At 59.7% G+C, this 56,926-nt stretch carries 55 protein-coding genes (1 of these 55 cut by a window edge); 21 read left to right on the top strand and 34 right to left on the bottom strand.

Annotated elements, in window-relative coordinates; all coding sequences use genetic code 11:
- Positions 1–757: the 5' portion of an ABC transporter substrate-binding protein gene (locus tag ACR0NF_RS17385; protein ID WP_480471562.1), read on the bottom strand. The gene continues 488 nt to the left of window position 1, outside the view; the window shows 757 of its 1,245 coding nt (coding positions 1–757); it begins with the start codon at positions 755–757; its stop codon lies beyond the left edge, outside the window.
- A 220-nt stretch (positions 758–977) separates the two neighbouring features.
- Here ACR0NF_RS17385 and ACR0NF_RS17380 point away from each other — a divergent pair, with 220 nt between their 5' ends.
- Together ACR0NF_RS17380 and ACR0NF_RS17375 are read left to right on the top strand one after the other, a co-directional pair.
- A complete protein-coding gene (locus ACR0NF_RS17380; protein ID WP_480659948.1) occupies positions 978–1,715 on the top strand; it encodes a response regulator transcription factor in 738 nt (245 codons plus the stop codon).
- Positions 1,712–3,154, top strand: coding sequence for a sensor histidine kinase (locus ACR0NF_RS17375; RefSeq protein WP_480778675.1), 1,443 nt, complete (start codon positions 1,712–1,714; stop codon positions 3,152–3,154). The genes ACR0NF_RS17380 and ACR0NF_RS17375 overlap by 4 nt, the downstream gene beginning before the upstream one ends.
- Before the next feature lie 2 nt (positions 3,155–3,156).
- On the opposite strand, the gene fliP is transcribed toward ACR0NF_RS17375, so the two are convergent.
- The 4 genes from fliP to fliF are packed head-to-tail and all read right to left on the bottom strand — an operon-like array spanning position 3,157 to position 6,347.
- A complete protein-coding gene (gene fliP, locus ACR0NF_RS17370) occupies positions 3,157–3,879 on the bottom strand; it encodes a flagellar type III secretion system pore protein FliP (RefSeq protein ID WP_480659950.1) in 723 nt (240 codons plus the stop codon).
- Positions 3,879–4,166: a FliM/FliN family flagellar motor switch protein gene (locus tag ACR0NF_RS17365; protein ID WP_480471558.1), complete on the bottom strand. Its 288-nt coding sequence runs from the start codon at positions 4,164–4,166 to the stop codon at positions 3,879–3,881. The genes fliP and ACR0NF_RS17365 overlap by 1 nt, the downstream gene beginning before the upstream one ends.
- Positions 4,159–4,755 carry a FliH/SctL family protein gene (locus ACR0NF_RS17360; protein ID WP_480471557.1) on the bottom strand — a complete coding sequence of 199 codons (597 nt, stop codon included), beginning with the start codon at positions 4,753–4,755 and terminating at the stop codon, positions 4,159–4,161. Before ACR0NF_RS17360 ends, ACR0NF_RS17365 begins: the two co-directional genes overlap by 8 nt.
- Positions 4,755–6,347, bottom strand: a complete 1,593-nt coding sequence (gene fliF, locus ACR0NF_RS17355) for a flagellar basal-body MS-ring/collar protein FliF (RefSeq protein WP_480778674.1) — start codon at positions 6,345–6,347, stop codon at positions 4,755–4,757. The genes ACR0NF_RS17360 and fliF overlap by 1 nt, the downstream gene beginning before the upstream one ends.
- Positions 6,348–6,433: 86 nt before the next feature.
- Here fliF and ACR0NF_RS17350 point away from each other — a divergent pair, with 86 nt between their 5' ends.
- From ACR0NF_RS17350 to ACR0NF_RS17325, 6 genes are all read left to right on the top strand, one after another.
- On the top strand, positions 6,434–6,964 hold the full coding sequence (locus ACR0NF_RS17350; RefSeq protein ID WP_480667980.1) for a flagellar basal body-associated FliL family protein: 531 nt from the start codon (positions 6,434–6,436) through the stop codon (positions 6,962–6,964).
- 9 nt (positions 6,965–6,973) lie between these two features.
- Complete coding sequence (locus ACR0NF_RS17345) at positions 6,974–7,459, top strand: hypothetical protein (protein WP_480471555.1); 486 nt, start codon at positions 6,974–6,976, stop codon at positions 7,457–7,459.
- A complete protein-coding gene (locus ACR0NF_RS17340) occupies positions 7,456–8,049 on the top strand; it encodes a MotE family protein (protein ID WP_480471554.1) in 594 nt (197 codons plus the stop codon). Before ACR0NF_RS17345 ends, ACR0NF_RS17340 begins: the two co-directional genes overlap by 4 nt.
- Positions 8,050–8,089: 40 nt before the next feature.
- Positions 8,090–8,959 carry a flagellar motor stator protein MotA gene (motA, locus tag ACR0NF_RS17335; protein ID WP_480659953.1) on the top strand — a complete coding sequence of 290 codons (870 nt, stop codon included), beginning with the start codon at positions 8,090–8,092 and terminating at the stop codon, positions 8,957–8,959.
- Positions 8,959–11,094: a hypothetical protein gene (locus tag ACR0NF_RS17330; protein ID WP_480471552.1), complete on the top strand. Its 2,136-nt coding sequence runs from the start codon at positions 8,959–8,961 to the stop codon at positions 11,092–11,094. Before motA ends, ACR0NF_RS17330 begins: the two co-directional genes overlap by 1 nt.
- A gap of 615 nt (positions 11,095–11,709) precedes the next feature.
- Positions 11,710–12,039 carry a hypothetical protein gene (locus tag ACR0NF_RS17325; RefSeq protein WP_480471550.1) on the top strand — a complete coding sequence of 110 codons (330 nt, stop codon included), beginning with the start codon at positions 11,710–11,712 and terminating at the stop codon, positions 12,037–12,039.
- Between the two features lie 7 nt (positions 12,040–12,046).
- Here the strand turns inward: ACR0NF_RS17325 and ACR0NF_RS17320 are convergent, their stop codons facing one another.
- Positions 12,047–12,547 carry a potassium channel family protein gene (locus tag ACR0NF_RS17320; protein ID WP_480471549.1) on the bottom strand — a complete coding sequence of 167 codons (501 nt, stop codon included), beginning with the start codon at positions 12,545–12,547 and terminating at the stop codon, positions 12,047–12,049.
- A gap of 64 nt (positions 12,548–12,611) precedes the next feature.
- Positions 12,612–13,517, bottom strand: a complete 906-nt coding sequence (gene trhO, locus ACR0NF_RS17315; RefSeq protein ID WP_480471548.1) for an oxygen-dependent tRNA uridine(34) hydroxylase TrhO — start codon at positions 13,515–13,517, stop codon at positions 12,612–12,614.
- A 96-nt stretch (positions 13,518–13,613) separates the two neighbouring features.
- Between trhO and pncA the strand changes: the two genes are divergently transcribed.
- Positions 13,614–14,207, top strand: a complete 594-nt coding sequence (gene pncA / locus ACR0NF_RS17310) for a bifunctional nicotinamidase/pyrazinamidase (RefSeq protein WP_480471547.1) — start codon at positions 13,614–13,616, stop codon at positions 14,205–14,207.
- On the opposite strand, the gene ACR0NF_RS17305 is transcribed toward pncA, so the two are convergent.
- Positions 14,204–14,734 (bottom strand): hypothetical protein, encoded by a 531-nt coding sequence (locus ACR0NF_RS17305; RefSeq protein ID WP_480471546.1) that lies wholly within the window; start codon positions 14,732–14,734, stop codon positions 14,204–14,206. The genes pncA and ACR0NF_RS17305 overlap by 4 nt on opposite strands.
- A gap of 165 nt (positions 14,735–14,899) precedes the next feature.
- Between ACR0NF_RS17305 and pncB the strand changes: the two genes are divergently transcribed.
- Positions 14,900–16,192 carry a nicotinate phosphoribosyltransferase gene (pncB, locus tag ACR0NF_RS17300; RefSeq protein WP_480471545.1) on the top strand — a complete coding sequence of 431 codons (1,293 nt, stop codon included), beginning with the start codon at positions 14,900–14,902 and terminating at the stop codon, positions 16,190–16,192.
- Here pncB and ACR0NF_RS17295 read toward each other — a convergent pair.
- The 6 genes from ACR0NF_RS17295 to ACR0NF_RS17270 are packed head-to-tail and all read right to left on the bottom strand — an operon-like array spanning position 16,189 to position 23,595.
- Positions 16,189–17,640 (bottom strand): aldehyde dehydrogenase family protein, encoded by a 1,452-nt coding sequence (locus ACR0NF_RS17295; RefSeq protein ID WP_480471544.1) that lies wholly within the window; start codon positions 17,638–17,640, stop codon positions 16,189–16,191. The two genes, pncB and ACR0NF_RS17295, sit on opposite strands and share 4 nt — an antisense overlap.
- A gap of 32 nt (positions 17,641–17,672) precedes the next feature.
- Entirely contained in the window at positions 17,673–19,271 is a 1,599-nt protein-coding gene (locus ACR0NF_RS17290) for an ABC transporter ATP-binding protein (RefSeq protein WP_480778673.1), read from the bottom strand.
- Positions 19,268–20,083 (bottom strand): ABC transporter permease, encoded by an 816-nt coding sequence (locus ACR0NF_RS17285; protein ID WP_480471542.1) that lies wholly within the window; start codon positions 20,081–20,083, stop codon positions 19,268–19,270. Before ACR0NF_RS17285 ends, ACR0NF_RS17290 begins: the two co-directional genes overlap by 4 nt.
- Complete coding sequence (locus tag ACR0NF_RS17280; RefSeq protein ID WP_480471541.1) at positions 20,080–21,027, bottom strand: ABC transporter permease; 948 nt, start codon at positions 21,025–21,027, stop codon at positions 20,080–20,082. Before ACR0NF_RS17280 ends, ACR0NF_RS17285 begins: the two co-directional genes overlap by 4 nt.
- A 40-nt stretch (positions 21,028–21,067) precedes the next feature.
- A complete protein-coding gene (locus ACR0NF_RS17275) occupies positions 21,068–22,087 on the bottom strand; it encodes a hypothetical protein (RefSeq protein ID WP_480471540.1) in 1,020 nt (339 codons plus the stop codon).
- Between the two features lie 26 nt (positions 22,088–22,113).
- Positions 22,114–23,595, bottom strand: coding sequence for an ABC transporter substrate-binding protein (locus tag ACR0NF_RS17270; protein WP_480660001.1), 1,482 nt, complete (start codon positions 23,593–23,595; stop codon positions 22,114–22,116).
- Between the two features lie 176 nt (positions 23,596–23,771).
- Here ACR0NF_RS17270 and panB point away from each other — a divergent pair, with 176 nt between their 5' ends.
- The 3 genes from panB to glpK all read left to right on the top strand — a co-directional run bounded on the left by panB (position 23,772) and on the right by glpK (position 27,007).
- Positions 23,772–24,611: a 3-methyl-2-oxobutanoate hydroxymethyltransferase gene (gene panB, locus ACR0NF_RS17265; protein WP_480471539.1), complete on the top strand. Its 840-nt coding sequence runs from the start codon at positions 23,772–23,774 to the stop codon at positions 24,609–24,611.
- Positions 24,608–25,459 (top strand): pantoate--beta-alanine ligase, encoded by an 852-nt coding sequence (gene panC, locus ACR0NF_RS17260; protein ID WP_480778672.1) that lies wholly within the window; start codon positions 24,608–24,610, stop codon positions 25,457–25,459. The genes panB and panC overlap by 4 nt, the downstream gene beginning before the upstream one ends.
- Positions 25,460–25,528: 69 nt before the next feature.
- The gene (gene glpK / locus ACR0NF_RS17255; protein WP_480471537.1) at positions 25,529–27,007 is read left to right on the top strand and encodes a glycerol kinase GlpK; all 1,479 of its coding nucleotides are present in this window, start codon (positions 25,529–25,531) and stop codon (positions 27,005–27,007) included.
- On the opposite strand, the gene smpB is transcribed toward glpK, so the two are convergent.
- From smpB to ACR0NF_RS17205, 10 genes are all read right to left on the bottom strand, one after another.
- Positions 27,004–27,480, bottom strand: coding sequence for an SsrA-binding protein SmpB (gene smpB, locus ACR0NF_RS17250; protein WP_480471536.1), 477 nt, complete (start codon positions 27,478–27,480; stop codon positions 27,004–27,006). The two genes, glpK and smpB, sit on opposite strands and share 4 nt — an antisense overlap.
- 44 nt (positions 27,481–27,524) lie before the next feature.
- The gene (gene idi, locus ACR0NF_RS17245) at positions 27,525–28,067 is read right to left on the bottom strand and encodes an isopentenyl-diphosphate Delta-isomerase (protein WP_480471535.1); all 543 of its coding nucleotides are present in this window, start codon (positions 28,065–28,067) and stop codon (positions 27,525–27,527) included.
- A gap of 145 nt (positions 28,068–28,212) precedes the next feature.
- Positions 28,213–28,626, bottom strand: coding sequence for a c-type cytochrome (locus ACR0NF_RS17240; RefSeq protein ID WP_480471534.1), 414 nt, complete (start codon positions 28,624–28,626; stop codon positions 28,213–28,215).
- A gap of 113 nt (positions 28,627–28,739) precedes the next feature.
- Positions 28,740–29,753, bottom strand: coding sequence for a P1 family peptidase (locus ACR0NF_RS17235; RefSeq protein WP_480471533.1), 1,014 nt, complete (start codon positions 29,751–29,753; stop codon positions 28,740–28,742).
- Positions 29,754–29,835: 82 nt separating this feature from the next.
- Complete coding sequence (locus ACR0NF_RS17230; protein WP_480471532.1) at positions 29,836–30,582, bottom strand: SDR family oxidoreductase; 747 nt, start codon at positions 30,580–30,582, stop codon at positions 29,836–29,838.
- Between the two features lie 54 nt (positions 30,583–30,636).
- Complete coding sequence (gene arfB / locus ACR0NF_RS17225; RefSeq protein ID WP_480778671.1) at positions 30,637–31,056, bottom strand: alternative ribosome rescue aminoacyl-tRNA hydrolase ArfB; 420 nt, start codon at positions 31,054–31,056, stop codon at positions 30,637–30,639.
- A gap of 263 nt (positions 31,057–31,319) precedes the next feature.
- A complete protein-coding gene (locus tag ACR0NF_RS17220) occupies positions 31,320–31,967 on the bottom strand; it encodes a queuosine precursor transporter (protein ID WP_480471530.1) in 648 nt (215 codons plus the stop codon).
- Positions 31,968–32,058: 91 nt separating this feature from the next.
- A complete protein-coding gene (locus ACR0NF_RS17215) occupies positions 32,059–32,943 on the bottom strand; it encodes an esterase-like activity of phytase family protein (protein WP_480471529.1) in 885 nt (294 codons plus the stop codon).
- A complete protein-coding gene (gene mepA / locus ACR0NF_RS17210; protein WP_480471528.1) occupies positions 32,916–33,779 on the bottom strand; it encodes a penicillin-insensitive murein endopeptidase in 864 nt (287 codons plus the stop codon). Before mepA ends, ACR0NF_RS17215 begins: the two co-directional genes overlap by 28 nt.
- On the bottom strand, positions 33,776–35,143 hold the full coding sequence (locus tag ACR0NF_RS17205; RefSeq protein ID WP_480471527.1) for an MFS transporter: 1,368 nt from the start codon (positions 35,141–35,143) through the stop codon (positions 33,776–33,778). Before ACR0NF_RS17205 ends, mepA begins: the two co-directional genes overlap by 4 nt.
- Positions 35,144–35,272: 129 nt before the next feature.
- Here ACR0NF_RS17205 and ACR0NF_RS17200 point away from each other — a divergent pair, with 129 nt between their 5' ends.
- The 3 genes from ACR0NF_RS17200 (at position 35,273) to yaaA (ending at position 38,482) form a co-directional block, all read left to right on the top strand.
- Complete coding sequence (locus ACR0NF_RS17200) at positions 35,273–35,560, top strand: YggT family protein (protein ID WP_480471526.1); 288 nt, start codon at positions 35,273–35,275, stop codon at positions 35,558–35,560.
- Between the two features lie 78 nt (positions 35,561–35,638).
- Positions 35,639–37,678 (top strand): DNA helicase RecQ, encoded by a 2,040-nt coding sequence (gene recQ, locus ACR0NF_RS17195; RefSeq protein ID WP_480471525.1) that lies wholly within the window; start codon positions 35,639–35,641, stop codon positions 37,676–37,678.
- 33 nt (positions 37,679–37,711) lie between these two features.
- Positions 37,712–38,482 carry a peroxide stress protein YaaA gene (gene yaaA / locus ACR0NF_RS17190; protein ID WP_480778670.1) on the top strand — a complete coding sequence of 257 codons (771 nt, stop codon included), beginning with the start codon at positions 37,712–37,714 and terminating at the stop codon, positions 38,480–38,482.
- Positions 38,483–38,593: 111 nt separating this feature from the next.
- Here yaaA and ACR0NF_RS17185 read toward each other — a convergent pair whose 3' ends face one another.
- The 5 genes from ACR0NF_RS17185 to ACR0NF_RS17165 all read right to left on the bottom strand — a co-directional run bounded on the left by ACR0NF_RS17185 (position 38,594) and on the right by ACR0NF_RS17165 (position 47,546).
- Positions 38,594–40,804, bottom strand: a complete 2,211-nt coding sequence (locus ACR0NF_RS17185) for a response regulator (protein ID WP_480778669.1) — start codon at positions 40,802–40,804, stop codon at positions 38,594–38,596.
- Positions 40,805–40,868: 64 nt separating this feature from the next.
- Positions 40,869–42,911, bottom strand: coding sequence for a hypothetical protein (locus tag ACR0NF_RS17180; RefSeq protein ID WP_480778668.1), 2,043 nt, complete (start codon positions 42,909–42,911; stop codon positions 40,869–40,871).
- Complete coding sequence (locus ACR0NF_RS17175) at positions 42,908–45,670, bottom strand: DUF4159 domain-containing protein (protein ID WP_480778667.1); 2,763 nt, start codon at positions 45,668–45,670, stop codon at positions 42,908–42,910. The genes ACR0NF_RS17180 and ACR0NF_RS17175 overlap by 4 nt, the downstream gene beginning before the upstream one ends.
- A complete protein-coding gene (locus ACR0NF_RS17170; protein WP_480778666.1) occupies positions 45,667–46,542 on the bottom strand; it encodes a DUF58 domain-containing protein in 876 nt (291 codons plus the stop codon). The genes ACR0NF_RS17175 and ACR0NF_RS17170 overlap by 4 nt, the downstream gene beginning before the upstream one ends.
- The gene (locus ACR0NF_RS17165) at positions 46,539–47,546 is read right to left on the bottom strand and encodes an AAA family ATPase (protein ID WP_480471519.1); all 1,008 of its coding nucleotides are present in this window, start codon (positions 47,544–47,546) and stop codon (positions 46,539–46,541) included. The genes ACR0NF_RS17170 and ACR0NF_RS17165 overlap by 4 nt, the downstream gene beginning before the upstream one ends.
- Before the next feature lie 64 nt (positions 47,547–47,610).
- Here ACR0NF_RS17165 and ACR0NF_RS17160 point away from each other — a divergent pair, with 64 nt between their 5' ends.
- A complete protein-coding gene (locus ACR0NF_RS17160; RefSeq protein WP_480471518.1) occupies positions 47,611–48,189 on the top strand; it encodes a DUF1285 domain-containing protein in 579 nt (192 codons plus the stop codon).
- Here ACR0NF_RS17160 and ACR0NF_RS17155 read toward each other — a convergent pair.
- Complete coding sequence (locus ACR0NF_RS17155) at positions 48,171–49,121, bottom strand: DMT family transporter (RefSeq protein WP_480561646.1); 951 nt, start codon at positions 49,119–49,121, stop codon at positions 48,171–48,173. The two genes, ACR0NF_RS17160 and ACR0NF_RS17155, sit on opposite strands and share 19 nt — an antisense overlap.
- Before the next feature lie 179 nt (positions 49,122–49,300).
- On the opposite strand from ACR0NF_RS17155, the gene ACR0NF_RS17150 reads away from it, so the two are divergent.
- A complete protein-coding gene (locus tag ACR0NF_RS17150) occupies positions 49,301–50,056 on the top strand; it encodes a hydroxypyruvate isomerase family protein (protein WP_480471516.1) in 756 nt (251 codons plus the stop codon).
- Positions 50,057–50,129: 73 nt separating this feature from the next.
- A complete protein-coding gene (locus ACR0NF_RS17145; protein WP_480471515.1) occupies positions 50,130–50,360 on the top strand; it encodes a DUF2798 domain-containing protein in 231 nt (76 codons plus the stop codon).
- 45 nt (positions 50,361–50,405) lie between these two features.
- Here the strand turns inward: ACR0NF_RS17145 and polA are convergent, their stop codons facing one another.
- The 3 genes from polA to ACR0NF_RS17130 all read right to left on the bottom strand — a co-directional run bounded on the left by polA (position 50,406) and on the right by ACR0NF_RS17130 (position 54,167).
- Entirely contained in the window at positions 50,406–53,210 is a 2,805-nt protein-coding gene (polA, locus tag ACR0NF_RS17140; RefSeq protein ID WP_480778665.1) for a DNA polymerase I, read from the bottom strand.
- 75 nt (positions 53,211–53,285) lie between these two features.
- Positions 53,286–53,951: a YrbL family protein gene (locus tag ACR0NF_RS17135; protein ID WP_480471513.1), complete on the bottom strand. Its 666-nt coding sequence runs from the start codon at positions 53,949–53,951 to the stop codon at positions 53,286–53,288.
- A 42-nt stretch (positions 53,952–53,993) separates the two neighbouring features.
- Positions 53,994–54,167 carry a zinc-finger domain-containing protein gene (locus ACR0NF_RS17130; protein ID WP_480471943.1) on the bottom strand — a complete coding sequence of 58 codons (174 nt, stop codon included), beginning with the start codon at positions 54,165–54,167 and terminating at the stop codon, positions 53,994–53,996.
- An 87-nt stretch (positions 54,168–54,254) separates the two neighbouring features.
- On the opposite strand from ACR0NF_RS17130, the gene ACR0NF_RS17125 reads away from it, so the two are divergent.
- Complete coding sequence (locus ACR0NF_RS17125; RefSeq protein WP_480471942.1) at positions 54,255–55,247, top strand: ABC transporter ATP-binding protein; 993 nt, start codon at positions 54,255–54,257, stop codon at positions 55,245–55,247.
- On the opposite strand, the gene ACR0NF_RS17120 is transcribed toward ACR0NF_RS17125, so the two are convergent.
- Positions 55,244–55,711 (bottom strand): DUF1203 domain-containing protein, encoded by a 468-nt coding sequence (locus tag ACR0NF_RS17120; RefSeq protein WP_480471512.1) that lies wholly within the window; start codon positions 55,709–55,711, stop codon positions 55,244–55,246. The genes ACR0NF_RS17125 and ACR0NF_RS17120 overlap by 4 nt on opposite strands.
- A 189-nt stretch (positions 55,712–55,900) precedes the next feature.
- On the opposite strand from ACR0NF_RS17120, the gene ACR0NF_RS17115 reads away from it, so the two are divergent.
- Complete coding sequence (locus ACR0NF_RS17115; protein WP_480471511.1) at positions 55,901–56,839, top strand: DMT family transporter; 939 nt, start codon at positions 55,901–55,903, stop codon at positions 56,837–56,839.
- Positions 56,840–56,926: the final 87 nt, after the last annotated feature.

The raw sequence follows: 56,926 nt of genomic DNA, 5'->3' as shown, positions 1-56,926 counted from the left end.
CCATGGCGGTTGCAAGGTTCCAGTCGCGGCCCGAGAAGTTTTCGTCCACATATCCGCGCATGGTGCGCATCTGGTCAAAGACCTGAACCATGGTGTCCGAGGTCAGCGCGTCGGGGTCCAGATCAACCAGTGCTTTCTGGAAGAACTCAGGCCCACCAATGCCCAGAACCACGGTTTCGAACACGGTCGCGTCCTGCCATGCCTGACCACCATGAGCCAGCGGGATCACCCCAGCGGCCTGCAGCTTGTCAGCGGCGGCGTTGAATTCATCCCATGTGGTCGGCATTTCGATGCCATTGGCGGCCAGAACATCGGCATTGGCCCAGATCCAGTCGACGCGATGTACGTTTACCGGAGCGGCGCACCATGTGCCCTCACACTGCATGTGACCGGCAATCGAGGCGGGCAGCACATCTGCCCAGCCCTCGGCCTCGGCCACTGACGAGATGTCGGCCAGAACGCCCTCTTCATACCATTCCTGAATGGCAGGGCCTTTCAGCTGAACAGCGGTCGGCGCGTTACCGGCCAGAACCCGTGCGCGTAGCGCGGTCATCGCTGCATCACCGCCGCCGCCAGCAACCGGCATATCGGTCCATGTCCCGCCGTTCGAGGCGAACTCTTCCTGCAATACGGCGACCGACTTGGCCTCGCCACCCGACGTCCACCAATGCAGAACTTCGGCCTGCGGCTCGGCCACAACGGACGACGCGGCCGCAACGGCCAGTGTCGAAACGGTGGCAAATGCAAAACGTTTCATTTTGTGTCTCCTCCCTAGAGAACTTTGTAACTGCGAAAAGCAGCGATGCTCGATATAGCGCTAACGGATTGGAACCTGGCAACGCGGAATCCGTGCTAAAACTCAGCCATGATCCAGATTTTCACCGCTTTTGTTACAGCGTGTTACGTTGACATTGAATCTGTTTCCGTTCGTTACAATGCATGATGTCGGAGGAGCAGAAATTGGGAGGAGAAACCGCGTGAGCATTCCGCGACTTTTGGTGGTGGATGACGACCCTGAGATGCGGTCGATGATGACCCAGTTCCTGCAACAGAACGGGTTCATCGCCCTGCCCGCCAGTTCGGAAAACGAAATCCGGTCGCATCTGGCTGCGGGTCGGATCGACCTGATCTTGCTGGATGTGATGTTGGGCGATGAGAACGGAGTCGAAATCTGCGCCCGCCTGAGGGCTGAGCAGGATGTGCCGATCATTCTGGTTTCAGCCCTGTCAGCAGATCATCAGCGGATGGCGGGGTATGAGGTCGGGGCCGATGATTATATCGCCAAACCGTTCAACCCGCAGCTGCTGCTGGCCCGCGTCCGCGCGGTGATGCAGCGTGCCCGGCGTACTCCGTCACTGGTGTATCGCCGCCGGACCAAAAGCTTTCGGTTCAACGGCTGGCTTTATGATGGAAAACGGGACGAGGTGCACTCGCCCGAAGGGTTTCAGGTCGCGCTTTCGCAACGGGAATCCGCACTTTTGAAGGTGCTGCTGGCCAACCCGCATATCCCCCTGACCCGGGATGAGATCGCTGCCGCGCTGGATGTCACAGGCGAAACAGACAAGCCCGAGGCGCAGGGCCGCGCCATCGATATGCTGGTCGGACGGTTACGCTCGAAGATCGAGGCGAACCCGAAGGATCCGCAGATGCTGCGAACCGAACGGGGCGTTGGGTATGTTTTTGCCGCCGAAGTTTTGGTGGATGAAAGCGCATGACCCTGCGCCTGCGCAGTCTCGGTTGGATTTGGACCTTGTCGGCTTTTGCCGCCGGGCTGATCTCGGCAGGGCTGTGGTTTGCGTCTGCCCAGGCCTGGAACCGCTACTTGACCCAATCCTTTGTGGCAGGGTTCGCCGCTTACGAAGAGCTTCGTACGGGTGTGGCCCCGCCCCCCGGGCTGAAGATCACACCGCTGGACGTTGAAGAGACCGAACTGGCCGAACGTGGCGAATTTCAGCAACTGCCCGCTGCCGCTGGCCGCCGCTTTATCACTAATCTGTCCATCCTGACCGACAGCTCCGCCCCGCTGAGCGGGCGCGAACTCACGCTGGCGGTGATGTCGGATCGGCTGATCTATCCGGTGTCGGATATCGTTTCGGGCAGCGATCAGACAGGGCCCGAAAAGATGGGCAACCTGACCCGCCTGCTGGCCACTTACTGCAGCGAACCCATACTCATTGCCCAGTTTGGACGGGGGCCGTGGCAGCAGGTCGACGGAACCGAGATCTGGGGCTGCGGGGCAGCGCCCACAGATCTGCGGCTGCCTGCCATTCTGTTTGGTATCGTGGCGCTTGGGGTGCTGCTGACCTCGGTCGGGAACGTCTCGGACAGTTTCACGCGTTTTGCCCAGGCCCTGCGCGACCGGAAACGCCGTGGGGGGCCGCAGAGCTATGATGCGGATGGGCCGGATGAACTGCGTGATATCGTTGCCGCTGTAAACGATCATCTCGACGCCGAGCGCGCGCAGCTTGAAAAGCGCGCCATTGTGCTGTCGGGTGTCAGTCACGATCTGGGCACACCCGCCACACGCGTGCGCCTGCGCGCGGCACTGATCCCGGATGTGGAACTGCGCGAAAAGCTCGAAGCCGACGTGGATCAAATGACGGGAATGATCGAAAGCGTCCTGACCTATACGCGGTCCGAGCTGAGCGTTGAAGAACCGCGCCAGCTCTCTCTGACTTCGCTGGTTGAGGCTTTGGTGGCCGATTATCAGGACATGAACCTGCCGGTCACGCTCAAAACCGTTGATCCGGTCGCGCTGGAAGGGGCGCCATCTGTGTTCATGTCGCGCCGGGGCTTTGGTTCCTTGCCTGAGACACGGCGGATTCTGGTGACGGGGCGGCCAATCTCGCTGAAACGAGCACTGACCAATCTGATCGACAACGCCTTGAAATACGGACGTCGTGCCGAGGTTACGCTGGAAACCGATGCACAAACCGCCACGATCATCGTCGAAGACAAAGGAGCCGATTTGTCCGTCGCCGATATCGAGGCGCTGTTGGCCCCCTTTCAACGCGGCTCGAACACGGGGTCATCGGACGGGTTCGGGCTGGGCCTGACCATTGCCAGCACCGTGGCCGAGCAGCATGGAGGCACGCTCAGCTTTGAAGCCGGGGATCACGGGCTGCGCGCACGACTTCAGATCACCCGACACTGACATCAAGGTAAATAACTGCGCACCAGAGCACTGGCGATCAGGGCCCAGCCATCTGCAATCACAAAAAAAGCCAGTTTGAATGGGAGCGAAACCGTCGCGGGTGGCACCATCATCATCCCCATCGACATCAGAACCGCCGCAACCACCAGATCGATGATCAGGAAGGGCAGGAAAATCAGAAATCCGATTTGAAATGCCCTCGCGATCTCCGATAACATGAATGAAGGCATCAGAACCGAGAGCGGCGCTTCAGGTGACAATTGCATCGTAGCACCTTCGGGACGCAAAGCGGCCATGGCCTGAAACGTCTCTGCATCAAGGCGTGCTGCCATGAAACTGCGAAACGGGATCAACGCACGCTCAAGCGCCGGTTCGACATCCAGCGTTTCGTTCACCATGGGCTGGATTCCGGTGGTCCAGGCTTCGGTGAAAACCGGTTCCATGATGAAATAGGTCAAAAACAATGCGAGGCTGACGATCAGCATATTGGGCGGCGATTGCTGCAACCCGATCCCTTGCCGCAGGATCGCCAGCACAGTGATCAGAAACGGAAAACAGGTGATCATGATCGCGAGTCCCGGCGCGAGGCTCAGCACCGTGATCAACAGGATCAACTGGATGGTTCGGGCAGAAATCGACCCGCCCTCCCCCAGTGACAGGGAAAGTTCCTGCGCACCGGCCACCGTAGGCAAAAGCAGAACCACCAGCCAGATGGACAGGCGCATTACCCGATCCCGTTCTGCAGATCCGAAATCTCGGTCAACCGCACAGCCAATTGCCCGGCCTGTTCGCCCTCCATCTCTTCCAGTAGCCCGCGCGCGACCAGTTGGTCCCCGACATAGAGATCCACCGGATCTTCGATCCGTTTGTCCAGCGTCAGCACTGCATTTTCACCCATATTCAGCAAATCCCGGATCAACGGACGCGCGCGACCGACCGAGACTGTCACTTCGATCGGCACCGCCTCGAACGGGTTGGCTTTTTCGGTTTTTGCGGGGTGGGGATCACTCATTTGACAAAGCCTCTTTTGCTTCAAACAGATATGCATCGAACGCCTCGGCAATGGCCTCAAGCATGGCGCTGCAGTCTAGCTGCTGCCGGGCGATGCCCACTTGCAGATAGGCCTGGCCGGGTTCCAGAGCGGGGTCTTCGATAACTTGCGGTGCTGGGGTCAGATCCTGTGGCAATGCCGCTTCGATCTGGGCCAAGGTTCCGTCGGGCACGCGCAGCAGTATCGGCTGCCCGATCTGCTCCCGCGCCATTCCGGACAGTTGTTCGGCAAGGCGCGGAGCGAAACCCTGCTTGATCGTCTCGGGCAAAACGGTTTCGACAAGGCTTTGAAACATCGGCTCCAGTGAAAGCGTCATGCGTGTCAGCGCCTCGTGATAGGTGAAGGACAGATCAGACAGGGTGGAGGCCAGATCGGCACTCAACTGATCGCGACCCCGTTCCTGCGCCTGAACAGCATCTTCCCATCCCGCGCCATAGCCTTTTTCGAATGCGGCAAGCCGCTGTTCTTCGAGCGCTTCTTCATCCAGCAGATGCACCGCACCACCACCGGCTTGCAGGGTGAAATCCTCAAGAAGATGGGCAATCGACATCACACCTTCTCCTCGCTTTCCTCAAGCCAGCTGCGCAGGATCTCGACCGTTTCTTCCTGCTTGTCGCCGATCATCGCGCGCAGCCGGTCAACCGGGTCTTCAGTCGGACCGTTGGCAATGGCGGGAACACGCGATTGCACCGGATCGGCAAGAGGTGCAAATTCCTGCGTGTTTCCGTCGGCGATTTCTCCGGTGAGGTAAGATGCCGGGTCAGCCTCGGAGGTCGAAGTCGCGGGCAATAGCGCCGCCGCAGTTGCAGGTTTCGTCAGGATAGGCCGGATGACGAACAGACCTAGGACAAGCGAAACCAACGCCAGAACCGCCATCTGGATCAGCGACATCGCGTCCAGATGGATCTTCTGCCAGACTGAAGCCGACACCAGCGTGCCTTGCGGTTCAACAACCGGCAAATCGAGCGATTTCAACGTAATCACATCGCCGCGTTCGGGATCGAAACCCACGGCCGAGGCCACCAGTTCCTCCAGCGCGTCCAGTTCGGCCTGCGGCATCGGCACAAATATCTCTGCGCCATCGGTGCCGACCTCGCGCGCGCCGTTGACCAGAACGGCAACGGTCAGACGTTTTATCGCTCCCGGTGCGCGATGCACCTCAAGCTCGGTCTCGGACACTTCGTAATTCACGCGCTCGCGGGTCTGGGTTGCGTTCGAATTCGATTTGTCACCGCCGCCGCCATCGCCGTCCGGCAGGTTCGACGCGACGGTCACATCTGCGGATTGGTTGCGGGCACTGTCCGAGCGTTCTTCGATATCCGTGCTGATCGCAACGCGACCTTTCGGATCAAAGCGACGCTCCCGGATCGATTCGGTTTCGGTCACCGTATCCACGCTGATCTCGACCACCGCATTGCCCGCACCCACACGGGCCTCAACCAGCCGCATGACCCGGTCGCGCAGCTCACGCGCCTTGTCATCTGCGGTATCAGCGGCAACAGCCGTTTCCTGCGCCCCGATCACGGCCCCGTTTGAATCGATCACCGTGACGTTCTCGGGCATCAGACCGCTGACTGCCGAGGCCACCAGAAACCGGATCGCCTTGGCCTGATCGCCGGTGATCTGCGCACCAGACGGCACCAGATAGACCGAGGCGGTCGGCTCGACACTGCGCTGAAACGGATTGGTCGAGCCGTTGGCAATATGTACGCGCGCCTGACTGACATGCGGGCTGCCGACGATGGTGCGGGCCAGCTCACCCTCTTTTGCACGCCAATAGGCGGCGTCGAACATCTGCGACGTGGTGCCGAACCCGCTGAGGGAATCCAGCAGCTCATAGCCGCGATTGCCGTTCGCAGGCAGGCCTTCACTGGCCAGAGTCATGCGCAGCTCATCCCGCTGCGAACCTGGTACGTAAATCGAACCGCCACGGATCTCATATGCAACGCCACGCTGATCCAGCGTGCGTATAATATCCCCCGCGGCCCCGCTTTCGAGCCCCGCATAAAGCAGGGTCATCGACGGAGCAGTCACGATCCGCGACATCGCCAGCACGCCCAGAAACACCAGCGCAACGGCGCCGGCCACGATGATTTGTTTGCGCCTGTCCAAACTTGCCCAGACAGTTCCGATCTGCTGCACGCTCACCTCCGACTCACCGACATTCTGTTCGGCTCAGCCCCTGTTTGGACGATTGCCCTTAACAATCGGTTAGTCCCTGACGGGTTATGACACTGACCGAACGGATGGATGAGGACGGAATGACCGACGCAGCTGTAGATGAGGCGGAAGCCCCTAAGAAGTCAGGGAAAAAGGGTTTGGTGCTTGGGATGATTCTGACCGTCGCGGGCGGGGCCGGAGGGTATTTCTCAACCGCGTCCGGCCTGCTGCCCATCGGTGGTGACGAGAAGGCGAAACAGGTGGAAATGAAAGACATTGACGCATCGGTGAAGGCATTGCCTGACGTTGCATTCGTCGATCTTCCACCGGTGATCGTTTCGGTCAATGCAGGCGATTCGCGGCATCTGAAATTTCACGCTCAGCTTGAGGTGAACGCAGACTACGCCGCTGACGTGGAAAAGATGCAGCCTCGAATCATGGATGTGCTGAACGGCTATCTGCGGGCGGTGGAGTTGTCCGATCTCGAGGATTCTCTGGCTCTGATGCGCATCCGGGGCCACCTGCTGCGGCGCATCGGGATCGTCACCGGCGAAGGCCGGGTGCGGGACGTTCTGGTGATGGAATTTGTGTTGAACTAGGAGGCGAAGTTGGAGCTGATTGCCGATATTCTGTTGGTCGCAGGTGCGATTGGGGCCGGGCTGTACTGCTTTGTCCTTTCGCGGCGGCTGAGGCGTTTTACCGATCTGGAAAAAGGCGTGGGCGGTGCCGTTTCGGTGCTGTCGACACAGGCCGATGAGCTGCGGAAATCTCTGGATACAGCCCGAGAAGCATCGGATGAATCGGGCGTCGCGCTACGGGATCTGACCGAGCGGGCTGAAACCGTGGCAAAGCGACTCGAATTGATGATGGCCTCGATGCATGACGTCGCGCCGGAAAGCCCCGTGGAAGCTGAAAACCCCGCGACAGAGCCCTCGGTCGAAAGCCATGATGCGCCTGAGCAGCCTGAAGAACACGCAGAGGCGCATTCAGAGGACAGCGATCCGAAGCTCGAAGCGTTAGAGGAGCCCATCAAGAAACCGGAAGGGTTGATGTTCTTCCGGCACGCCCGTGTGCAGGATGGGGCCGGATCATGAGGCGACGCCCGGCAAAACCGGTTGATCGGCGGGGGCGTAGCGGTGTTCTAACCGTGATCTCGTTGCTGATGATTGGGTCCGCCATCATCCGTATTGGGCTGGAGGCCGGGCCTGCGCTGGCCCGCGGCAACGAACCTGCGCCAAACCCACAGGAAAAGACCACCAATACCGACCCGGACGCCGCGGATTTACAGCTAATTTTGACAGAATTGCTGCGCCGCGAGGATGAACTGAACCGGCGCGAAGCTGCCATCAAAGATCGCGAATACGCACTGAAAATCGCGGATCAGGCCATCGAAACCCGGCTGACGCTTCTGGAGGAGGCTGAAGACTCCCTTCGTGAAACGGTGACGTTTGCCGAGAAAGCCGCCGAGAATGACCTGACCCAGCTGACCGATGTGTATCAGAGCATGAAACCCAAGGATGCGGCTGCTCTGTTCGAAACCATGGACGCCGTTTTTGCCGCGGGGTTCTTGTCGCGCATGCCACCCGATGCCGCCGCGAATGTGATGGCCGGACTCAGCCCGGAAACCGCCTATACGATCAGCGTGGTCATGGCCGGTCGCAATGCACGCGCCCCGCAGGAGTAGCCCTCATGCCCACGACACCCCTTAACTTCGGAGGCCACACATGATCGGACTCATCGGAATTGTCGTCATCTTTGTCATGGTATTCGGCGGATACCTGGCCGCAGGTGGCAAAATGACCATCATTCTGAAATCCCTTCCGTTTGAGATGATGATGATCGGCGGTGCCGCAATCGGTGCATTTCTGATCAGCAATGACATGGGCGGTGTCAAACATACGGCCAAGGACATGGCCAAGGTCTTCAAAGGCCCGAAGTGGAAACCCGAAGACTATCGCGACCTGCTTTGTCTGCTGTTTTCCCTGATCCGGATCGCGCGCGCCAACCCGGTCGAGGTTGAGCAGCATATCGAAGAGCCTGAAAATTCGTCTCTGTTCTCGGCCTATCCCAAGATTCAGGCAGACAAGGAAGCCGTGGACCTGATCTGCGACACCATGCGTTCCGCCTCGATGAACTATGACGATCCGCACCAGGTTGAAGAGGTGCTCGAAAAGCGGATGGAAGCCAATTTCCACCACGCCATGCATTCCAGCCATGCGCTGCAGACGGTTGCGGATGGCCTTCCTGCGCTGGGCATCGTGGCGGCGGTTCTGGGGGTGATCAAGACGATGGGGTCGATTGATCAACCACCCGAAGTGTTGGGGAAACTGATCGGCGGTGCTCTTGTTGGCACATTTCTGGGGGTCTTTCTCGCTTACGGTCTGGTCGGGCCATTCGCTGGCAAACTCAAGGCGGTGGTCGAGGAAGACAATCACTTCTACCAGCTGATCAAGGAGGTGTTGGTTGCCAATCTGCACAACCACAATGCCGCGATGTGTATCGAGGTTGGGCGCCAGAACACACCGACCCATAATCGTCCCGGCTTTTCCGAGCTTGAGGACGCGCTGAAAGAGCTTAAGCAGGCCGCCGCATGATGCGCGTTTTGCTCCTGATGTTGCTTGTCTGGGGATCGGACGCGACAGCGCAGGCCTTGCGTGTACGCTCAGGCGAACATGATGGATATACGCGCATCGTCGTTCAGGTGCCTGCCGGAACCGGCTGGAACCTGACTCAGCACACGAATGGGGCGCGGCTGACTGTCGGGATCGATGGCGTGACTTTCGACACCCGTGCTGTTTTTGACCGTCTGTCTGCCAGCAGGTTGCAATCGCTGAGCCAAGCCAAAGCAGGTGGCCCCCTTGATCTGGAGTTCGGCTGCGAATGCGTTGCGAATGCGTTTCTACACCGCGATTCCATGGTGGTGATCGACATTTCTCCGGGGTCAAACGCAACCGCAACGCTACCCGACCTGCCATTGTCAGCGAGAGAGCGGGTCACACCGCCTGCCGAAATCCCCGCAACCGAGCTTGCGCTGCCTCTCCTGCAATTGGACCGGGGACGTTTTGAGGACCAGTTGATATCACGCATCATTCAAGGGGCCGACCGCGAGGTTGTGGACCTCAATCTGGCGGATGTCGGGCGCAGATCGTCTACCGCCTACGGGCCTTTGCGCATGGACCGCGCATTGTCATCAAATCTGAAACTACGTTCGGTTCTGGATGAGATTGAGGGGCTGGAGGCATTGGAAGTGCCACAGCTTGAACCCCGTACGGAATGTATCACCGACAGCGAACTGGGATTCGACAATTGGTCAAATGAAACGCCCTTTGCCGTGCAGGTGGCCGGGCTTCGGGTCGGGCTATTTCAGGAATTCGACCGGGTGGACGAAACACATGCGTTGAAACTGGCGCGTCTTTATACCTATCATGGATTTGGTGCCGAGGCTTTGCAGGCTCTGAATCTGTTGCCCGACAATTCGACCCAGCAAGAACAGCTTTCGGCAATTGCCTTTGTGATGGACGATCTTTCGGTACCATTGCCAAATCCTTTTGCGGGGCAGCAGCAATGCGTTGGGGGGCCAGCGTTTTGGGCCGTGATGACAGAGCGTACGCTTGATCCGGATGCCAACCTGGATGCGATTGAGCAATATTTTGGCCGCCTGCCTCGTCATCTGCGCCGACATCTGGGGGCGAAACTATCTGAAATACTGGTCAATGCAGGCGAGCTGGAAGCCTCGCGTCGGGTATTGCGATCGGTCGCGCGTGTTCTGAACGAAGCTTCGGCAGATGTGGACTTGGCCAAAGCTGAGACAGCCGCTGCTGCAGGGGAGAATATCGTCGCCGAAAAGCTGCTGTCCGATGTCGTGTCGTCCGCCGCCGCAACCGCCGAGGCGCCGCTGGCATTGGCGCGCCTGGTTGAAAAGCGGTGGGCGGATCGGGGCGCAGTCTCTCCGGCCGATCTTGATCTTGCGGCAAGTTATGCGCGGCAATTGCGGAGGTCCGATCTGGGTCCGATGATGGCCCGAGCTCACGTTCTGGCATTGGCTTTGTCGCAGGAATTCGATGCCGCGCTGAATCAAATCAGAGCCGCGCCTGACACATCAGAGTGGCAGCGCGCACAAGATCAGGTGCTGCAGCTTTTGGCGGAACGAGCGGACGACATCACCTTTCTACGACACACGGTCGGAATGCCAGATCAGACGCGAAGCGCAATCTCGGTAGACACCGCTGTTTCGCTTGCAACGCGGTTGGCCGATCTGCGCTTCGCCGCCCCCGCCTATGCACTGGCCGCCCGACCTCAGGATCGGAAGCGGCGATTTGATCGGGCGCAGCTCAGAGCGCGCGCCGCGTTGCTGCAGAACAAGCCGCGTCAAGCTTTGCTGGAAATTGCCGGGGATGAGTCAGATGAGGCGGAACAGTTGCGCGCGCGGGCAATCTCACAAACTGACGATTACGCAGAAGCTGCGCGGTTGCTCCGCGCAATTGGTGACGGAGACGCAGCGGACCGGTACGCCTGGTTGACCGGGGACCCAGATATTGGTGCGGAAACACCCTCGGCCTTCGGAGAAATCCGACAGATCAGCGCGCGATTGACACAAACGGTGGACCGGCAGCCGGACAAACCGCTGGCCGATGCTGCGGGTTTGCTGAAGGACAGCGCAACCGCGAGGGGGCGGATCGCAGAACTGCTCGAACGTGTTCAGGTACAGCGCCAAACCGGTGACGAATAGGTGCAGGCACCTAGACCGGATCTGAAGGGGTTGCCTAGCTGAATGGTCTTGAAGCCGCATGATCAGTCAGAGGGCATTGATCCTGCCTTGGCCGATATCAGGTTCGAACACGACATGGCGCACCTTGGCGAAAGGCGCCAAAGGATCGCGCCACGCAATTTTTGGGATGGTATAAATTTCTTCAGGACGAATGTCCGCGCCTTGGCCATCTAAAGATGCAAGGCGTGTTCTCAATCCGCGGCCAGTTATCCATCACCAGTTCCGATACTGGTTCATCATCTACAATCGACCCCTCGTTTGCCATTCCAGCCTCGATAAGAAGCGCCGGTAACAACCCTTGGAGCGGCAAGATCAAGCGCTGAATCGGCGGATCGCCGCCTCTGCACGCGATACGCGCGATGTCGTGAGCATCTGTGTATTGAAATGAGACGCGCTGATTCTTTGATTACTGTTGAAGCACGGAAAAACGTGCCGAATTGGTCGAAACACGACGGGACAGGTTGGTTTGGAAAGCGGTGAAAATCGCTTGAATCAGCAGAAATCTTGAAAAAGTTCCTAAAATGTTCTATATTTGTTCTGCAGAGATGTCTGACGCGGAACGGAGGTATTCGAGCTATGACCAACGCTGCCCGTCAAAGCTGGTACGACGCGCCCAGCAACGATTATCACATGTTGCCTGTCACTGACCGGCAAATGCGCTATGCCCGTGCGATTGCTGAGCAATCCGCCCTGGAGATCCCGGTTGAAGCGCAACGGGATCGGCGATCGCTGTCGAACTGGATCTCGGCACATAAGCCGCATGATCCATCACCTTTTGCCAACTATCCCACCGGCAAACAGGTCGCCTTTGCCGAACGGATCTCGCGCAGCAAGCGCCGTCCGATCCCGTCAGAGTGCTTTCGCGACAAACAGATGATGTCGCGCTGGATCGATCAGAACAAATAGGGTCGCATCACTTGCCATGATTGCGCGCATAAAGCGCGACTGCTGCGGCGACGAAGAGCCCCAACAGGATGTATCCTGTCACCGCTTCGGCCACAGCCAACCCACGGCAGAGGCCGGTTGGGGACATATCCCCGTAGCCGACCGTGGTGAAGGTGACGTAGGAGAAATACAGAATATCCGCCGGTCCTTCCGCGCCGATGACGCAATTGTCGTTATATCCAAACGCGCCGTACACGGCAGCGAACAGGAACGGGACGACCTGAATGAAGGACACCCCCATCAGGAACAGAAGCCGACGCGGAGATTTCACCTGAGTCATGTAGTACCACGACTGCGAGGCGATCCAGATCAGCAGACCGACGGATGCCACCGTACCGATCGTGTCGCCGGCGGTTGCCTCACTCAGACGCGACAAACCGAACCAGGCAAGAAAACTGGCCAGAACAAGCCCGAGTGCGGCCAGCAGGGTGGATTTCCATTCTTCCAGAGTTCGGGGTTCGTGGATCATTTGCGCTCCGTCAGGCTGGCCTGTGCGTGATCATCCGAATTCCGGCGCGGCCTGCAAGCGTTATTCAGTCTGAGCCCAGATGCTCCGCACCGCGCGCGCGGGCCAGTTGAATCTGTTTCTGGCGCTCTCGGAACCGCATTTTGTCGGCGTCCGAGGTCTCATTGATGCATTGATGACACGAGACGCCATGTTCGTATTCCGGGCGCTTCACGTCTTCGGGCAGGATCGGACGGCGGCAACCATGGCACAGCTTGTGCGGCCCCTCGACCAACCCGTGGCCAACCGACACGCGGTTGTCAAAGACGAAACACTCCCCCTGCCAGGTGCTGTCCTCGGGCGGCATTTCTTCCAGATAACGCAGGATGCCACCTTTCAGGTGGTAGACATCCTCGACGCCCTGACCCAGCAGGTAATTGGTGGATTTCTCACACCGGATGCCTCCGGTACAGAACATCGCAACGCGCTTGTTGTGGAACCGATTCTTGTTCTCTTCCCACCACGCCGGGAAATCGCGGAAACTGGCAGTATTAGGGTCTATTGCACCCTCAAATGTGCCAATCGCCACCTCGTAGTCATTTCGCGTGTCAATCACCACGACATCGTCCGAACGGATCAGCTCGTTCCAGTCCTCAGGTTCAACATAGTTCCCGACGCTGGCACGTGGATCGACGTTGGGCTGGCCCATCGTCACGATCTCTTTCTTCAGACGCACCTTCATCTTGCCAAACGGCGGATGGTCTGAAGTTGCCTCCTTCCAGTCCAGATCGCTGCAACCCGGCAAAGCGCGGATATGCGCCAACACGGCGTCTATCCCGGTACGGGGGCCTGCGATGGTTCCATTGATCCCTTCCTGCGCCAGCAGCAAAGTACCTTTGACGGATTGCGCACGGCAGAGTTCCAGCAGCGCGGGACGCAACGCTTCGGGGTCCGTGAAACGGGTAAAGTGATAGAGGGCAGCGATCGTATACATGGCCGCGATCTAATGCCCCCGGCAAAAACACGCAAGAGAGCGCATTGACGACCCCCTCCCCAAACCATACCGATAGGGCAGCTAAAGGAGGCCCCCATGTCCCACGCCCTGCTCGTCATCGACGTCCAGAATGATTTCTGCCCAGGCGGTGCGTTGGCCGTGCCCGAGGGGGACCAGATCGTCGCTCCGATCAACGTGCTGATGGACGATTTCGACGCGGTGATCCTGACGCAGGACTGGCATCCGGCAAGCCATTCTTCATTCGCCAGCGCACATACGGGCAAAGCGCCTTTTGAAATGACCGAGATGCCTTATGGTCCGCAGGTTCTGTGGCCTGATCACTGTGTTCAGGGTAGCGAAGGCGCGGCATTTCATCCCGATTTGCGCACCGATGGCGATCTGATCATCCGCAAGGGCTTTCGTAGTGCCATCGACAGCTATTCGGCTTTCTTCGAAAATGACCAAACCACTCCGACCGGTTTGAAGGGCTACCTTGAAACACGCGGGATCAGCCAACTGACGCTGGTCGGGCTGGCCACGGATTTCTGCGTGCACTTCTCGGCCGTGGATGCCGCGCGTCTTGGCTTTGACGTCACGGTCCGCACCGATCTTTGCCGCGCCATCGACATGGGCGGGTCACTTGGTGCCGCAGAAGAGGCCATGCGCGCTGCGGGTGTCAAACTCGTCTAGGGTGTTGCCCCACGCTCAGCCAGATATTTCAGGATCACAAACAGGATCACGGCCAAGCCCAACGCAAATCCGATGCGCCCTGGAACCGTACGGCGCGCGGGCGGCTCTGGCGCGGGGCGTGGCGGCTGCAATGGCCGCGGTTGCTCCTCGGGTGGTGCTGTACCCGGCTTCGCAGATCTGACGTGATGCAGAAACTGGTGGAAATCAAACTCACCACTGTATTCACCCTGCACCCCCATATTGCGAATATTCGCGAAGAGCCGTTTCAGAATCCGCTGGCGATCCATAATGTCCTCGGGTGCATAATACCCGCGCGCGGTTTCCCCATCCCGCGTGTCCAGACTGAACCCGGATTCCAGAAAAATCCTACGTATCTTCGGCGATGCGGCTCGCAAGGCGTCCGCAGTCTTCACATCCCGAAACCGCGCTCGTACCGGAGGCCGCCCTGTTACCGATGTGTGACCGTGTTCCGGATCAACTTCGTCCGGTCCAATCGCCACTATGTCAAAATCGTACTCGAGACCCATTCACTAAACTCAACCTTCTATTCCATCCCCACCCCCTCACTAAAGCGTGAAGGATACTCATAATATGCCCGCAATGTGTTTTGTCATGGGCATTGTTACCAATCCGGCGACTCTTGCCATTCGGCGCTCCGATTGATCTAACAACGGAAATCGCAGGAGGTCCCCATGGTCGACATCGCGACGCGGGTCTACAATCATAAATGGAAGATCGACCCAATTGTGCGGTCATTGATCGATACAGACTTCTACAAACTGCTGATGTGTCAGTCAGTGTTTCGCAATAAGCCCCAAACAGACGTGGTTTTTTCGCTGATCAACCGATCGAATCACGTTCCTCTGGCCCGTTTGATCGATGAAGGCGAGCTGCGCGAGCAGCTGGATCACATCCGCTCGCTCCGGCTCAGCCGGGGGGAAAGCACTTGGCTGCGGGGCAATACATTCTATGGCAAACGGCAGATGTTTCGCCCGGATTTCATGGAATGGTTCGAGAATCTGCGCCTGCCACCCTATCACCTGGAGCGTATAGGCGATCAGTATGAGCTGACCTTCGAAGGCAAGTGGCACGAGGTTATGCTGTGGGAAATCCCGGCGCTCGCCGTGCTCATGGAACTGCGCTCGCGCGCGGTTCTGAATGGCATGCGCCGGTTCGAGCTACAGGTCCTTTATGCCCGCGCCATGACACGCGTGTGGGAGAAAATCCAGCAGCTGCGTCAAATCGATGGGCTGGGCATCGCCGACTTCGGAACGCGTCGGCGGCACTCGTTCCTGTGGCAGGACTGGTGCGTGCAGGCGATGATCGAAGGGTTGGGTCCGGCCTTTACCGGCACCTCGAACTGCCTGATCGCCATGCGGCGCGAGGTCGAGGCCATAGGCACCAATGCGCATGAGCTGCCCATGGTCTATTCCGCGCTGGCCGACACTGATGATGAGCTGGCGCAGGCCCCCTATGATGTTCTCAGCGATTGGCATGAAGAGCATGATGGCAATCTGCGCATCATCCTGCCCGACACCTACGGCACACAGGGCTTTCTGGATCGCGCACCCGACTGGCTGGCGGGCTGGACCGGCATTCGCATCGACAGCGGGGATCCCGCGACGGCGGCCAATATCGCCATCAACTGGTGGAAATCACGCGGTGAGGACCCAACAAAGAAACGGATCATCTTCTCGGACGGCCTGGACGTGGACAAAATCCGTGAGCTACACGCGCAGTTCGCCGATCGCACCAATGTTTCTTTCGGCTGGGGCACACTGTTGACCAACGATTTCCGTGGATTGGTGGCGGATGACGCGTTGGCCCCATTCTCGCTGGTGTGCAAAGCGGTATCGGCCAATGGGCGCCCGACCGTGAAACTGTCGGACAACCCGGAAAAGGCCATGGGGCCGGCGGATCAGATCGAACGTTACAAACGTGTGTTTGGCGTCGGTGCCCAAGAGGCGATCGAAGTCATCGTTTAGCCGTGATAGGCGGCGACTGTTTTCAGTTGTGAAAAACCATAGAGCGCCTCGAAACCTTTTTCGCGGCCATGCCCGGATTTGCCGACGCCGCCGAACGGAAGCTCAACTCCGCCTCCGGCACCGTAGTTGTTGATGAAGACCTGCCCCGACTGCAGCCCCCTGGCCAGCCGCATCTGGCGCGCGCCGTCCCTTGTCCAGATACTTGCGACAAGACCGTATTCGGTAGAATTGGCTATGGTTAGAGCCTGTTCTTCGGTGTCAAACGGGATCAGAACCTGCACCGGGCCAAAGATCTCATCCCGAGCAAGCACATGGTCCGGAGGCACATCGGCGAAGAGCGTGGGTTGGACATAGGCTCCGGCCTCGGGTGCGCCATCAACGATCTGTCCCTGACCGGCGATGGTCAGATCCACCCCCTTATCAAGAAAGCCGCTGACAATCTGTTTCTGCCGATCCGAGATCAAGGGTCCGACACGTAAGTCCTGCATCGCGGGGCCAACAGTCAGCTGCCCATACGCCTCAGCCATGCGGGATTTGACCTGCTCATAGACACCACGCTGCACCAGAATGCGGGACGAGGCCGAACAGGTTTGGCCTGCATTCTGAATACCCGCGTTCACCAGAAACGGCAGGGCCGCATCCAGATCAGCGTCATCAAAGACCAGTTGCGGGGATTTTCCACCCAGTTCCAGCGTCACCGGCACCACGTTGCATCCGGCTGCCTGCTGCACCAATGCGCCCGTAGCGACCGACCCGGTGAAGGAGATATGGTTTACCCCTGGATGCCCGGACAATGCCGCACCAGCCTCGGCCCCCAATCCCGGCACGACGTTCAAAGCACCTGCGGTCAATCCGGCCTCAACGGCCAGATGCGCGAAGGCGAGTGCAGTCAGGCAGGCTTCTTCCGCGGGTTTCAGCACGCAGGCATTGCCCATCGCAAGCGCCGCTCCGACCGAGCGGCCAATGATCTGCATCGGGTAATTCCACGGCACAATATGGCCTGTGACTCCATGCGGTTCACGCAGGGTATAGACGGTGTAGCCATCCAGATAGGGGATCGTCTCCCCCATCACCTTGTCCGCCGCCCCACCATAGAATTCGCAATAGCGTGCAAGTGCCACCGCGTCGGCGCGGGCCTGAGTGAGAGGTTTGCCGACATCCATGGCCTCCAACGCCGCCAGATCCTCGACCCGATCCAGCACCAATTGGCCGAGGCGCGTCAGGATGCGACCGCGCTCCAGCGCAGTCATACGACCCCAATCGCCCTGCATCGCGGATCGGGCTGCGGTGACCGCAGCATCGACGTCAGGGGCCGCGCCGCGCGCGATCCGACAAATCTCGCTGCAATCCGAGGGATTGATCAGGGGCAGGGTTTCACCCGAAACCGCCGGGACCCATTGCCCCCCGATCAAGCATAGCGTGGGGTCGAACCATGGCTGTTGACTCATTTTGACCTCCATTTAGTCTCTAACAAGGGCATTTACGCGACTCCCAATCCGATATCGGGCAATTGGGGTGCGGCGGCGATCAGCGTTTTGGTGTAGGCGTGCTGAGGATCCGAGAAGACCTGTTCCGTTTCGCCCTGCTCGACAATCCTGCCGGATTGCATCACCAGAACGCGGTCCGTGATGGTGCGCACGACGCTCAGGTCATGGCTGATAAACAGATAGGTCAGATCATATGCGGCACAGAGCTCGGCCAACAAATCAAGGATCTGCGCGCGTACTGAGACATCAAGGGCCGAGACCGCCTCGTCAAACAGGATCAGCTCAGGCCGGATGATCAGTGCCCGTGCAATGGCGATGCGTTGTCGCTGACCGCCTGAGAATTCGTGAATGTATTTACTGGAGTCATCGGGGCTGAGTCCCACGGCGGTCAGCATTTCGGCAATGCGATCCTGACGTTCGGTCCCAGTAGGTTGCGTGTCTAGCAGGTGAAACGGCTCGGTGATCAGACGTGCGACACGGTGCCTTGGATTGAAACTGCCATAAGGGTCCTGGAACACCACCTGCATCTTTCGACGCACGGCAAGGTTGGGTTTGTGGCCCGCGAAGACAGGCTGCCCATCCAAGTGGATATGACCGGACTGCACCTCCTCAAGGCCTAAGATCGCCCGTGTTAGGGTCGATTTTCCGCATCCGGACTCCCCAACAAGCCCTAACCGCTCCCCTCGGTTAAGAGTAAAGCTGACACTATCCACCGCGCGGTGATGGCGGGGCGTTTCGAACAGACCTTTGCGTGGCAACCGATAGTCCCGAACGACCTGAGCCACCTCAAGCAGCGGCTGAGGGCTTGCGGGTTCAGGCAGATTGATCTGATGGCCCGACGCCTCGAACAACATGCGGGTATAGGGGTGCTGCATGTTGTGCAGCAGGTGTTGGGTCGTACCGCTTTCCACCACTTCTCCGTGGCGCATGACGGTAATCTGGTCCGCCATGTCGGCCACCACGGCCAGATCATGGGTGATCATCAGCAGACCCATATCAAACTCGCGCACCAAGCCTTTCAGCAGGTCAAGGATCCGGGCCTGCGTGGTCACGTCCAGCGCGGTGGTCGGTTCATCCGCGATCAGCAGCCTAGGGCGCATCGCGATGGCCATCGCGATGACCACACGCTGGCGTTGCCCGCCTGACAGCTCATGCGGATAGCGGCTAAGCGGGAAACGCTCGGAGGGCAGGCCCACGCGGGCCAGGACCTTTTCTGCACGGGTTCGGGCCTGGGCCGGGGGCATGGCCTTGTGAATCAAGATCGTCTCCATCACCTGATCCCCGATGGTTTTCACCGGATTGAGTGCTGTCATCGGCTCCTGAAACACCATGCCGATTGCAGCGCCGCGCAGGGCACACATCTCGGACTCGGGTCGGTTCAAGAGATCCTGCCCCTCCAGTTCCAGCTTACCCTCAGCCTCGGCCCCGTTCGGCAGCAATTGCATCACCGCCATCGCGGTCATGGACTTGCCCGAGCCGCTCTCACCCGTGACAGCCACAATCTGGCCGGGATCTATGGACAGGCTGACATCTTTCAGAATCTGCAGTCCGTGGATCGACACCGAGAGGTTATGGATACGCAGCAAACTCATGCCCGGGCCACCCTGATTCTTGGGTCCAGCCAGTCGCGCAGCCCGTCGCCCAGCAGGTTCAGACCCAGCACAGTTACGATGATCGCAAGACCCGGAATCAGAGCCAAATGCGGGGCAAAACTGACCATCGTCTGAGCATCGGCCAGCATGCGCCCCCAGCTGGGCGTGGGGGGTTGCGCGCCCAGACCCACATAGGACAACCCGGCCTCGGCCAGAATGCCAAGGCTGAATTGGATCGTGCCCTGCACGATCAGCAAGTTCGCCACGTTGGGCAGGATATGCTCAACCGATATCCGCGCGGCCCCTTTGCCCGACACGCGGGCGGCGAGGATGAATTCCCGTTCCCACAGTGACAACGCCGCGCCTCGGGTGATGCGGGCAAAAACGGGTATGTTGAAGATACCGATGGCGATGATCGCATTGATCGCGCCGGCCCCGAAGACGGCGGTGATCAGAATGGCGATGACCAGTGAGGGGAAGGCAAAGACCAAGTCGTTGCCGCGCATTATGACCTCATCCAGCCACGAGCCCTTGCGTGCCGCAGCCGTCAGACCCAAAGGCACTCCCAGCGCCATACCGATTCCGACCGCCACCAAGGCCACGGCGATCGAGGTGCGCGCGCCGACCATGATCATCGAGAACATATCGCGCCCGAAATGATCCGTGCCGAACCAATGCCGGGTGCTTGGCGTTTGCAGCTTGTCGGGGATATTCAACGCCGCGTAGTCGTAAGGCGTCCAGACAAACGATATCAGCGCCGCCAATACCACCAGCGACGACAGCGCCGCGCCAAGGATCAGATTGCGGCTCATGTCCTGCTCCTCAGCCTTGGATCCACGGCGGCATAGGCGAGGTCGACAAGGAAATTCACGGTGATCACAGCAAAGACCAGCAGCATGACCACGGATTCCACCACAATCAGATCGCGGGCTGAGATCGCCTGAAACACCAGCCGCCCGAGACCGGGCAGATAGAACACCTGCTCGATGATGATCGAGCCCGCCAGCAGGAAGGAAAACTGCAGCCCGATGATGGTCAGAACCGGGATCAGAGCATTGCGCACCCCGTGCCGCCACAGCGCCTGGCGGCGTGACAGGCCCTTGGCGCGGGCGGTGCGCATGAAATCCTCGCCCAGAATATCCAGAAGCGCCGAGCGCATGACGCGTGCAAGGATCGCCGCCTGCGGCAGGGCCAAGGCAATGGCAGGCAGGGTCAGGGAATGCAGGCCGGTCCAGACCCCGTCCTGCCATCCGGCGAACCCTCCGGCATTGAACCAGCGCAGATTGATGGCAAAGACCAGCACCAGCATCATTGCGAACCAGAAATTTGGCACGGCGATGCCCAACTGGGTCGCCCCCATCACGGCCACATCACCCGGCTTGCCGCGCCGCGCGGCGGCATAGATCCCGGCCGGAAAGGCGATCAGGGTCGAAAGCGTCAGTGCGTAAAGCGCAAGCGGCAACGACACCCAAAGACGATCCCCGATCATCTGCGACACCGGCGTGCGATAGGTGTAGGAGGTGCCGAAATCCCCAACCAGCATGCCGCCGACCCAGTTGAAATACCGCTCGACCTTTGACACGTCGAGGCCCAGTTCAGCCCGCAGCGCGGCCAGCGTATCCTCTTGCGCATTGACGCCCAGCATGAATGACGCCGGATCACCCGGCGCAATCTCGATCACAGAGAAGATGACGACCGAGGCCACGGCCAGACTCAGGATCAGGGAAAGCAGGCGTTTGAGGGCATAACGAAGCATTGGTAACAGGTTAAGTGTCTGAACCGCGCGGGCGCAACAGCTAGTTGTAGGTCTGCCGCTCCATCCGGATCAAGTCGATGGCGCAAGCTGAAAGCTGATTGGCAGGCGCACTGTCGGCCAACCATTCGAGATTGGTTTCAGTCCGGGCAAGTGCCACGCGGCGCAAGGCCATCAGGCGCGCGCGCGGGCTGTCCAGAAACTGATCTTGCGGGATGACCGATTCCAGCGGGCTGTCGATGCGGATGACTTCAAAATACCCTCCGAACAGGGCCAGAAAGGCAAAGGCACAGGCCGGAGCGTCATCACCACAACGTTCAGAGCAGAGCTGCGCGATGGGGCGTGTCGCTTCGGACGTCATCAACCAGTTTTCAACCGCCGGACGCCACGGATTCTTGGGCGACAGATCGCCGTATCCCAGCCCCAGCGCCAGCAGACCCGCCATGCCCAGAGCCGGATCGGAACCCGCATCAACCGGGTCGGGCTGAATATGACGCAGCGCGGCCAGACCATCGCCGCGCGGCTCAGGTTCTATCGACAGATAGGTCAGGTAGGGCTTGAGATCCTGCATTAGACGCGGATTCGCCAGCAGTCCGGCTCGCATCTCGGGGTCTCCATAAAGAGCAACGATGCGCGTGGGATAGTCGGTGGCCTGATGCTCTCCCAGCGCGTTCAGCCGGTCGATCAGGTCCAGGTCGGGGTTTGGGCGCTTGGCCGCCAACAGGGCCTGAGCCAGCGGATTGCCGCCCTCAGCCTCTGCCGTCAGCCAAGAGCGGCCGAATGCGTTCCAATCCTTCTGGCGGAACAATGCGCGCGATTGCGCGGGCTCCAACGACTGCCGGAAAGGCGAAGGCCCAAGATCCGCGGTCTCGATCCGACCAAGCAGCAGACGCGCATCAGCATCGCCGTCCACCGCCAGTTCGGCCAGCATGGGCAACGCCTGCGCATCGTCACCGTCGAGCCACAACGCCACGGCGCGCTCCAGTGATGTATCGGCGCGCGCTGTGGGCACAGTGATCGCCAGCATCGCAATCGCAAGCGTGGCGAAGAGGGAATTGACCATCTATGGGCCTCCTACCTCTGGGGCGGTCATTCGTCCCAACTGATCGCGGTCAGGTCGATGGCAGCGGTTGGGGCGTTCTCCCACAGTCCCTGCACACCCGCTTTGGCGATGCCCAGCTTGGCCAGTTGGAACAGGTAGCCATTGACATAATCGCTTGAGATCAACCGCTGCGCTTCGCCCAGCAGACGGGTCCGCTCGTCCGGATCAGTGGTCGCGTTCAGCGTATCCATCAGAGCCTGAAAATCGGTGCTCTCATACTGGAAGTAATAGTCAGGCCGGGCGTAGATGCCGATATCCATCGGCTCTGTATGGCTGACGATGGTGAGGCCGAATTCCTTGCCTTTAAACACGGATTCCAGCCATTGCGCCCATTCGACATTGATGATTTCGGCGGTGATGCCAACTTCAGCCAGTTGCGCGGCGATGATCTCACCCCCACGGCGGGCATAGGAGGGCGGCGGCAGGTGCAGCGTGGTTTCGAACCCATCTGGGTATCCGGCCTCGGCCAGAAGTGCCTTGGCCTTTTCCGGGTCATAGGCTGAATTGCCGGTCAGATCGACATAAGCAGGGTTATGCGGTGCGAAATGGGTGCCGATGGGCGTACCATAGCCGAACATCGCGCCATCGATGATGGCCTGCCGGTCGATCGCGTGGGCCAGAGCCTGCCGGACGAGGATATCGTCAAACGGTGCCTGCTTGTTGTTGGTGGACAGGATCGTTTCCCCTTCGGTCGAGCCGACAAGCACCTGAAAGCGCGGATCAGCCTCGAACTGAGGCAGGTTTTCGGGTGCCGGGAAATTGTCGAACACGTCCACATCCTCGGCCATCATGGCGGCAAAGGCGGCGGTCGGATCAGAGATGAACTTGAACGTAGCCGTCTCTAATGCGGGCTGATCGCCCCAATAGTTGGGGTTGCGATTCAGTGTGATACTATCGCCCTGCACCCAGTCGCCAAAGGTGAAGGCCCCTGTCCCGACCGGGTTTGTCTTGATGTCTTCGATGCTTTCTGAGGCCACTATCACCGCATCACCCCAGGCAAGGTTGAATAGGAAATTGCCATTGGGTTCGGACAGAGTGATCTTTACGGTCAACGGATCGACAACCTCGACATTCTCGATCCCTGCAAACAGCGCCTTCTGCGCATTGGCACTGTCATCGGCGCGGGCTCGGTCCAGACTGAACTTGACGTCCTCGGCATCCATCGTGGTGCCGTCATGGAAGGTTACACCGTCATGCAGCTTGAAGGTATAAACGGTACCGTCCTCGGAAATCTCCCAGCTTTCAGCCAGCCCCGGCACGACGGATCCGTCACCCATGAACCGGGTCAGGCCTTCAAAAATATTGGTGTAAACCACCGAATCAATCGCCTGCGCGGCAGCACTGGTCGGGTCCAGATGCGGCGGTTCCAGCTGCATCGCGATGGTGATGTCCGATTTCGCCAACGCCTGCGACGCCAGCAAAGACGCGCCCAGCGCAAGGGCCGAGGCCAAGGTCCGAACCGATTGCATTCCCATGAAATTCACTCCCCACTGTGTCAGGTTGGTCCGCCGATTGCGGATCGTTCTGAGACCAATTTCCCTTTAAACCTCAGGTCAATCAAGGAAATGTTCGCGCAACCGGGGTTTCATGGTCCCGGTCCGATCTGCTATGCCGCGCTGCAACATAAACCCTGCGAGGAGCGAGCATGAGCGCCACCGCCCGCAAGACAGCCCCGAATGCCGAGGATATCCGCGCCCGGAAAGGCACCGATCCTCTGGTTTCGCTGACCGCCTACACGACACCTATGGCGCGTCTGATGGATGCCCATTGCGATTTTGTTCTGGTGGGCGACAGCGTCGGCATGGTGTTGCACGGGCTGACTTCGACCCTTGGCGTGACGATGGAGATGATGATCTTGCATGGTCAGGCCGTTGCACGCGGGCTGGACAGGGCGATGATGGTCATCGACATGCCCTTTGCCAGTTACGAGCACGAGCCTGCACAGGCGTTTCGCAACGCCGCCAGGCTGATGTCGGAAACCGGTGCCGGGGCGGTGAAGCTGGAAGGCGGCGTGGAAATGGCCGAGACCATCCGCTTTCTGGTCAAGCGCGGTGTCCCGGTGATGGCCCATATCGGCCTGACGCCGCAATCGATCAACACCTTGGGTGGCTACAAGGTGCAGGGCCGCGATGAACAGGCTGAGGCGGTGCTGGCCGATGCCCAAGCGGTAGCCGAGGCAGGTGCGTTTTCGGTCGTGTTAGAGAAGGTTCCACAAGGTCTGGCAGACCGGATCACCCGCGAAATCCCGATCCCGACCATCGGTATCGGCGCCTCGGCCGGGTGCGACGGACAGATTCTTGTGGTTGACGACATGCTCGGCTTTTTCACTGCCTTCAAACCGAAATTCGTCAAACGCTATGCCGATCTTGGCCCGCAGGCCGAAGCTGCCATCGCCGAATATGCCGCCGAGGTCCGCGCACGCAGTTTCCCTGCAGACGAACACGTCTTTGCAGACCAAGCCCCTGCAAAAGGCAATAAATCATGACCGCGCCCATTCTTCGCAAGCTTGCGGATCTGCGCGCGCTGACCACGATGTGGCGCAATGATGGAGAGACCATCGGTGTTGTCCCGACGATGGGTGCGTTGCATCAGGGTCACCAGTCGCTGGTCGAGGCGGCAAAGGCGGGCACGGATCGGGTCATCGTTACGATCTTCGTGAATCCCAAGCAGTTCAACAATCCCGAAGATCTGGCGAACTATCCGCGCACTGAACATGAAGACGCCGAAAAGCTGTCCCCGTTTCAGGTTGATGCGATCTACGTTCCCGATCCGGATGAGATCTATCCGAAGGGCTTTGCCACCACCGTTTCGGTCGCGGGGCTGACCGATGTGATGGAAGGCGAATTCCGCCCCGGCCACTTTGACGGCGTGGCCACGGTTGTCGCCAAACTGTTCCTGCAGACACAGGCCGATCGAGCCTATTTCGGTGAAAAAGACTATCAACAGCTGATGGTCGTACGGCGCATGGCCCGCGATCTGGATATCCCCATCGAGGTGGTCGGCTGCCCGACAGTGCGTGAGGCATCAGGTCTGGCCATGTCATCGCGCAATCAAAGACTGTCGGCTGAAGGGCTGCGGGTTGCGGCCGAAAAACATCGCATCATGCACGCACTGGCCGAGGCTTTGGGAAAGGGCGTCCCTTTCGATACGCTTGCCGCACAGGCGCAAACGGATCTGCTGTCGGCGGGGTTTACGGATGTGGAATATGTGCAGTTGCGCTGCGCTGACACGCTGGAACCATTGACGCACGCCGACCGTCCCGCCCGTCTGTTCGCGGCGGCTTGGGCAGATGGGGTGCGGCTGATCGACAATCTGCCGGTCTCAAAGGCGTAATTCCACTCTGGCAGTTTTCCCGTTGTTTGCGCTAAAGTCCCGCAAAACCAAAGCGGGAGGGGCGCAGGCATGACCTATATTCTGGCAATCGATCAGGGCACGACATCATCACGAGCCATTCTGTTCGACGCGCAAATGCAGCGCGTGGGCACAGCGCAGCAGGAATTCCCACAGCACTTTCCGCAGGAAGGCTGGGTGGAACATGACCCCGAAGATATCTGGACCAGCGCCCTGAATGTTTGCCGCGAGGTGATGGAGACCACCGGCATCTCGGCCGATCAGATCGCCGGGATCGGCATCACCAATCAGCGCGAAACCACTGTGGTCTGGGACCGTGCAACCGGCAAACCCATTCACAACGCGATCGTCTGGCAGGACCGCCGCACCGCCGAGATATGTGCACGCTTCAAACAAGCGGGCTGCGAGGATGACGTGACCGCTCAAACCGGCCTGCTGCTGGATCCGTATTTCTCGGGCACCAAGGTCAAATGGATACTGGACACCGTCCCGGGTGCGCGCGATCGGGCCGAGGCCGGAGAGCTTTTGTTCGGCACTATCGACACGTTCCTGATCTGGCGTTTGACCGGGGGCAGCGTCCACGCCACAGACGCCACAAACGCCGCGCGCACCCTGCTGTTTGATATCCACAAAGGCGAATGGAGCGGCGAAATCTGCGATATGCTGGGCGTTCCTGCGACTATGCTGCCCAACGTACAGGATTGCGCGTCGGACTTCGGCTCGACCACGATGTTTGGCGGTGACATTCCCATCTTGGGCGTCGCAGGCGACCAGCAGGCTGCCACCATCGGGCAAGCCTGTTTTGAGCCGGGAATGATGAAATCTACCTACGGCACAGGCTGTTTCGCGCTGCTCAATACCGGTACGCAGCCAGTGATGTCCCAAAACCGCCTGCTGACAACGATCGCCTATCAGTTGGACGGGCAGAAAACCTATGCGCTCGAAGGTTCGATCTTTATTGCAGGGGCTGCTGTGCAATGGCTTCGCGACGCGCTTCAGATTCTGGAGGCAGCACCCCAAAGCGGCGATCTGGCCGCGCAGGCCGACCCGAACCAGCACGTGGTGCTTGTGCCGGCCTTCACCGGGCTCGGCGCGCCTTATTGGAAGCCCGATTGCCGCGGTGCCATGTTTGGCCTGACCCGCAACTCGGGTCGCGCGGAATTTGCCCGCGCGACGCTGGAGAGCATCGCTTTCCAGACCCGCGACCTGTGGCACGCCATGCAGGGCGACTGGGGCAGCGAGGCCGATGTCATCCTGCGCGTCGACGGCGGCATGAGCGCCTCAGACTGGACCATGCAGGGCCTGTCAAACATCCTCGGCGCACCGGTGGATCGCCCGGTGATGCAGGAAACCACCGCTTTGGGGGCCGCGTGGCTGGCCGGGATGAAGGCTGGCGTTTACCCGGATCAGGCCGGGTTTGCCACCACATGGGATCTGGACCGCCGGTTTGAACCGAAAATGTCCGAAGCGGATCGCGATGCGGCCTATGCACGCTGGCAGCGGGCCGTTCAGGCGACCATGGCGTTCTAGCTGTGGTCTTTCATCAGGCGCTGCTTCTGACGTGACCAATCCCGCTTGGCCTGCGTTTCGCGCTTGTCGTGCAGCTTCTTACCCTTGGCGATACCGATCTTCAGCTTCGCCCGGCCCTTGTGATTGAAATACAGAACCAGCGGCACCAGTGTCATGCCCTTGCGCTGAGTCGCGTTCCACAGGTTCGACAGTTCCTTGCGTGACACCAGCAGCTTGCGGCGGCGACGCTCTTCATGCTTGAAGACCTTCGCCTGCTCATAGGGTGCGATATAGCTGTTGATCAGCCAGAGTTCCCCATCATCGACCGAGGCGTAGCTCTCGGCGATGTTCGACCCGCCTGCGCGCAGGGATTTGACCTCGGACCCTTCCAGCACAATACCGCACTCGATATCGTCCTCGATCGCGTAATCGAAGCGGGCACGCCGGTTCTCGGCGATGACTTTGTAATTCGGGTCTGTCTTCTGCTTGGCCATGACGCGTTGATGTATGCCGCTTGCGCGCGCCTTGCAAGGCAGGCTTACGAAGTGGCCGAGATTATTAGATCGGGTCCAAAGATCGTGTCTGCATGATTGTGCAGGTAAATCTTCAGCCATGGCGTAAAGCGGGTCGGGTGGCGCTGCACTTCGGCCAGAAGATCGTGATAGTCGATCCAGCGCAGATCCATTACTTCGCTGGGATTAGGCTCGATCTTCAACGGTCCGCGCACATGGGCCAGAAAGACATCGACCACCTCGTTCTCGACCAGCCCGTTGCCCACATCCGCGTGATATTCAAGCCGGTGCCGGTATTCGGGATAAAGCCCGGTGATGCCCAGCTCTTCCTGCAGGCGACGCACGGCACACGCCGAAGCTGTTTCGTTCCAGTCCGGATGGGTGCAGCACGTGTTCGCCCACAGACCCGGCGTATGGTATTTTTCCAGCGCCCGGCGCTGCAGCAAAATCTCGGTTCCACGGACGGCAAAGACTGACACAGCCTTGTGCTTGAGGCCTTTTTCATGCGCTTCAAGCTTGTCGACGGGAGTCAGTTCACCCTCAACCCAGGCCGGGATCATGATACCCATCTGTCGTCTCCTGTTGTCGCAACACCGGCGCGAAACACATCACCGGCATCCGTTCAAGGTGGCGCTGAACAGGCATTTGTTCAATCGCACGAAAGGCCGCAGGGGCTGCGGCCTTTTGTACGTCTCATGGGTTGTGAAAGGCGGATTATTCGCCGGATACGCTCACGATATAGGCGTAAACATCTTCGGCGCCCTTCTTCAGCTTGAAGGTCATCTTCGATTTGGCCGAGGTTTCGCCCAGATAGTCCTTCAGAAACGCTTTGGGATCCTGGGCGTAGGAGACAAAAGTCTCTTCATCCCAAACCAGCCCGTTTTCACCAGCGGCAACGATGCTGTCACCGTATTTGAACCCTTCGACGGTCCCCGCGGTACGGCCCGCGATCCCGTAGAGGTTCGGGCCGGTCTTGCCGCCCTTGACGATCACTTCACCTGCAGGGTCAGCGATCTGATGGCAAGACTTGCATTTGTTAAAGGTCTTCTTACCAGCTTCGGCGTCGCCTTCCGCATAAACGGGAAGGGCCAGCAGGCCGGCAATTGCGGTGGCAAGGATACGATTCATAGCTTTTGCTCCGATACAAATTGGCTGCACCGAATGGACCGCTGGCACAGCAGAGAGTCAACGCGCAGATTGCCGCGCGAGGGCACCCTGTCACAAGGCGTTACCGGTCGTCCTTAACCGAAGTCATGTAATTGTGACCAACAGGGCAACAGATCGCCTGGGCGGGGTGTGGCCAGATAGATTGCACGCGCAATCGCTCGCGCAAGGCATATCGAAGCCGCGTGACCAATCAACGCCATGGCCTCGGGCGCGACGGCGTGAGTGCCCGTGCTGAGGCCAAATACCAGATCTCCGTCCCCTGGCGTATGGGCGGGGACAATCGCGCGTGAGATGCCATCATGGGCCGCAACCGCCAGCCGTTGACATTGCGGCTTGGTCAGGGCCGCATCCGTTGCGACAATGGCTATCGTGGTATTTGCGTCGTCCGGTGGGGCCGGATGCATCGCCTGTGCCTTACGGCTGACATGGCTGCGCCCGAGACCCGAGGCCGGATCTGGCCCGAGGCCGCCGAACTCGGCATCGATTTCGAACGGAGCAGCCCAGAAATGACGGTCACCCGACGTTGTCACACTGCCGAGAGGGTTTGCCGCGACCAATGCGCCAACGGTTACGCCCCCCTCAAGCATCAGCGATGCCGAACCCAGCCCGCCCTTGTGCATCGCCGCCAATGCGCCGGTTCCAGCCCCGACTGACCCCAATTCAAATTTCGGTGAGGCGGCCAGATAAGCGGCTTTGCCAAGCGCGCGATAGGGGTTTTCGGTCCAGTCCTTGTCTCCGCCATTCAGCAGGTCGAACAGAATCGCCCCGGGCACAATCGGCACGACAGCCGGACCCACCTGAAATCCGCGCTTTTCGGCATGGAGGGCGTCAGATACGCCCGAACAGGCATCGAGCCCGAAGGCCGAACCTCCGGACAACGCGATCGCGTCCACATGTTGAACCGATTTGTCGGGTGCCAAGAGGTCCGTTTCGCGCGTGCCGGGCGCGCCCCCCATGACATGCACCGAAGCGACGAAAGGATGCTCCGCCGTCAGCACGGTTGTACCCGATTTCAGCGCCTCATCCTGCGCGTTGCCGACCTTCAGGCCAGGGATATCGGTGATCAGGTTGCTGGGTCCGGGGGTCATTTGGATCTCGGATGTTGTGCTGGGAAGCACGCTGGCGCGCGCCGCCTCCGGCGGAGATATTTTTGGCCAGATGAAGAATAGATCAGATACATCGTCCTCCGTCCACTTCGAGGGCCGCTCCGGTGATCATGCTGGCTTCGTCCGAACAGAGAAAGCAGGCGGCGTTGGCCATGTCTTCTGGGGTCGAGAAGCGGCCCAGCGGAATCGTCGACAGGAACTTGGCGCGGATTTCGGGCGTGTCTTCGCCCATGAAGGATTTCAGCAGAGGGGTTTCTCCGGCAACCGGGCAGATGGCATTGACGCGGACGCCGGAGGGGGCCAATTCCACCGCCATGGTTTTGGTTGCGGTGATCATCCAACCTTTGGAGGCGTTGTACCAGTTCAGGTTGGGACGCGGCGATAAGCCAGCCGTTGAGGCCACGTTCAGGATCGCACCGGTGCCCCGCGCTTTCATCTGCGGGACAAAGGCGCGAGCGGTCAGGTAAACCGATTTCATATTCACATTGAAGATGCGGTCAAAGTCGGCTTCTTCGACCTCTTCAAGTGGGGTGGGCAGATGAGTCACGCCTGCGTTGTTGACCAGAATGTCGAGATGCCCAAAGGAGGCAGCGACCGCATCCGCCATCGCTTGCACCGACTTCGCCTCGGCCACATCCACCTGCTGCGCGATGGCACCCGGCCCGTGCTGCTTTGCCTGAACCTCGGCCGCGTCGCCATTGATATCGGCGATCATGACCCGCGCCCCTTCGGTCAGGAATTTCTGCACGATACCGGCACCAAAGCCGGATGCGCCGCCGGTGACGATTGCGGTTTTTCCCTCTAACCTCATGATCTTGCTCTCCCTTGTCGGGTCAGACTAGCAAGGCCGCGCGAAGTTACCAGATTAATCTTCCGAGATCTTGCCCCGCAGCGCCTTCACGTCCGATCGCGCCTTTTTTGCCGCCAGCCGTCGCTTGACCGAGCCGTAGGTGGGTTTGGTAGCAATCCGGCGCTTGGGTTTGAGCAATGCGCGGGTGATGAGTTCAGCCAGCCTCGCACGGGCGATTTCGCGGTTGCGGGCCTGCGAGCGGGTCTCTTCGCATTGAATGATGATTGCACCATCTTTGGTCCAGCGCCGACCGGCCAGACGTTTCAACCGGCTCTTGACCGGATCAGGCAACGAAGGAGAGCGCGCGGCCTCGAACCGCAGCTCAACGGCGGTCGAGACCTTGTTGACATTCTGCCCGCCGGGACCGGACGAGCGCACAAAGCTCTCGGTCATTTCCCAATCCTGTAAGGCGATATCGTCGGTGATGCGCAACATGGGGCAGACCTTACAAGCCGCAGATGGAAACAAAAAGGGCCGCCCCGGCGGGACGGCCCTTCGAAAGTTCAGGAGGTCGGGTCGGTTAGATCAATCGACCAGCCGGAGCGAGCGCTCCGCCAAGGGCTGCCTTAACAGGCGATCCCCCCGGTTGTTCCGACACCTCTCTCCAATCTCTTTCTCGACACTGGATCACCTCCTTTTCTATCTGTTGCGGTTAACAAGGAGCGTGACACAAGTTGTGCCAATCTCAAAGAACTTTTTTACGCAGGCTGTGCGGCGGTCAGACGGGCGACGATCACCTTGAACGGGATCAGGGCGATCAGGGCCAGCGAGAGTTTTACCAGCCAATCTGCGAAGGCCAGCGTTACCCACAGCGGCGCCATCGGGCCGGACAGCAAGAAGGGCACCGGTTCCCACGCCCAGTTGATCGCAGCGTCAGCGTCTGCGCCGAAGAATGTGACCGAGGCCGAGAAGGCCAGGGTGAAGAAAATTGCGGTGTCCAGCGCTGAACCGACCAGTGTCGAAACCAGCGGAGCACGCCACCAGCGACCACCGCGCAGCGAGTTGAACACGGTGACATCGGTCAGTTGCGCGATCAGGAAGGCGGTACCCGAGGCTACAGCAATCCGCAGCGGTACGGCGGCATAGGTAAACCCGTCGCCCTGCAGCATGATCTGGCTGCCGATCAGCGAGCAGATCATACCGGTGACAAACCCTGCGAACACGACCTTGCGGGCCGGACCTACGCCATAGACGCGGTTCATGATGTCAGTGACCAGAAAGGCCAGCGGATAGGAGAAAGCACCCCAGGTCAACAGACCGTCAAGGATCAGGAACTGGACCAGGATGTTTGAGGCCACGACGATCGAGGCCATGGCAAGGATGCCGGGAATATAAGAGCGTTGCATTTACAGATGCCCGTTTTGACAAGGTAGCGGCGACTTGGCCCCGGGCTCATCCCAAGGCAAGCCGTGCGTTTAGACCTTTGGCATTGCCCTGTCAATCAGGCAGCAGATATTCCACCAACTCGGTGCGCTGCAGCGCCAGAAAGTTGTCGTCCGAGATCATGGTGGCCCGGAGCCGGTGCTGATCGTCACGCCAGACCGATAGGCCTTCGAGGTTGTCATGGGTGCCGGTGCTTGTTTCAAACAGAATTTCTTCGGCGATGGGTTGATCACGATCGATCTGCCAACGCCGCAACCGGGATCGGAATCCGATCAGAGCAACCTTTCGCTCCAGCAAATAAAAACGGCCATCTGGGCCGAAATCGGCTGCGACCGGCAGAAATCCGTCGCGTGGCGCTAGCATGAAAGGCGTCGACCACGACAGACCATCCCAGCGATAGACGGGAATTTCGCCGCGTGCCGTTCGGCTTTTTTCAGGCAGGGTGTACAAGCGGTCTTGCTCATCCAGCGCCAATGCCTCGAACGAGCCGTTGATGTCGAGGGTTTGAAACTCTCTGGGGCGCGGCAATACCCGTGCCCGCGCATTCGGTCCGGTAAAACGGGCGACGCGATGCACCCCTTCGAACGAGATGTAATGGCTACCATCTGGCGCGAGGGCAATCCCCTCGGAATCTCCGGCACGCCCTTTCATCCTGCTGCCATTGCTGGACAGGACAGGCCATTGGCCGTGGATTTGGATTCCGATGATCCGATCCCCTTCTCGATCGATATTCGCGGTCACCAGTCGGGCGCGATCGCTGACTGCAATCATATGCCGCCCGTTGTCCGAGATATGGATGGCCGAAAACCCGCCGAACCAACCGGCATCATGACGCCAGGCGAAACTGTCCAAGGGCGTTGCTGTCTTGATATCGACAGCCCAAGCGATCCCGGCCAGCGCCAGCCCAACAATCAGTTGGATTGCAAAACGGATGCGCATTGTTGCGGCAGATCGGCCAGGCGGTATTCACGGCGTTTCTTCGGCGGTGGCGCGTTCGGATCGGGCGGCGGCGGGTTCAGGATATTCTGGACCCATTGCTGCGCCTCGGCGCAACCGTCGCCCTTGGGCGGCGGGTCCTGATTGACGCAACCGCGCGACCCCTTCGGGCAGTTCAGGCGCACGTGGAAATGATAGTGATGCCCCCACCACGGCCGGATTTTGCGCAGATAGGCCCGGTTCCCCTTCTCGTCCTTGCACATCTGCACCTTGGCACCGGGGAACACGAAAATCCGCGCGACGCGCTTATCTTTGGCGGCTTCACGCAACACCGCATGATGCTGCTTGGTCCAGTTGCCGTTCACGAATGCACCATTGGATCGGCGCAGGGAAATCGACGAGATATTCTCGCGGGCCTTACGGCTGAGGCGCATATCATTGCCGGGCAGCATCCAGATATCGATATCCAATCCCAACTGGTGGGATCGATGGCCCGAGGTCATCGGCCCACCCCGCGGCTGGCTGATATCCCCGATATAGAGACCATTCCAACCCGGCTGTTTCGCGGCAAAGCGGCTAAGGTCCTGCACATAGTCGATCGCCTGAGGATGCCCCCAATTGCGATTGCGCGACAGGCGCATGGCCTGCCATGTCGGACCCGTTTCAGGTAATTGCACCGACCCGGCGGCGCATCCGCGCGAATAACTGCCGAAAGCGGCAGACTTCTGCTGCGACCCCACCTTTTGGGACCCGAACAATTGCTTCGCCAGGGGTTGCGCCCCTGCGGTGCCTGCCAATGTCAAAGCGGCCAAAACGGCCAGAAAACGTAGTAAAATCATCTGCTCTGATCCCCTTCCGGTTTCACCCAGCGCATCAGGACTAGACCCAGAATAAACAACAGAATGATCGGTGACACCCCCAGACGTGCACTGCCGGTGACAGTTGTGGCAATTCCGATCAGCAGCGGCGCGGCAAAGGCGGTTGCCCGGCCTGACAAACCATAAAGTCCGAAGCTTTCGACCGGCGTTTCTGGATCGGTATGACGCACCATCATCGAACGACTGGCGGATTGCAGAACCCCGCCCATCCCGCCGATCAGAATACCGCATCCAAAGAACACCATATCCGGCAGCCCCGAGCCTTCGGGCAAAGCGATGCCATAGATTTGCGTCCGGTCCATCAAAACCACGGTGAGGCAGACGAAGATCAACACCCAGATCGCCACCAAAATCACCGGTTTAGGGCCGTATTTCCGATCCATCTTGCCACCAATCCACGCAAAAATGGCCGAGGCCAGAACGCTGACGATTCCGAATACACCGATCTTGATCAGGTCCCATTCGAGCACCAACCGCGCATAGACGCCGCCAAAGCTGTAAAGCCCGTTCAGCGCATCGCGGTAGAACATCGAGGAGCCCAAATAGGTCGCCAGACTGACCCGATGACGCAACGCGGCCACGGATTTGCCGAGCAGGCGCAGCGCGTCTCCCAAACTGCCCTGTTTGTTGGCCTCCGGATCGTCACGGACCCACAGAAAGTACGGCACCATGAACAGCATGAACCAGCCCGCAGTGAACGGCCCGACAAACCGCGTACCCTCTTGCGCGGCAGCATCCAGCCCGAGGATTGGTGCGATTCCGATCAAGGTCTTGCCATTGGGCTGCTCAACAAACAGCGCCAGCATGATGGCCAGCGACAACAGCCCTCCGAAATAACCGAAGGCAAAGCCCGAACCCGAGATCTCGCCCACCTCATTGTCGTCACCCAGATCGGGCAACTGAGAGTTGATGAAGATCAGAGCATATTCCGCACCCACAAAGCCCAGACCAAAGGCCGACAGCATCAGCCACATGTTGGAGCCATCGGGCATCGTGTACCACAACGCGGCAGACCCCACCGCGTACATCACCGAAAACCCGAGAATCCAAGGAATACGCCGACCCGAAACATCCGCCATCGCGCCCAGAAACGGCGCGCCGAACGCGATGATCAGCCCGGTGATGGTCAGGCAGTTCGCCCAAACCGTCTGTGCCTGTGCTGCCGCTGTATCAGTGTCTAATCCGGTATTTGCGTAATACTGCGCTGCGACCCCTGCGAAAAAGGGGCCAAAGACAAAGGTCACCAGCAATGTATGGAACGGCTGGCTGGCCCAGTCGAAAAACCACCAGCCCCAGATGCGCTTGCGCTTGGAAATCTCAGCCATCTCTGCCCCATATTATTGTTGCTTTCATAAGACGGGGCTTTCAGCAGATGCGCAAGCGCTGAGTGCGCCGCACTTGCTCTTTGCGGCTGTGACGCTTAGGTCTCAGGGCAATTGACGAACGGAGTGCCCATGCTGTCGCTGATCCAAATCCTTCTGCTGATCCTGGACATTGTCTGGTTCATCATCCTTGCCCATGTGATCATGAGCTGGCTGATCAACTTCCAGGTGCTGAACCTGCACCAGCAACTGGTGGCACAAATTTGGTACGGGCTGAACCGCATATTAGAGCCTATTTATGGACCCATACGCCGCTTTCTGCCCAATATGGGCGGGCTGGACCTGACGCCGTTGGTGGTGCTGATCGCGGTCTATGCGCTACGGATTATCCTGATCAACAATGCGGTCTATTTCTACTGACCTCTTGTTCACCGAATCTTAGTATGTGATGGTCCTGTCTTAAGAGCAGATAAACCATAAAACAGGGCCATCCGACGCATGTTCGACTCCGCACCCTTGTTGCGAGACGTCTTTGGATTCGACGCCTTCCGCCCCGGGCAGGAAGAGATCGTCGATGCCGTGACCACGGGCGAAAACGTGCTGGCCATCATGCCCACCGGGGGCGGTAAATCCTTATGCTTCCAACTGCCCGCATTGCTGCGCGACGGGGTCACGGTGGTGATCTCTCCGCTCATCGCGCTGATGCGGGATCAGGTTCGTGGGCTGCAGGAAGCCGGGGTTGAGGCGGGTGCTCTGACCTCTGGCAACACGCCCGAGGAAACCGATGCGGTATGGGAGGCGCTTGAGGCTGGGCGGCTCAAGCTGCTCTACATGGCTCCGGAACGTCTGGCCGCTGGATCGGCCTTGGGAATGCTGCGGCGGATCAATGTCAGCCTGATCGCCGTGGATGAGGCCCATTGTGTCAGTCAGTGGGGCCACGATTTCCGCCCCGATTACTTGCGGATCGGAGAGCTGCGGCGCGCGCTGAATGTGCCGCTGGCCGCGTTTACCGCCACAGCGGATGCCGAGACACAGGACGAGATTGTCGAAAAGCTGTTCGACGGCACGGAACCGCGCAAATTCTTACGCGGGTTCGACCGGCCCAATATCCATCTGGCCTTTGCCGCCAAGGACGGGCCGCGCAAGCAGATCCTCGACTTCGCAGCAGCCCGCAAGGGGCAATCCGGCATCGTCTATTGCGGAACACGCAATAAAACTGAAGTGTTGGCGCAGGCGCTGCGTGCCGAAGGGCACACCGCCTGCCACTATCACGGCGGGATGGAGCCCGACGACCGGCGCATCGTCGAAACTCGCTTTGCACGCGAGGACGGTTTGATTGTCGTCGCCACCGTGGCCTTTGGCATGGGCATCGACAAACCCGATATCCGCTGGGTCGCCCATGCGGACCTGCCGAAATCCATCGAAGCCTATTATCAGGAAATCGGCCGCGCGGGCCGGGATGGTGGCCCCGCCGAAACCCTGACCCTGTTTGGCCCCGACGATATCCGCCTGCGCCGGTCGCAGATCGACGAAGGGCTCGCGCCGCCTGAACGGCGTATGGCCGATCACGCCCGCCTGAACGCTTTGCTGGGTCTGGCCGAGGCTCTGGTGTGTCGCCGTCAGGCATTACTGGGCTATTTCGGCGAACACACAGAACCCTGCGGCAAATGCGATCTGTGTGACACGCCACCCGAAGTGTTCGACGGTACGACCCCGGTTCGTATGGCCTTGTCTGCAATCCTGCGTACCGAAGAATGGTTTGGCGCGGGCCACCTGATCGACATTCTGCTGGGCAATGAGACTGATAAAATCCGCGCCCGCCGTCACGATGCCTTGTCCACCTGGGGCATCGGAAAAGACTGGTCCCGCCCGCAATGGCAGGCGATCTTCCGGCAGATGATGGGCCACGACCTTGTCCGCCCCGATCCCGAACGGCACGGCGCGTTGCGTATGACGGAAGCGGCGAAACCGATCCTGAAGGGCGAGGTGCAAATCAATCTGCGCAAGGATACGATCCGCAAAGCCACACGCCGCCCCGCGGTCAAGGCCATGGTCGCCGAAGAAGATGCGCCGCTGCTATCCGCCCTAAAAGCCAAACGCCGCGCTTTGGCCGAGGCCGCACGGGTTCCCGCTTATGTCATCTTCCCCGACCGTACACTGATTGAAATGGCCGAGAAACGCCCCATGACGCTGGACGACATGGCTCGGATCGGCGGTGTGGGCGCGAAGAAACTGGAACGCTACGGCGACACCTTTCTTGAGGTGATTGCCGGAGAAGCCGAAGTGTTGCATCCGGCGCGCCGCAAGCTGGCGGGCCGGGATCAGGGTGAGATCTACGATCAGCTTTTGGCCGTGCAGAACGATCTGGCGCGTGGACCGGCAGGCATCGACAAACCTCTGACCTGTTCGGCCTCGCAACTGGCCAAAGTGGCACAGCTGCGCGCGGATGATCCGCGCGGGATGGAGCAGGTATTGGGCGACCGACGTCACGAAAGGTTTGGGGCCGCCTTTCTGGACGTGCTGCGTCAGGCGAGCTAGATACAGCCCATCAGGCAAGGAAAGAGGGCGGATATGCTGGTAGTGATTTCCCCGGCCAAGCGGCTGGACTGGGCTGAGCGCGATATCGAAGTGACGCAACCCGACTTCCAAGACGATGCGATCCGATTGTCCAAGACAGCGCGAAATCTGACTTTGGGTGACCTGAAGAAGCTGATGGATCTGAGCGATGATCTGGCCCGGCTGAACCGTGACCGCTATCGCGCATTTTCGGACGCACCGGAGGCGGACGCCACACGCCCCGCGGCCCTGGCCTTTGCAGGCGACACCTATCAGGGCCTTGAGGCCGCGTCCCTGGACGCCGATGAGATGGCCTGGGCGCAGGATCACCTACGTATCCTGTCAGGTCTATATGGCGTGCTACGCCCACTGGATGCGATCCAGCCCTATCGGCTGGAGATGGGCAGCAGGCTGAAAACCCGGCGCGGCAAGAACCTCTATGAATATTGGCGTGACCAGCTGAGTAAGGCACTGAATGCGCAGGGCGCGCAGATTGGCGCGGATGTTCTGGTGAATTGCGCCAGTCAGGAGTATTTCGGAGCGGTAGACCTGAAGGCGCTAAAACTGCGAGTGATTACGCCGGTGTTCATGGAGGACAAAGGCGGGACCCCGAAAATCGTGAGCTTCTTTGCAAAGAAAGCACGCGGGGCGATGGCGCGATATGTCATTCAGCATAGGCTGAACGAGCCAAAAGGATTGCTGGATTTTGATACGGGCGGATATGAGTATCGCCCTGAGCTGTCGGAAGAAGATAAGCCGGTTTTTGTACGCCCCTATCAGGCCTGATTTTCTGCGGGTGTTGAGGGCGGAGCGAGGGGCCAGCCCCTCGCGCTCCCCGAGATATTTATAGCCAGATGAAGAACAGATCGAAGCATACAGCTCTGCCTGAATGCGAGCCTAATTGGCAGGTTCGGAGTCTTTGGACACCGGATGAGCGCCGTCTGGACAGTAATTCACGATCATCTGATGGATCAGCCTTTTGTGCAAAGGTTTGGTCAAATAGTGATCCAGCCCTGCGGCCAGAATACTCTGATCGTCCCCGGCCATGGCGTGTGCGGTCAATGCGACAATGGGAACATGGCGGTCAGTTCCGATTTCACGCCGTCGAATTTCGGTTGTTGCTTCTTTGCCGTCCATCTTGGGCATTGAGATATCCATGAAGATCAGGTCCGGGTTGAATTCGATGGCAGCCTCGACCACCTCCAACCCGTTGGAGACAAATTTCAGATCGATGTTCAGATCTTTCATCATCTTTTTCAGGATCAACTGATTGGTTCGATTGTCCTCAGCGGCCAGAACACGCATCCGCCTTTGATCCGGAGTATCGGGCTGTGCGCTTGTTCGGACCTCGACGGGCCCACCATGAGCCGCTTCGAAGCCGGGCGCGCCCAGGGCAAGAAGCCGGGAATAAAGCTCGGCGCGGGGGATCGGTTTTTGCAGAACGCCCTCAATCAGATGTTGAGCCGGATCGGCATGGATGACGCCCGGGTTGGCAGACATCACAACGATCGGCAAATCCCCCCATCCCTTTTCACGCAGGGTGGTGGCCAATTCTAACCCATCCATGTCCGGCAAATCATGATCGCACAGGATCAGGTCCATGCTTGCATCCACCAGCGAGAGCGCCTCGCCCCCCGTGGCGCAAACTGATACGCGTGAGCCGAGACGGCCCAATTGTTTGGTCAGGATGGCGCGGTTCACCGCGAGATCTTCGACCACCAAAACATGGCCCAAGCGCCCGTTCAGATCGGGCGGGGCGGGTTGCGGACCTTCGGCCGTTGGCAAGGAAATACGGAATCCGAAGCACGAGCCCTTTCCCACCTCACTTTCGACCCAAACCCCGCCGCCCATGATGGTGATCAGGCGTTTGGTGATGGCAAGTCCAAGGCCGGTGCCTTCGAACTGACGGTTCTGCGCATCCTCAACCTGATTGAATTCACCAAAGATATGAACAACCTTGTCAGCTTCGATGCCGATACCGGTATCCTCGATCGCCACATGGACATCGCAGCTTTGGCTGCTGGTATCCGGCACGCCGGTAACCCGGATAAGCACATGACCCTGCGTGGTGAACTTGACCGCGTTGCCCACCAGATTGGTCAAAATCTGCCGAATCCGCCCCGGATCGCCGACAAACAGCGTCGGCAGAAACAGGTCGTAATCCACCAGCAACGTCAGCCCCTTGTCGCGCACGCTGGGTTGCAACAGCATCGCCACTTCAAGAATGCAGCGTTCCAGATCAAACTGTTCGGGGTGCAGGGTCAGCTTATCAGCTTCGATCTTGGAGTAGTCCAGAACATCGTTGATGATGACCAGCAACGCCTCTCCCGAATTGCGGATCGTGCTGAGATAGAGCCTCTGTTCCTCGTTCAGCGGGGTTTCTGTCAACAGCTCGGTCATGCCCACGATGCCGTTCATTGGCGTGCGAATCTCGTGGCTCATATTGGCCAGAAAGGCGGATTTGGCACGGCTGGCAGCCTCGGCGCGTTCACGGGCCGCGTTCAGCTCAGCCTCGTGCCGGACCGAAGCAGTGATGTTCAGCGCCAGGCTCAGGACATCGCCGCCGTGACCACGTTGGTCGATCAGCCGTATGTACTGGCCGTTCCACAATTGTATGACCTCAGGTTCGGGATATGGTTGAGCCCAACGTTCCAGCATTCGGGCCTGCCAGTCGGTCATCGACTCGGAGCCGATATCTACGATCCCTTCGTGAGTCAGGATTTCCAGAATTCGCGCGTAGGTGATGCCCGGCGCGACCTCTTCCAGCCCGTCAAATACACTCAGATAGGCCGCATTTGCCCCAATCAGGGTGTTCTGGCCGTCAAAAAACGCAAACCCATCGGGGATGGTCTGGATCGAGTGCCACAGGCGGCGTTCTGCAACCTCGACCTTGGCATTGGCAACGGTCAGGTCTGATTTGACCTTTTCGTTTTCATCGCGGACCGTCGCCACCTCGGCCTGAGTCTGGTCGATCTGCCGGGTCAGAGCGATGGCATGGCGGCCAAGTTTGCGATTGGCCGCAGACAACTCAGCCTGCTTCTGCTGCAACAACCGTTCGGCGGCAAGGCGCGCGCGCCGTTCCTGCGCCAGTTTTTCTGCAAGACTCATGAGGCTTCCCGCACTGCTTCGGGCACAGCATGGCTACAGAGCGTGAAAAAGTGCTTAAACGCCTTTAGCGCCGTCCCTCGCGCAGCCAGCCAGCCAACAGGAAACCTCCTGCCAGCAGCAGCACCAGCCAGGGCGGTAGCAGACCAGCCTGTGTGACGTCTCGGGTCTCGTAGGCGTTTCGCGGGGTCAGTCCGATCCAGCCACGTCCTGCGGCGGGGCGACCTGCTCGGACATTTCGGATCGACGGCAACCCGTCTTCGACGCGGACCGCCCCACCGCGCAGAGCCGCCAGCGTCGGGTTTAAGATTTCATCGGTTGCGATTGTGCGTTCGAACTCTTTCGGGGCGGCTGGGCCAAGACCGATCACCGCGGAATGCTCGCCTTCCTGCAGGCGATAAAGGCCGATCTCGGGTCCGAAATACTGCGTCTCGAACCGGCCCGGAGACACTTCGTTCAGCGTGATCTCAAGCGTTTCGCCATTGGGGCGTGTAACAGTGACCGGACCAACATCATCTGAGAGGGTCTGACGGATGATGCGCATCGACTGGCCATTGGCTTCGGCCCACAGCGCCTCTTCCTCAAGCTCGGGTTCTCTCATCATCCAATGGGCCAGCCGGCGCAACAACTCCAGCTGCGGACCGCCACCCTCAAAACCACGACTCCAGAGCCAAGCGTGATCCGAAGCAATCAGCGCTACGCGCCCCTCGCCCACGCGATCCAGTACCAGCAAAGCGCGATCATCCACGCCGGACATCAGCACATCGCCAGATCGTTGCCTTACATCCACCTGCCGCAACCATGCGCCCCATTGCTCGGCATCGCCCAATTCCGTGGTCACCGGGTGGCGCTGGCCCAGGTCGGTAACCATGGGCACATAGCGTTCTTCAATGACACGCGCGGTGGGCTGTGCGGGGATCATGGGGCCAAGCGGTGAGCGGAAAATACTGTCAGCCGTTGCGAAATCAGGCCCGGCATTGATCAGCACAGCGCCACCGTCGTTGATATAGTTGGTGACGTTGTCCAGATAGATTGCGGGCAGGATACCACGCCGTTTGTACCGATCGAAGATGATCAGGTCGAAATCATTGATTTTCTCCAGAAACAGCTCACGCGTCGGGAACGCGATCAGTGAAAGCTCATCCACGGGAACGCCATCCTGCTTTTCCGGCGGTCGCAGGATAGTGAAATGGACCAGATCGACCGAGCTGTCGGATTTCAGCAGGTTCCGCCATGTGCGGCCACCCGGATGTGGCTCGCCCGAAACCAGCAGGACACGCAGACGGTCTCGCACCCCGTTCATCTGGATCAGGGCTGTGTTGTTGCGGTCGGTCAGTTCCCCCTCGGCCTCGGGCACGGTGAACTGGATGACGTTTCGCCCGCCATGCGGCAATGTGATCGGCAGTTCGACGTCCAGACCGATGGGAATGGTGAATTGCTCGGGCTCGGCCCCGTCGACCGAAATCTCAAGCGGCGCTGTGGCGACACCAGCAGGGGCCGCCCCAGTATCCTCGACACGCAGCGTCAGAGTGACGGGTTCTCCGATAATGGCGAAGGCAGGGGCATTGCGCACGACGAGACGGCGATCCCAATCCATTTCCCGCCCGGTCTGCAGCAGGTGCATGGGGGCAGGCAAATCCGGGGCCTGATCGGCGTCGTGAACGATACCGTCCGAGACAACGAGCACGCCAGCAATCCGCGCACGAGGCTCTTCAGCCAGTGCCGCATTCAAGGCAGCCATGACCTGCGTGCCTTCGTCCCCATCGCCATCGCCAACCTTGATCCGGCGCAGTTCGGTATTGTCTCGGGATTCTATGTCTGCTGCGAGGGCGTCGGCTGTCTGCATCGTCTGCTCAGCCCGGTCCGAGAGCTTCTGGCTGGCACTTTCATCTTCGATCATCAGCACGATATCGGTCAGCGGAGCGCGATCCTCGACCTGATAGACCGGGCCGCTAAGCGCCGCGAGAACGACCAGAGCCGCCAATCCGCGCAACGCCCATCCCGACAAACCACGCCAGAGCGCCAGCACAACACCGGCGAGTGCGATAGCTGCAACGGCGACCAGGATTGGCCACGGTATCAGCGGATCGAAGATGACAGTTCCGGTCATTGTCCCAACCTGTCCAGAAGAGCGGGCACGTGGACCTGATCGGATTTGTAGTTCCCGGTCAGTACATGCATCACCAGATTAACGCCAAAACGATTGGCCAGCTCCCGCTGTCGTTCCCCTGCATAGCCCCGACCCACGGGCAGGAGGGATTGGCCGTTGCGATCCACCGCCCAGGCTCCGGCCCAGTCATTGCCGCCGATCACCACGGGCGTCACGTTGTCGTTGAGATTGCGGAACGGCATCCCCTCAATCTGCTCGGCATCGGGTGGCGCGGCCTCGACCCAGACCTCGGTCCCGGAATAGCGACCGGGGAAATCCTGCAGCAGATAGAAGGCGCGGGTCAGCACATGATCACGCGGAACAGGCTCTAACGATGGGATATTCAACGGCGCGGCCAGCTGTTGCAGCTTACGCCCATTAGGGCTGGAGGCCCCGAAGCCAGCGATATCGGCGTCGCGGGTGTCGAACAGGATCATTCCCCCAGATCGCAGATAGGCGTTGAGCTTGGCATACGCCTCAATCGAGGGTTGCGGCTGATCGGGTGAGATCGGCCAATAGAGCAGCGGGAAGAACGCAAGCTCATCCCGTTCCAGATCGACCCCAATCGGATCGGCAGGTTCCACCGATGTGCGATAGTGCAGTGTCTGCACAAGCCCACGCAGCCCGGCCAACGCGATATCGTCCACCTGCGCGTCCCCGGTCAGCACATGAGCCAAAACCAGTTCCTGCGTTGCACTCAGTGCGAAATCGGTATCGTCAGGCGTCTGTGCCTGCGTATCCGGCGCAATCAATAATGCACCCAGCGCAACTGCAGTTGCGCGCGCCAGACCCAGCCGCCCGGATAGCGCGAGCGAGGCGATCACATCAATCGTCAGCAATACAAGGGCAAGGCTGAGCAACAGGCCCGCCAGCGGTGTCTCGGTAGTGATCTCCTGCCCGCGGATGGGAACGCCGGCAGGCCAGACCACCGGCGTCAGCACAGCATCCTCGGCCAGTACATTCCGTGCCAGTTTCTGCTTGCCGCTCTCGTAGAGACCCGGGCGCAGGTCTGGTCCGATCTGGCCCGAGACCAGCTCAACCCCGTCCACTCCAGGCAGTGTTCCTGCGTCAGTTAAAGTGCCGAAGCCATCCAATATCTGGACCGGCTCCCACACGGTGCCCTGCATTTGAGCTTCTTGCCGCGATTTAGCCGCCGACGCGACGGCGAGCCGGTCCAGCATCTCGACAAACAATCCGGACAGGGGCAGGCTCGACCATTCGGCATCCGCCGTGACATGGAACAGTACCACTTGCCCCAATCCCAAAGGTTTGCGGGTCACCAAAGGTGTGCCATCTGACAGCGACGCAATCACCCGATCTGCCAGATTAGGGTCTGGTTGCGCCATAACTTGTGTGGTCACCGATACGTCCGCCGGAACCTCCAACCCATAGAAGGGCGAGTTTTCAGGGAACGGCGCCAGCCCCTTGGCCTCACCCCAGCTCATGGCACCGCCGACCGAGCGGCCACCGCTCCGCAGGCGAACCGGCAACAGAATATCTTCTTCGTCGCGGCCCAGATCACTGGCCGCCATACGGGGGCCTGCAAAGCGCAGCAACAGACCGCCCTGTTCGACCCATTCGATCACACCGGCCTGCTCGGCCTCGGACAGTTTGGCGACGTCCGCCAGCACAATCACATCGGGGTTGGCTGGCAGAACTTCGGCCAAACCGCCTTCGACAAAATCTGCGGTCGGGATCAACACCTGGGTTAGATAGTGTAGCGGCGATAGCAACTCCAACCCTTCGCGGTTCAGAGTGCCCGCAATCAATGCCACCTCACGACGCCGCAGGCTGTCATCCGTCAGCGTGACGGCACCGGCAGAGCGCTGACCCTGAAGTTCGAACCGAGTAATGCGTGCGCGCAGTTCGGATGGCAGTGCCAGATCGATTTGCGCCTGATTAGAGCCGTTTTCGAACTCCAGCGGCGTGGATTGCAGCACGCGCATCGCGCCCGCGGGATCGCGCCCTTGCGCCAATACGGTGACACTTTCTGCCGAACCTGGGTTCGCGCGCAATACATTGAGCGCTATCGCACCGTCCTGATACGTCGCAGGCAGGATCGCGGTCACGGGTGCGGAGGATTGATAGACAATCACATCCCCTCGCGCTTGCAGGGCGGACGTCAAACGATCGTGGCCAGCATAGGAAAGACGGTCGCTAAACCAATGGGTGTCAAAACCGCCGTCTACCTGCTCCAGCGCAGCCAAGGTTTGGTCGATCTGCGCCTCGGTGGGTTGCCAAGGCATCGGTGTAAGGCCCGGCAAACGTCCGCGCCACGCCTCGGCGGCTTGGAATACGGGAGGCTCAGGCTCGGTCAGTCGCAGGATCGAAACGGGGCGGCCGGCACGGCCAGCCTCGGTCAGTTGTACGTCGATCTGGTCCAGCGTCGATGACCAGCGCGTCGCACCTGCCCAACTGGCATCCAGCACCAGCAGCAACGGCCCAGATCCGGTCTCATCACGCGAAGGGTTCAGCACCGGCCCCGCCAACCCGATGATGATCGCCGCCGCCGCCAGCATCCTGAGCAGCAACAGCCACCACGGCGTGCGGTCCGAGACGCTTTCGTCATCCTTCAGACCCAGCAGCAAGGTAACCGCCGGGAACAAACGGCGGATAGGCGCAGGCGGGACGGCACGCAGGATCAACCACAGGATCGGCAGGGTCAAAAGCCCCAGCAGCACCCATGGTGCGGTAAAGCCTATGCCCGCCAGAACCGTCATTGCGCACCCCCATCCAAGGCGCGATAGAGCCACAGTAGAGCCGATTGAGCACTGTCACCGGTGTGATGGAGCCCCAACTGCCATCCGGTCGCACGACAAAGCTGCGACAGTGCGTCCTTACGCTGCGCAAGGCGATCCAGATAACGATCACGCAGGTCTGCGGCTTTCAGCGTTTCATGCCGGGCGGTGCCGCCGACACTTTCAAAGATGGTACGGCCGGCATAGGGGAAGGATTCTTCGCTGGGGTCCAGAACTTGCAGCAACACGCCGCGCACACCCCGGTCGGCGGCTTTGGTCAGCGCAAGCTCGACCTCATCCAATGGCCCAAGGAAATCCGAGATAAATACCGCACGCGCATGCGGGATCATGGCGCGGTGTTCTGGTGGTGCGTAATCGGTTTGCGTGTCCTCAGACCAGGCCTGCGCCAGCCGAATGATCTGAGCATTCCCCCTGCGTGGGGGCAGCGTCGTGCCAGTGAGGCCAACGCGCTCACCACCGCGCCCCAGCAGGATTGCCGTCGACAGTCCCAGCAGGCGCGCACGATCGGCTTTGGTCGGCAAGCGCTTGTCCGAAGCAAACCGCATCGACGCGCCCTGATCGACCCACAGCATGATCGACTGCGCAATCTGCCATTCCCGCTCACGCACAAACTGCTGATCCCCACGGGCGGAGCGGCGGTGGTCAATCAAGCGACGACTGTCACCGATCTGCGCAGGGCGATATTGCCAGAAATCATCTCCCAGACCCGAGCGTCTACGCCCGTGATCGCCCAATAACACGGTTCCGGCCAAATGCTCGGCGCGCGCCAACAGGGGCGGCAGCCGGGACGCTTCGGCCTCGGAGCGTTCGCGTAGGGTCTGGGCGGCGTTCACGCCGCAGCCTCAGTTCGGACCAGACCAGCGGCGGTGGACTCGATCAGGTCAGAGAGGCTGTCGCCGCGTGCCCGTGCCGCAAAGTTCAGCGCCATACGATGACTGAGAACCGGGCGGGCCATGGTCAGCACGTCCTCGGCATTGGGAGCCAGACGGCCCTGCAGCATTGCATTGGCGCGCACGGTCATCATCAGCGCCTGTGCAGCCCTTGGACCGGGGCCCCAGGCGACGGTTTCCTTCACCCGCTCGGACGCGCCCACCTCATCCGGGCGGAAGGCGCGGACCAGATCGAGGATCAGTTCCACAACCGATTCCCCCACCGGCATCCGACGCAGCAACACCTGTGCGGCCAGTAATTCCTCTTTGGTGAAGATTTGATGCGCCTCTGCTTCCTCGACGCCCGTTGTGGCCAAAAGGATATCCCGCTCAGTCTGACGATCCGGGTATTCCACATCGACCTGCACCAGAAAACGGTCCAGCTGAGCTTCGGGCAACGGATAAGTGCCCTCCTGCTCAATCGGGTTTTGGGTTGCCAACACGTGGAATGGAACGCCCAAATCCCGATCCTCACCCGCAACCGTCACCGTACGTTCCTGCATCGCTTGCAACAGCGCCGATTGGGTTCGTGGGCTGGCGCGGTTGATCTCGTCCGCCATCAGTAGTTCACAGAAAATCGGGCCGGAGATAAATCGGAAATGGCGGCTGCCATCCTCAGCGGTATCCAGAACCTCAGACCCCAGAATATCGGCTGGCATTAGGTCAGGTGTAAACTGGATGCGATTGCCATGCAGGCCCATCACAGTCGAAAGCGTCTCGACCAGTCGTGTTTTCCCCAGTCCCGGCAAACCGATCAACAATGCGTGACCGCCGCACAAGAGTGCAGTCAGCGTAAGGTCCACGACCCTCTCCTGCCCGATAAAGCGACGGGTGATCGAGGATTTGGCCTCTTGCAGCTTGTTTTCCAGCGCTTCGATCTCGACGACGAGGTCGGCAGGTTCGGACATGAGGTTCCCTTCCGTGGACTGTTATGCTTGAAGTGTATCGCGCTGAGAGGAAATGGCAAAAGCTATGAGCGGACAAAAACCCGTGACACCTTCACCGGATGGTCTGGCGGCTTCGGTCAAAGCGGCCAAAACGCGGGGTTTGCCGCCCGTTCACCTGTGGAATCCTCCGTTTTGCGGCGATCTGGACATCAGGATCGCAAAAGATGGCTCATGGAGTTATCTAGGGTCGCCCATCAATCGGTTCGAGCTTGTTAAGCTATTTTCTTCAATTCTTAAGAAAGAAAACGACAGGTTCTACCTGGTGACCCCGGTCGAGAAGGTAGGAATCACCGTCGAAGATGCGCCGTTCATCGCCGTCGACTTCGAGCAAGACGGTGAGGACGAGGCACAATGCCTGACCTTCACGACACAGGTGGGCGACACAGCCATCGCCGGGCCCGACCACCCGATCCGCATTGTCCTCAATACAGAAACGGATGAGCCTTCACCCTATGTATTGGTTCGCGCCAACCTTGAGGCACGCATTGACCGCAAAAGCTTCTACCGTCTGGTAGAGATCGGCACCCATCACCACGGTTGGTTCGGCGTCTGGTCAGCTGGTCAGTTCTTTCCGCTGATCGCGTCTCAGGCGCTGGAAGATTGAATCGGTCTGGGCCTGCGGTCCTGTGCCAGAACCACCGCAAGTGCCACAAGCGCCGCGCCCAGAGCGCGGGTCCAATTCCAGTCCTCGCCCAGCGCCATCATGATCACCATCACGTAGAACGGCGCGATATTGATATGGAACGAGGCAAGTGCCACACCCAGCTTTCCAACCGATGCAATGAAGAAAAACTGGCTCAACCCCAGTGAGAACAGCGCATAAAACACCAACATCCCCAGCTGCGCAGTATCAACGGGACGCGTTGGCATAACCTCCAGCCCTAGAAATCCGGCGACCGATAATAGAACGACGGCGGTCGACAATCCTCCGGCCAGGGTGATGGTGCAGCGGCCCAGTTGACTAAGCTCGGGGAAATCGCGCGCCGTGGCCATGCTGGCCCAGCAGAACAACGCAGTCGAAACCACCGCGCACGCTGCGCCGAGCCCGAGTTGTGCCGGTGCCATGGCGCTGGTGGTAATCAGCCCGCCGATGATCGAAATCGCTATGCCCAGCGCAAAATTCCACCGCAATCGTCGTGTTCCTGCCGCCAGTTCCAACAGCGTAGCGATCAGAGGCGCGCAAGAGGCGATGATGGCGACAGTGACCGGGTCGGTCAGCTTCTGCGCCACGAGAATCAGGAACATCCCCGTTCCGATCCCCAAACCGCCCACAAACAGCGCATGCCCCCATCGGGCACGCAGCACGCGCGCAGGGCCATCCAGCATGAACCAGATTGGCACCATAACCAGCACCGCCAGACTCATCCGCGCCGCGAACAACGCGATAGGTGGCCAGCTTTGCAACAAAACCTCAGCGGCCGGGAAACCTGCCGCCCATGTCAGCATCGATGCCACCGCCAGCGTATTGCCGGTGAGTGCGGTCTGCCGACCGTCAGATACAGCAAGAACAGTCCCGCGCGCGGGTTCAGGGCTCATGGCCATCGTGATCGGACCTTATTGTTGGCACGGCCCTCGCAACGAGACGCCGCATGGCTCAGATGGTTCCCGATTCGAAACTCTTTATCTGGTCGATTTTCGACAAACTGTCGTTTTCAACCTCTTTCCCACGACGGTCGTGATCGCTAATCTCCGCAGCGTCAGAAACCGGACGACCCATGCCTCGATTTGCCGCTAATCTTTCGCTGCTGTTTCCTGAGTTGCCCTATCTCGACCGGTTTTCCGCCGCCGCGCAGGCCGGATTCATAGCGGTTGAAATCCTCTTCCCCTATGACGTGGCAGCCAAAGAAACCCGCCGGGCGCTGCTGGCCAACGGGCTTGATCTGGTGCTGATCAATGCCCCGCCTCCCAACTACACCGGCGGCGAGCCGGGCTATGCGGCGGTGCCGGGCGGCACTACCCGGTTTCAATCCGACATCCGTCGCGTGTTGCGCTATGCCGATATCCTGCAGCCCCGCTTTGTCCATATCATGGCCGGATATGCCTCGGGGTCCGAGGCCCAGAGCTGTTTTGTCGAGAACTTGCAATGGGCCGCGGATACCGCGCCGGATCAGCACTTCACGATCGAGCCGCTCAACCCCGTTTCGCAGCCAGATTATTTTCTGAACAATTATGATCTGGCGGCCGAGGTGCTGGATCATGTCGACCGGCCAAATATCGGGCTGCAATATGACAGTTTTCACGCCCAGATGATCCATGGCGACGCGCTGGCGATCTGGCACCGTTTTCGGCCTCAGATCGTCCATGCGCAGATCGGGGCCGCACCCGATCGCTCGGAGCCCGGACGGGGTGAAATGGATTTCCCTGCGCTGTTCGCTGCGATGGACCGTTCCGGCTATGATGGCTGGGTCAGCGCCGAATACACGCCCTCAACCCAGCGGACCGAAGCTTCGCTAGCGTGGATGCGGCAATAGCACCGGGATGAACGCTGGAAATTTGCGTCGAAATCGCGCAATTGAAGGTATCGACACGCCAAGGATATCCGTCATGATCCCCGCCCGCTTTGCCAACGCCCTGTTCGCCCTGATCATGTCCGGCCTCATGTCCTGCGTCGTCACCGGCATCGCCACGGTCAAAGCCATCGGCTTCGGCCCGTCAACGCTCGGAGACTGGATAGCCTCATGGGCGTTCTGCTGGCCCATCGCCTTTACTGTCATCCTGACGTTGGGGCCCGCCGTGAAACGCCTGATCGCACGCCTGGTCAGACCCGAAGCCTGACCCGCTGCGAAGAGGGCCCGCAGGGCCTGATGAGCAGCGCCGCCCCTAGTGCGCCTCGGCCCAGTTTGCCCCTTGCCCGGCATCAGCGACCAGTTTGATATCCAGCTTCACCGCCGGATCTGCCGCCCCCTCCATCACCGCACGCGCGACCGAGATGGTCTGATCCACGGCGTCTTCGGCCACTTCGAACAGGAGTTCGTCATGCACCTGCAGCAGCATCTTGGCTGGCAGGCCGTCGATCGCATCCGGCATCCGAACCATCGCGCGCCGGATCACATCCGCCGCCGTGCCTTGGATCGGTGCGTTGATCGCCGCCCGGCGCGAGAAACCCGCATGCGGGCCCTTGGCATTGATCTCGGGCGTATGGATTTTGCGCCCGAACAGGGTCTGCACATAGCCATTCTCTTTCGCGAATGAGATCGTGTCGTCCATATAGCGACGGATTCCGGGAAAGCGCTCGAAATAGCGGTCAATGAAGCCCTGTGCATCGGCGCGGGGGATGCGCAGATTGCGCGCAAGGCCGAAACCCGAGATGCCGTAGATCACACCAAAGTTGATCGCCTTGGCCTGTCGCCTGATCTCGGGTGTCATTTCGTCCAGCGGTACGTCGAACATCTCGGAGGCGGTCATCGCGTGAATGTCCAGCCCATCGGCGAAAGCCTGTTTCAGAGTCGGAATATCGGCAATATGCGCCAGAATCCGCAACTCGATCTGGCTATAATCCAAACTGACCAGCACATTGCCCGGTTCGGCAATAAACGCTTCACGAATACGCCGCCCTTCTTCGGTTCGAATCGGAATGTTCTGCAGGTTCGGATCGGTCGAAGCCAAACGGCCAGTATTGGCCCCGGTGATCGAATAAGACGTATGCACCCGGCCCGTATCCGGGTTGATATGGGTCTGCAGCGCGTCGGTGTAGGTCGATTTCAGCTTGGACAGCTGCCGCCAGTCCAGCACCCGGCGCGGCAGTTCATGTTCGGTGGCGAGGTCTTCAAGAATATCAGCCCCAGTCGAGTATTTCCCGGTCTTGCCCTTCTTGCCGCCCTCAAGCCCCATCTTGTCGAACAGGATCTCACCCAGCTGTGCGGGTGAACCGACATTAAAGCTCTCACCTGCCAGCTCATGGATTTCAGCCTCTAACCCGGCCATTTTCTGCGCAAACGCATTGGACATACGGCTCAGCACATCGCGGTCGACCTTGATGCCATGCATCTCCATCTCGGCCAGCACCGGCACCAAAGGGCGTTCGAGCGTTTCGTAGACGGTCGTCACCTGCACCTGATGCAATTGCGGCTTGAACAGCTTCCAAAGGCGCAGCGTGATATCCGCGTCCTCGGCGGCATAGGCTGTGGCCTCATCAATCGGCACTTTGTCAAAGGTGATCGCCGACTTACCCGAACCCAGCAGAGGCTTGATCGGGATCGGCGTGTGGCTCAGATAGCGTTCCGACAGCGTATCCATGCCGTGCCCATGTTCACCGCCATGCATCGCATAAGACATCAGCATGGTATCATCGATGGGGGTCACGTCGACGCCGTATCGCCTAATGATCTTGGCATCGTATTTCATGTTTTGCCCGATCTTCAGGATCGAGGGGTCCTCAAACATCGGTTTCAGCAATGTTAGAGCCTCATCCAGCGGCATCTGCCCCTCGGCTAGTGCGTCTGAGCCAAACAGATCATCCGTCGCACTTTCACGATGAGTCAGCGGGATGTAACAGGCTTCCCCAGCCTCCACGCACAGCGAAATCCCGACCAGATCAGCGATCATCTCGTTCAGGCCGGTGGTCTCCGTATCCACGGCGATCCAGCCCCGCTCATAAGCCTGATCGATCCACTTCTGCAGAGCGCCCGCGTCCCGCACGCATTCATATTTCGACGCATCAAACGGCAGGGCCTCAGCCTCCTCTGCCTCAGCAACCGGCGCGGGCGCGTCAGCGATCACCGGAGCCTCGGCCCCCAGCTTGTCAGCGATGCGCTTGGTGAGGGTGCGGAACTCCATCTCGGCCAGAAAGCCCAGCAGGGTTTCAGCATCGGGGTCTTTGACCTCAAGATCGTCCAGAGTGAAATCCAGCGGCGTGTTTTCATCCAACTGCACCAGCTTTTTCGACAGCTCGATCTGGCCACGCTTTTCGATCAGTGTCTGGCGACGCTTGGGCTGTTTGATCTCTTCAGCCCGATCCAGCAGCGTTTCCAGATCGCCGTATTCGTTGATCAGCAACGCAGCAGTCTTCACACCAATGCCCGGAGCGCCAGGCACGTTATCCACCGAATCCCCGGCCAGCGCCTGAACATCGACCACGCGCTCGGGACCCACACCAAATTTCTCGACCACCCCGTCGCGGTCGATGCGCTTGTTCTTCATCGCATCCAGCATTTCCACACCGCCGCCAACCAGTTGCATCAGGTCCTTGTCGGAACTGACGATGGTCACGCGCCCTCCGGCTTCGCGCGCCTGAACGGCCAGAGTGGCGATGATGTCGTCGGCCTCGTAGCCTTCCAGCTCTTTGCAGGCGATGTTGAAGGCTTTGGTCGCCTCGCGGGTCAGCGGCATCTGCGGGCGCAGGTCCTCGGGCATCGCCTCGCGGTTGGCCTTATAGAGATCGTAGAGGTCGTTGCGGAACGTGTGTGATCCCTTGTCGAAGATCACCGCCACATGGGTCGGCGCATCCGGCCCGGCATTTCCCTCGACATATTTCTGCAGCATGTTGCAAAAGCCCGATACCGCCCCAATCGGCAGCCCATCCGATTTCCGCGTCAGCGGCGGCAGCGCGTGATAGGCGCGGAAGATAAAGGCCGATCCATCAATGAGATGCAGATGGCAGCCTTTTCCGAATTGGGTCTGGGTCATACGAGGGCTCCTGCGCTGGGTTGCGCCAAGTTGTATCGAATGCGTTGACAAAAGACGAGGCCGCTCATGGCCCCATCAGTGGTCCGAAAACCTGCGCTGCGACGCGTCCCAGATCAGCCCCGATTTCTGCGCGATAACCGCAAATTGACGGCTGAGCGAGCGGTCATTCAGACGCTTGGACATGCTGCGCAGGGGGATCAGGTTCCGCTCCCCGTAGCCGTCGATCAGGAAAAAGGCCGGGGTTTCGCCGCGGACGCCATAGACAATGTTTGACCGCTTTACGTCACGCGCAACGATTTGAAGATCGAACATCTTGGCGACAAAGGCGTTCAGGTCTTCAAGGATCACGGGGGTCATCCGTTTCTGACCCGCAAGCTGGCTGAGCTTCTGCGCCAGTCCCCCCTCCGGCCCGCTGATCCGCTCGACCGCAACGCCCGGCCCTTGCGTGGTCTGCACCACGCCCAGCATACGCGACAGCGGCGAATCCTCGATCTTTGCCCCCAGCTTGAGCGACACGCGCAGCTCGCATTCGATTTCCTTTAAGGTACTGCGATAGCGCGCGCCGGGCACCAGTTTCCACGCCAAACGCTTGCCCCAGCGATGCGAGACGCGGTCCTCGGCGCGGGTAAACACCTTGATCAACAGATCGGGCTGGCCGGGAAACTCATAGACGCTGCGGACGGTGCCGTTTGCAATGGGCTGCTGGTCGGAGAGATCAATGGTCGTGGCTGCAAACAGCATCCTCTCTCCTTTCCATATAGTCGCGTGTCGGGGTCAGGCCGATCAGCCCTCATGCCCTTTCAGCACATATTTGCAGTCGCAATAGGGGCATTCGACCCAACCGGTATCTTCGGGGATCTGCAACCAGACACGCGGGTGGCCCAATGCGCCTTCGCCACCGTCACAGGCGACGCGGGAGGTTTCCACGATCTTGGTTTCCGGCGCTTCGATGGTCACGGCTGGCGATCCTTCTTCGGTTGTCGGCCTCGCGGGCATGTATTAGGTGCGTTTATGAGCGATGAGCAAACCGGGGGCAAGAGCCACATGGCCGATGCGGCAATCAGAATCGAAGGGCTGCGCAAAACCTATCGCGGCGGCAAGGGCCAACCCGAGAAACAGGCGCTGAAGGGGATCGACCTGACGATCCCGCGCGGTTCGGTCTTTGGCCTGCTGGGGCCAAACGGGGCCGGGAAATCGACCCTGATCAACATTCTTGCGGGGCTGGTGGTCAAAACCTCAGGCCAGGTTTCGATCTGGGGCTATGATCAGGATCGTAATCCGCGCCAGTCGCGCGCGGCCATCGGTGTGATGCCGCAAGAGCTGAACCTTGATCCCTTTTTCACGCCGCGCGGCGCGTTAGAAGTGCAGGCCGGCCTCTACGGTGTGCCCAATGCGGAACGCCGTAGCGACGAGATACTGGAACTGGTTGGCCTCAGCGACAAGGCCGAAGCTTATGCGCGCACACTGTCCGGCGGGATGCGGCGGCGATTGCTGCTGGCCAAGGCCCTGGTGCATCACCCGAAGATACTTGTGCTGGATGAGCCGACAGCAGGCGTGGATATCGAATTGCGCCAGATGCTCTGGGCCAATGTGCGCAAGCTGAACGAGCAAGGCATGACCATCATCCTGACCACGCATTATCTGGAAGAAGCGCAAGAGATGTGTGACGAGATCGCGATCATCAATCAGGGTGAGAAAGTGGCACAGGACAGCACCGCAAACCTGCTGGGTCGTATGGACAGCCGCACCATGGTGATCACGCCTGATAGCCCGGTTCAGAGCCTGCCCGAAACCGAAAACGTCGCCGCCTCGCTGCGCGACGATGGAGATTTGGTGCTGCAGTACCACAGCGGTAAAACCAGTGCCGAACAGGTTCTGGAGGCCGTGCGGCACGTCGGAATCCGTATCCGTGACGTCCGGACCGAAGAGGCCGATCTTGAGGATGTCTTCCTCGCGCTGACCTCAAGCCGGTCCGACAACCTGCCCGCAGATGACCCGGATCAGCCGCGCCGGGGTATCCACCGCGTCAAGCTTTAAGCCCGATCGATCCGTGCGTGATAACAATTGTTCAACGCTGAGCGGATGTGGATGTAAGCAACCTCTGCACGGGTAAAGATCGCTTCGGCAGCCTCCTGCAGTTGCGCCTGCGGCGTGATGATCCCAGTGCCATATACGATCCGGTCGTCTGAACCGTATCCCTTGATCAGGTAGTTGGGCGAATCCGTCAGCGCCTCGGGCAGGTCAGCCGACGGCTCATAGCGTTGACACGGCTCTGCACACAGAAAAATCGGTCCTGTTTCGGCATAAGGCTGTGTTCTGGGAAAGGGTCGATGGGCCAGCACCAACATCTCTTTTCCTTCCGGGATATAGGTCAGGCAATGTCGGCAAGGGTTGCCTGATCCGTTGGAAATCGCCCGCTCGGGCGGGTTTCCGTACCCATCCGGTGCTCCATCGCGATAGGCCTGAACCTGATCTGATGGAAGAGCAGAAATATTTTGCATGATATGTCTCCTTGCTGTGAGAAGATCATGCTTCTGTCAGCCCCCTGCCTTCGACCCGTTTCCTGCGCATTGCAAATACTGCAACCCTGCTCACCAAAAATGTTAGCGGTAAAGTTTTCACTACCCGCGCCGGGGTTTTGGGTCTAATTAGGCATCGAAACTCCAAACGCATTCACCGAGGCCGCTGACATGAGCGCTCAAGATACCACCCTGCGCGGGTTAGGTTTTGCATTTCTGGGATTTGCGGTCTTCGCCTCCCACGATGTGCTGATCAAAGTGCTGGGCGGCACCTATTCGGTGCTGCAGATCATCTTCTTCGCAACGCTGTTTTCCTTCGTTCCGATGGCCGTCACGATTCTGGCCGACCGGACGACCGGCAACTTTGTCCCGCGCCACCCCTGGCTGATCCTGCTCCGCTCGACGCTGATGATCACCGCGATGTCCTGCGCATTCTACGCTTTCTCGGTACTGCCCTTGGCCGAGGTCTATTCGCTGCTTTTCTCCTTTCCCCTTATCGTGACGGTTCTGTCGATCCCGATATTGGGCGAGGTCGTCCGTGCCCAGCGGTGGGCTGCTGTCGGGGTGGGCCTGATCGGCGTTCTGATCGTCCTGCGCCCGGGCGCGACCGAGATCACTCTGGGTCATATGGCGGCACTGATGGCGGCGTTCTGCAGCGCCTTCGCCTCGGTGCTTGTGCGCAAGATTGGCAATGAAGAACGTTCAGCCGTTCTGATCCTCTATCCGATGCTGTTGGCCATTGTGGCCATGAGCGTCGCGCAACCGCTGGTCTATCAACCGCCTTCGCTGCTGCATTTGGCAATGATGGCGCTGGTGGGTGTGTTTTCGGTCATCGCGCAGCATCTTATCATCCTCGCCTACCGCGCCGCGCCCGCCGGGGTTGTCGCCCCCAGCCAGTACAGTCAGATCATCTGGGCCACGATCTTCGGCGTCATCTTCTTTGGCGAGCATCCAGATATCTGGGTCGCAGTGGGTGCCAGCGTCATCATTGCATCGGGCGTCTTTGTCGTCTGGCGCGAGAGCCGGTCCAACACCACTTCGGTCAATACCCCCGTTTTGCGGGTACGATCCCCGCGTTCGGACACCGGTGCGACTCGGCCTGGAAAATAAAAACGGCGCGCCGGTTGGCACGCCGTCTTGAAACAACTCTTTCGCAGGGTCTTAGTAGACGACCACGGATCGGATGCTTTCGCCTTT

Source organism: Ruegeria sp. CF4, assembly GCF_056537345.1.
Note: the sequence above shows the minus strand (reverse complement) of the source record. Positions and strands in the feature narration are given on the sequence as shown.

Bases quoted from the DNA above. Each gene is read 5' to 3' on its own strand.
- ACR0NF_RS17305 (WP_480471546.1), bottom strand. From the start codon at position 14,734: ATGGGTCTCGAGTACGATTTTGACATAGTGGCGATTGGACCGGACGAA.
- ACR0NF_RS17280 (WP_480471541.1), bottom strand. From the start codon at position 21,027: ATGCTTCGTTATGCCCTCAAACGCCTGCTTTCCCTGATCCTGAGTCTG.
- ACR0NF_RS17330 (WP_480471552.1), top strand. From the start codon at position 8,959: ATGCGCGTTTTGCTCCTGATGTTGCTTGTCTGGGGATCGGACGCGACA.
- ACR0NF_RS17145 (WP_480471515.1), top strand. From the start codon at position 50,130: ATGATCCCCGCCCGCTTTGCCAACGCCCTGTTCGCCCTGATCATGTCC.
- ACR0NF_RS17375 (WP_480778675.1), top strand. From the start codon at position 1,712: ATGACCCTGCGCCTGCGCAGTCTCGGTTGGATTTGGACCTTGTCGGCT.
- ACR0NF_RS17150 (WP_480471516.1), top strand. From the start codon at position 49,301: ATGCCTCGATTTGCCGCTAATCTTTCGCTGCTGTTTCCTGAGTTGCCC.
- glpK (WP_480471537.1), top strand. From the start codon at position 25,529: ATGACCTATATTCTGGCAATCGATCAGGGCACGACATCATCACGAGCC.
- ACR0NF_RS17160 (WP_480471518.1), top strand. From the start codon at position 47,611: ATGAGCGGACAAAAACCCGTGACACCTTCACCGGATGGTCTGGCGGCT.
- ACR0NF_RS17115 (WP_480471511.1), top strand. From the start codon at position 55,901: ATGAGCGCTCAAGATACCACCCTGCGCGGGTTAGGTTTTGCATTTCTG.
- ACR0NF_RS17180 (WP_480778668.1), bottom strand. From the start codon at position 42,911: ATGACCGGAACTGTCATCTTCGATCCGCTGATACCGTGGCCAATCCTG.
- idi (WP_480471535.1), bottom strand. From the start codon at position 28,067: ATGGGTATCATGATCCCGGCCTGGGTTGAGGGTGAACTGACTCCCGTC.
- ACR0NF_RS17360 (WP_480471557.1), bottom strand. From the start codon at position 4,755: ATGTCGATTGCCCATCTTCTTGAGGATTTCACCCTGCAAGCCGGTGGT.
- ACR0NF_RS17295 (WP_480471544.1), bottom strand. From the start codon at position 17,640: ATGAGTCAACAGCCATGGTTCGACCCCACGCTATGCTTGATCGGGGGG.
- ACR0NF_RS17230 (WP_480471532.1), bottom strand. From the start codon at position 30,582: ATGAGGTTAGAGGGAAAAACCGCAATCGTCACCGGCGGCGCATCCGGC.
- pncB (WP_480471545.1), top strand. From the start codon at position 14,900: ATGGTCGACATCGCGACGCGGGTCTACAATCATAAATGGAAGATCGAC.
- ACR0NF_RS17320 (WP_480471549.1), bottom strand. From the start codon at position 12,547: ATGATCCACGAACCCCGAACTCTGGAAGAATGGAAATCCACCCTGCTG.
- pncA (WP_480471547.1), top strand. From the start codon at position 13,614: ATGTCCCACGCCCTGCTCGTCATCGACGTCCAGAATGATTTCTGCCCA.
- fliP (WP_480659950.1), bottom strand. From the start codon at position 3,879: ATGCGCCTGTCCATCTGGCTGGTGGTTCTGCTTTTGCCTACGGTGGCC.
- ACR0NF_RS17120 (WP_480471512.1), bottom strand. From the start codon at position 55,711: ATGCAAAATATTTCTGCTCTTCCATCAGATCAGGTTCAGGCCTATCGC.
- ACR0NF_RS17350 (WP_480667980.1), top strand. From the start codon at position 6,434: ATGACACTGACCGAACGGATGGATGAGGACGGAATGACCGACGCAGCT.
- ACR0NF_RS17285 (WP_480471542.1), bottom strand. From the start codon at position 20,083: ATGAGCCGCAATCTGATCCTTGGCGCGGCGCTGTCGTCGCTGGTGGTA.
- ACR0NF_RS17175 (WP_480778667.1), bottom strand. From the start codon at position 45,670: ATGACGGTTCTGGCGGGCATAGGCTTTACCGCACCATGGGTGCTGCTG.
- ACR0NF_RS17275 (WP_480471540.1), bottom strand. From the start codon at position 22,087: ATGGTCAATTCCCTCTTCGCCACGCTTGCGATTGCGATGCTGGCGATC.
- ACR0NF_RS17165 (WP_480471519.1), bottom strand. From the start codon at position 47,546: ATGTCCGAACCTGCCGACCTCGTCGTCGAGATCGAAGCGCTGGAAAAC.
- panC (WP_480778672.1), top strand. From the start codon at position 24,608: ATGACCGCGCCCATTCTTCGCAAGCTTGCGGATCTGCGCGCGCTGACC.
- ACR0NF_RS17215 (WP_480471529.1), bottom strand. From the start codon at position 32,943: ATGCGCATCCGTTTTGCAATCCAACTGATTGTTGGGCTGGCGCTGGCC.
- ACR0NF_RS17155 (WP_480561646.1), bottom strand. From the start codon at position 49,121: ATGAGCCCTGAACCCGCGCGCGGGACTGTTCTTGCTGTATCTGACGGT.
- motA (WP_480659953.1), top strand. From the start codon at position 8,090: ATGATCGGACTCATCGGAATTGTCGTCATCTTTGTCATGGTATTCGGC.
- ACR0NF_RS17235 (WP_480471533.1), bottom strand. From the start codon at position 29,753: ATGACCCCCGGACCCAGCAACCTGATCACCGATATCCCTGGCCTGAAG.
- ACR0NF_RS17185 (WP_480778669.1), bottom strand. From the start codon at position 40,804: ATGAGTCTTGCAGAAAAACTGGCGCAGGAACGGCGCGCGCGCCTTGCC.
- ACR0NF_RS17135 (WP_480471513.1), bottom strand. From the start codon at position 53,951: ATGCTGTTTGCAGCCACGACCATTGATCTCTCCGACCAGCAGCCCATT.
- ACR0NF_RS17325 (WP_480471550.1), top strand. From the start codon at position 11,710: ATGACCAACGCTGCCCGTCAAAGCTGGTACGACGCGCCCAGCAACGAT.
- ACR0NF_RS17205 (WP_480471527.1), bottom strand. From the start codon at position 35,143: ATGGCTGAGATTTCCAAGCGCAAGCGCATCTGGGGCTGGTGGTTTTTC.
- ACR0NF_RS17340 (WP_480471554.1), top strand. From the start codon at position 7,456: ATGAGGCGACGCCCGGCAAAACCGGTTGATCGGCGGGGGCGTAGCGGT.
- panB (WP_480471539.1), top strand. From the start codon at position 23,772: ATGAGCGCCACCGCCCGCAAGACAGCCCCGAATGCCGAGGATATCCGC.
- ACR0NF_RS17290 (WP_480778673.1), bottom strand. From the start codon at position 19,271: ATGAGTTTGCTGCGTATCCATAACCTCTCGGTGTCGATCCACGGACTG.
- ACR0NF_RS17200 (WP_480471526.1), top strand. From the start codon at position 35,273: ATGCTGTCGCTGATCCAAATCCTTCTGCTGATCCTGGACATTGTCTGG.
- recQ (WP_480471525.1), top strand. From the start codon at position 35,639: ATGTTCGACTCCGCACCCTTGTTGCGAGACGTCTTTGGATTCGACGCC.
- smpB (WP_480471536.1), bottom strand. From the start codon at position 27,480: ATGGCCAAGCAGAAGACAGACCCGAATTACAAAGTCATCGCCGAGAAC.
- arfB (WP_480778671.1), bottom strand. From the start codon at position 31,056: ATGTTGCGCATCACCGACGATATCGCCTTACAGGATTGGGAAATGACC.
- ACR0NF_RS17125 (WP_480471942.1), top strand. From the start codon at position 54,255: ATGGCCGATGCGGCAATCAGAATCGAAGGGCTGCGCAAAACCTATCGC.
- ACR0NF_RS17365 (WP_480471558.1), bottom strand. From the start codon at position 4,166: ATGAGTGATCCCCACCCCGCAAAAACCGAAAAAGCCAACCCGTTCGAG.
- ACR0NF_RS17240 (WP_480471534.1), bottom strand. From the start codon at position 28,626: ATGAATCGTATCCTTGCCACCGCAATTGCCGGCCTGCTGGCCCTTCCC.
- polA (WP_480778665.1), bottom strand. From the start codon at position 53,210: ATGACCCAGACCCAATTCGGAAAAGGCTGCCATCTGCATCTCATTGAT.
- mepA (WP_480471528.1), bottom strand. From the start codon at position 33,779: ATGATTTTACTACGTTTTCTGGCCGTTTTGGCCGCTTTGACATTGGCA.
- trhO (WP_480471548.1), bottom strand. From the start codon at position 13,517: ATGTATACGATCGCTGCCCTCTATCACTTTACCCGTTTCACGGACCCC.
- ACR0NF_RS17220 (WP_480471530.1), bottom strand. From the start codon at position 31,967: ATGCAACGCTCTTATATTCCCGGCATCCTTGCCATGGCCTCGATCGTC.
- ACR0NF_RS17270 (WP_480660001.1), bottom strand. From the start codon at position 23,595: ATGCAATCGGTTCGGACCTTGGCCTCGGCCCTTGCGCTGGGCGCGTCT.
- yaaA (WP_480778670.1), top strand. From the start codon at position 37,712: ATGCTGGTAGTGATTTCCCCGGCCAAGCGGCTGGACTGGGCTGAGCGC.